The organism is Streptomyces sp. YS415, from assembly GCF_023544665.1.
Lineage (GTDB): Bacteria > Actinomycetota > Actinomycetes > Streptomycetales > Streptomycetaceae > Streptomyces.
The window spans coordinates 1-55,932 of sequence record NZ_JAMJFL010000030.1 but is presented as its reverse complement, the minus strand read 5'-3'; the positions used below and the strand labels follow the sequence as shown (position 1 = coordinate 55,932).

At 72.1% G+C, this 55,932-nt stretch carries 53 protein-coding genes and 2 pseudogenes (1 of these 55 only partly in view); 17 read left to right on the top strand and 38 right to left on the bottom strand.

Features of this window, described 5'->3' with window-relative positions:
- From M8H82_RS29505 to M8H82_RS29465, 9 genes and pseudogenes are all read right to left on the bottom strand, one after another.
- On the bottom strand, positions 1–441 hold the 5' portion of the coding sequence (locus M8H82_RS29505) for an RNA methyltransferase (RefSeq protein ID WP_250078131.1). It extends 378 nt beyond the left edge of the window; 441 of the gene's 819 nt are visible here — the first part of the coding sequence; its start codon is at positions 439–441; its stop codon lies off the left edge, out of view.
- A gap of 63 nt (positions 442–504) precedes the next feature.
- Entirely contained in the window at positions 505–1,737 is a 1,233-nt protein-coding gene (gene cobA / locus M8H82_RS29500; protein WP_250078130.1) for a uroporphyrinogen-III C-methyltransferase, read from the bottom strand.
- A 180-nt stretch (positions 1,738–1,917) separates the two neighbouring features.
- Positions 1,918–5,610, bottom strand: a complete 3,693-nt coding sequence (cobT, locus tag M8H82_RS29495; RefSeq protein ID WP_250078129.1) for a nicotinate-nucleotide--dimethylbenzimidazole phosphoribosyltransferase — start codon at positions 5,608–5,610, stop codon at positions 1,918–1,920.
- Between the two features lie 366 nt (positions 5,611–5,976).
- On the bottom strand, positions 5,977–7,188 hold the full coding sequence (gene cbiE, locus M8H82_RS29490) for a precorrin-6y C5,15-methyltransferase (decarboxylating) subunit CbiE (protein WP_250078128.1): 1,212 nt from the start codon (positions 7,186–7,188) through the stop codon (positions 5,977–5,979).
- A gap of 67 nt (positions 7,189–7,255) precedes the next feature.
- Complete coding sequence (locus M8H82_RS29485; protein WP_250078127.1) at positions 7,256–7,894, bottom strand: GNAT family N-acetyltransferase; 639 nt, start codon at positions 7,892–7,894, stop codon at positions 7,256–7,258.
- Positions 7,895–8,035: 141 nt separating this feature from the next.
- Entirely contained in the window at positions 8,036–8,866 is an 831-nt protein-coding gene (locus M8H82_RS29480) for a MetQ/NlpA family ABC transporter substrate-binding protein (protein WP_250078126.1), read from the bottom strand.
- Positions 8,867–8,920: 54 nt separating this feature from the next.
- Positions 8,921–9,646 (bottom strand): methionine ABC transporter permease, encoded by a 726-nt coding sequence (locus M8H82_RS29475; RefSeq protein ID WP_250078125.1) that lies wholly within the window; start codon positions 9,644–9,646, stop codon positions 8,921–8,923.
- The gene (locus M8H82_RS29470) at positions 9,643–10,677 is read right to left on the bottom strand and encodes a methionine ABC transporter ATP-binding protein (RefSeq protein WP_250078124.1); all 1,035 of its coding nucleotides are present in this window, start codon (positions 10,675–10,677) and stop codon (positions 9,643–9,645) included. Before M8H82_RS29470 ends, M8H82_RS29475 begins: the two co-directional genes overlap by 4 nt.
- A 327-nt stretch (positions 10,678–11,004) precedes the next feature.
- Positions 11,005–11,139, bottom strand: a pseudogene (locus M8H82_RS29465) (HAD family hydrolase); the annotation flags it as partial.
- Positions 11,140–11,186: 47 nt separating this feature from the next.
- Between M8H82_RS29465 and M8H82_RS29460 the strand changes: the two are divergent.
- Together M8H82_RS29460 and M8H82_RS29455 are read left to right on the top strand one after the other, a co-directional pair.
- A complete protein-coding gene (locus tag M8H82_RS29460) occupies positions 11,187–11,546 on the top strand; it encodes a hypothetical protein (RefSeq protein ID WP_250078123.1) in 360 nt (119 codons plus the stop codon).
- Between the two features lies 1 nt (position 11,547).
- Positions 11,548–11,964 (top strand): hypothetical protein, encoded by a 417-nt coding sequence (locus M8H82_RS29455; RefSeq protein WP_250078122.1) that lies wholly within the window; start codon positions 11,548–11,550, stop codon positions 11,962–11,964.
- Here M8H82_RS29455 and M8H82_RS29450 read toward each other — a convergent pair.
- From M8H82_RS29450 to M8H82_RS29440, 3 genes are all read right to left on the bottom strand, one after another.
- Positions 11,954–12,451, bottom strand: a complete 498-nt coding sequence (locus M8H82_RS29450) for a GNAT family N-acetyltransferase (RefSeq protein ID WP_250078121.1) — start codon at positions 12,449–12,451, stop codon at positions 11,954–11,956. The genes M8H82_RS29455 and M8H82_RS29450 overlap by 11 nt on opposite strands.
- A 45-nt stretch (positions 12,452–12,496) precedes the next feature.
- Positions 12,497–13,012 (bottom strand): sigma-70 family RNA polymerase sigma factor, encoded by a 516-nt coding sequence (locus M8H82_RS29445; protein ID WP_250078120.1) that lies wholly within the window; start codon positions 13,010–13,012, stop codon positions 12,497–12,499.
- A 74-nt stretch (positions 13,013–13,086) separates the two neighbouring features.
- A complete protein-coding gene (locus M8H82_RS29440; protein WP_250078119.1) occupies positions 13,087–14,253 on the bottom strand; it encodes a glycerophosphodiester phosphodiesterase in 1,167 nt (388 codons plus the stop codon).
- Positions 14,254–14,621: 368 nt separating this feature from the next.
- Between M8H82_RS29440 and M8H82_RS29435 the strand changes: the two genes are divergently transcribed.
- Positions 14,622–15,293 carry a lysophospholipid acyltransferase family protein gene (locus tag M8H82_RS29435; protein ID WP_308293291.1) on the top strand — a complete coding sequence of 224 codons (672 nt, stop codon included), beginning with the start codon at positions 14,622–14,624 and terminating at the stop codon, positions 15,291–15,293.
- Positions 15,294–15,362: 69 nt separating this feature from the next.
- Here the strand turns inward: M8H82_RS29435 and M8H82_RS29430 are convergent, their stop codons facing one another.
- The 4 genes from M8H82_RS29430 to argH form a co-directional block, all read right to left on the bottom strand.
- The gene (locus tag M8H82_RS29430; RefSeq protein ID WP_250078117.1) at positions 15,363–16,886 is read right to left on the bottom strand and encodes an MFS transporter; all 1,524 of its coding nucleotides are present in this window, start codon (positions 16,884–16,886) and stop codon (positions 15,363–15,365) included.
- Positions 16,883–17,434 (bottom strand): TetR/AcrR family transcriptional regulator, encoded by a 552-nt coding sequence (locus tag M8H82_RS29425; protein WP_250078116.1) that lies wholly within the window; start codon positions 17,432–17,434, stop codon positions 16,883–16,885. Before M8H82_RS29425 ends, M8H82_RS29430 begins: the two co-directional genes overlap by 4 nt.
- Before the next feature lie 83 nt (positions 17,435–17,517).
- Positions 17,518–18,489 carry an aldo/keto reductase gene (locus tag M8H82_RS29420; RefSeq protein ID WP_250078115.1) on the bottom strand — a complete coding sequence of 324 codons (972 nt, stop codon included), beginning with the start codon at positions 18,487–18,489 and terminating at the stop codon, positions 17,518–17,520.
- A gap of 128 nt (positions 18,490–18,617) precedes the next feature.
- Positions 18,618–20,048 carry an argininosuccinate lyase gene (gene argH, locus M8H82_RS29415; RefSeq protein WP_250078114.1) on the bottom strand — a complete coding sequence of 477 codons (1,431 nt, stop codon included), beginning with the start codon at positions 20,046–20,048 and terminating at the stop codon, positions 18,618–18,620.
- A 293-nt stretch (positions 20,049–20,341) separates the two neighbouring features.
- Between argH and M8H82_RS29410 the strand changes: the two genes are divergently transcribed.
- The 6 genes from M8H82_RS29410 to M8H82_RS29385 all read left to right on the top strand — a co-directional run bounded on the left by M8H82_RS29410 (position 20,342) and on the right by M8H82_RS29385 (position 25,648).
- Positions 20,342–21,154, top strand: coding sequence for a hypothetical protein (locus tag M8H82_RS29410; protein ID WP_250078113.1), 813 nt, complete (start codon positions 20,342–20,344; stop codon positions 21,152–21,154).
- A gap of 114 nt (positions 21,155–21,268) precedes the next feature.
- Entirely contained in the window at positions 21,269–21,856 is a 588-nt protein-coding gene (locus M8H82_RS29405; protein ID WP_250078112.1) for a pyridoxamine 5'-phosphate oxidase family protein, read from the top strand.
- 3 nt (positions 21,857–21,859) lie between these two features.
- A complete protein-coding gene (locus tag M8H82_RS29400; RefSeq protein WP_250078111.1) occupies positions 21,860–22,555 on the top strand; it encodes a L,D-transpeptidase in 696 nt (231 codons plus the stop codon).
- 75 nt (positions 22,556–22,630) lie between these two features.
- Positions 22,631–24,013 carry a ferredoxin reductase family protein gene (locus M8H82_RS29395; protein WP_250078110.1) on the top strand — a complete coding sequence of 461 codons (1,383 nt, stop codon included), beginning with the start codon at positions 22,631–22,633 and terminating at the stop codon, positions 24,011–24,013.
- Between the two features lie 29 nt (positions 24,014–24,042).
- Complete coding sequence (locus tag M8H82_RS29390; protein ID WP_250078109.1) at positions 24,043–24,855, top strand: FMN-binding protein; 813 nt, start codon at positions 24,043–24,045, stop codon at positions 24,853–24,855.
- Positions 24,856–24,910: 55 nt separating this feature from the next.
- Positions 24,911–25,648 (top strand): FAD:protein FMN transferase, encoded by a 738-nt coding sequence (locus M8H82_RS29385; protein ID WP_284049496.1) that lies wholly within the window; start codon positions 24,911–24,913, stop codon positions 25,646–25,648.
- Between the two features lie 18 nt (positions 25,649–25,666).
- Here M8H82_RS29385 and M8H82_RS29380 read toward each other — a convergent pair whose 3' ends face one another.
- The 5 genes from M8H82_RS29380 to argC are packed head-to-tail and all read right to left on the bottom strand — an operon-like array spanning position 25,667 to position 30,500.
- Entirely contained in the window at positions 25,667–26,209 is a 543-nt protein-coding gene (locus M8H82_RS29380; protein WP_250078107.1) for an arginine repressor, read from the bottom strand.
- A 19-nt stretch (positions 26,210–26,228) separates the two neighbouring features.
- Positions 26,229–27,416, bottom strand: a complete 1,188-nt coding sequence (locus M8H82_RS29375) for an acetylornithine transaminase (RefSeq protein WP_250078106.1) — start codon at positions 27,414–27,416, stop codon at positions 26,229–26,231.
- Entirely contained in the window at positions 27,413–28,327 is a 915-nt protein-coding gene (gene argB, locus M8H82_RS29370) for an acetylglutamate kinase (RefSeq protein WP_250078105.1), read from the bottom strand. Before argB ends, M8H82_RS29375 begins: the two co-directional genes overlap by 4 nt.
- Entirely contained in the window at positions 28,324–29,475 is a 1,152-nt protein-coding gene (gene argJ, locus M8H82_RS29365) for a bifunctional glutamate N-acetyltransferase/amino-acid acetyltransferase ArgJ (protein ID WP_250078104.1), read from the bottom strand. The genes argB and argJ overlap by 4 nt, the downstream gene beginning before the upstream one ends.
- Complete coding sequence (gene argC, locus M8H82_RS29360) at positions 29,472–30,500, bottom strand: N-acetyl-gamma-glutamyl-phosphate reductase (RefSeq protein WP_250078103.1); 1,029 nt, start codon at positions 30,498–30,500, stop codon at positions 29,472–29,474. Before argC ends, argJ begins: the two co-directional genes overlap by 4 nt.
- Before the next feature lie 74 nt (positions 30,501–30,574).
- On the opposite strand from argC, the pseudogene M8H82_RS36665 reads away from it, so the two are divergent.
- Positions 30,575–30,836 (top strand): annotated as a pseudogene (locus M8H82_RS36665) (VOC family protein); the annotation flags it as partial.
- Between the two features lie 87 nt (positions 30,837–30,923).
- Here the strand turns inward: M8H82_RS36665 and M8H82_RS29350 are convergent.
- Positions 30,924–33,407, bottom strand: a complete 2,484-nt coding sequence (locus tag M8H82_RS29350; protein ID WP_250078101.1) for an alpha-L-arabinofuranosidase C-terminal domain-containing protein — start codon at positions 33,405–33,407, stop codon at positions 30,924–30,926.
- A gap of 159 nt (positions 33,408–33,566) precedes the next feature.
- Here M8H82_RS29350 and M8H82_RS29345 point away from each other — a divergent pair, with 159 nt between their 5' ends.
- Positions 33,567–34,025 carry a DUF6314 family protein gene (locus tag M8H82_RS29345; protein ID WP_250078100.1) on the top strand — a complete coding sequence of 153 codons (459 nt, stop codon included), beginning with the start codon at positions 33,567–33,569 and terminating at the stop codon, positions 34,023–34,025.
- Here the strand turns inward: M8H82_RS29345 and M8H82_RS29340 are convergent.
- On the bottom strand, positions 34,014–34,607 hold the full coding sequence (locus tag M8H82_RS29340; protein ID WP_250078099.1) for a histidine phosphatase family protein: 594 nt from the start codon (positions 34,605–34,607) through the stop codon (positions 34,014–34,016). The genes M8H82_RS29345 and M8H82_RS29340 overlap by 12 nt on opposite strands.
- Positions 34,608–34,697: 90 nt before the next feature.
- Positions 34,698–36,173 carry a PLP-dependent aminotransferase family protein gene (locus M8H82_RS29335; RefSeq protein WP_250078098.1) on the bottom strand — a complete coding sequence of 492 codons (1,476 nt, stop codon included), beginning with the start codon at positions 36,171–36,173 and terminating at the stop codon, positions 34,698–34,700.
- Between M8H82_RS29335 and M8H82_RS29330 the strand changes: the two genes are divergently transcribed.
- Both M8H82_RS29330 and M8H82_RS29325 read left to right on the top strand, forming a co-directional pair.
- Positions 36,172–37,092 carry a DMT family transporter gene (locus tag M8H82_RS29330; protein WP_250078097.1) on the top strand — a complete coding sequence of 307 codons (921 nt, stop codon included), beginning with the start codon at positions 36,172–36,174 and terminating at the stop codon, positions 37,090–37,092. The two genes, M8H82_RS29335 and M8H82_RS29330, sit on opposite strands and share 2 nt — an antisense overlap.
- 92 nt (positions 37,093–37,184) lie before the next feature.
- A complete protein-coding gene (locus M8H82_RS29325) occupies positions 37,185–37,397 on the top strand; it encodes a DUF1918 domain-containing protein (protein ID WP_250078096.1) in 213 nt (70 codons plus the stop codon).
- Here the strand turns inward: M8H82_RS29325 and M8H82_RS29320 are convergent.
- Complete coding sequence (locus M8H82_RS29320; RefSeq protein WP_250078095.1) at positions 37,384–38,643, bottom strand: glycoside hydrolase family 10 protein; 1,260 nt, start codon at positions 38,641–38,643, stop codon at positions 37,384–37,386. The two genes, M8H82_RS29325 and M8H82_RS29320, sit on opposite strands and share 14 nt — an antisense overlap.
- Positions 38,644–38,813: 170 nt before the next feature.
- On the opposite strand from M8H82_RS29320, the gene M8H82_RS29315 reads away from it, so the two are divergent.
- Together M8H82_RS29315 and M8H82_RS29310 are read left to right on the top strand one after the other, a co-directional pair.
- Positions 38,814–39,671, top strand: a complete 858-nt coding sequence (locus M8H82_RS29315; RefSeq protein ID WP_250078094.1) for a 3-hydroxybutyryl-CoA dehydrogenase — start codon at positions 38,814–38,816, stop codon at positions 39,669–39,671.
- A 220-nt stretch (positions 39,672–39,891) separates the two neighbouring features.
- The gene (locus tag M8H82_RS29310; protein WP_250078093.1) at positions 39,892–40,149 is read left to right on the top strand and encodes a hypothetical protein; all 258 of its coding nucleotides are present in this window, start codon (positions 39,892–39,894) and stop codon (positions 40,147–40,149) included.
- Positions 40,150–40,171: 22 nt separating this feature from the next.
- On the opposite strand, the gene M8H82_RS29305 is transcribed toward M8H82_RS29310, so the two are convergent.
- From M8H82_RS29305 to infC, 10 genes are all read right to left on the bottom strand, one after another.
- The gene (locus M8H82_RS29305; RefSeq protein WP_250078092.1) at positions 40,172–40,717 is read right to left on the bottom strand and encodes an NUDIX hydrolase; all 546 of its coding nucleotides are present in this window, start codon (positions 40,715–40,717) and stop codon (positions 40,172–40,174) included.
- Between the two features lie 75 nt (positions 40,718–40,792).
- Positions 40,793–42,133 carry a transcriptional regulator gene (locus tag M8H82_RS29300; protein WP_250078091.1) on the bottom strand — a complete coding sequence of 447 codons (1,341 nt, stop codon included), beginning with the start codon at positions 42,131–42,133 and terminating at the stop codon, positions 40,793–40,795.
- Positions 42,134–42,338: 205 nt separating this feature from the next.
- Positions 42,339–43,400 (bottom strand): PP2C family protein-serine/threonine phosphatase, encoded by a 1,062-nt coding sequence (locus M8H82_RS29295; protein WP_250078090.1) that lies wholly within the window; start codon positions 43,398–43,400, stop codon positions 42,339–42,341.
- Between the two features lie 135 nt (positions 43,401–43,535).
- Positions 43,536–46,049 carry a phenylalanine--tRNA ligase subunit beta gene (gene pheT, locus M8H82_RS29290; RefSeq protein WP_250078089.1) on the bottom strand — a complete coding sequence of 838 codons (2,514 nt, stop codon included), beginning with the start codon at positions 46,047–46,049 and terminating at the stop codon, positions 43,536–43,538.
- Positions 46,049–47,170, bottom strand: coding sequence for a phenylalanine--tRNA ligase subunit alpha (gene pheS / locus M8H82_RS29285; protein WP_250078088.1), 1,122 nt, complete (start codon positions 47,168–47,170; stop codon positions 46,049–46,051). The genes pheT and pheS overlap by 1 nt, the downstream gene beginning before the upstream one ends.
- Positions 47,171–47,297: 127 nt before the next feature.
- Positions 47,298–48,434, bottom strand: coding sequence for an ATP-binding protein (locus M8H82_RS29280; RefSeq protein ID WP_250078087.1), 1,137 nt, complete (start codon positions 48,432–48,434; stop codon positions 47,298–47,300).
- Between the two features lie 51 nt (positions 48,435–48,485).
- Positions 48,486–49,334, bottom strand: coding sequence for an RNA methyltransferase (locus tag M8H82_RS29275; RefSeq protein WP_250078086.1), 849 nt, complete (start codon positions 49,332–49,334; stop codon positions 48,486–48,488).
- 153 nt (positions 49,335–49,487) lie between these two features.
- Positions 49,488–49,871 (bottom strand): 50S ribosomal protein L20, encoded by a 384-nt coding sequence (gene rplT, locus M8H82_RS29270; RefSeq protein WP_003977226.1) that lies wholly within the window; start codon positions 49,869–49,871, stop codon positions 49,488–49,490.
- A gap of 95 nt (positions 49,872–49,966) precedes the next feature.
- Positions 49,967–50,161, bottom strand: coding sequence for a 50S ribosomal protein L35 (gene rpmI, locus M8H82_RS29265; RefSeq protein WP_003977225.1), 195 nt, complete (start codon positions 50,159–50,161; stop codon positions 49,967–49,969).
- A 111-nt stretch (positions 50,162–50,272) separates the two neighbouring features.
- Positions 50,273–50,974, bottom strand: coding sequence for a translation initiation factor IF-3 (infC, locus tag M8H82_RS29260; RefSeq protein WP_250078164.1), 702 nt, complete (start codon positions 50,972–50,974; stop codon positions 50,273–50,275).
- Between the two features lie 354 nt (positions 50,975–51,328).
- On the opposite strand from infC, the gene M8H82_RS29255 reads away from it, so the two are divergent.
- The gene (locus M8H82_RS29255) at positions 51,329–51,697 is read left to right on the top strand and encodes a DUF1844 domain-containing protein (RefSeq protein WP_250078085.1); all 369 of its coding nucleotides are present in this window, start codon (positions 51,329–51,331) and stop codon (positions 51,695–51,697) included.
- Here M8H82_RS29255 and M8H82_RS29250 read toward each other — a convergent pair.
- A complete protein-coding gene (locus M8H82_RS29250) occupies positions 51,694–52,434 on the bottom strand; it encodes an SseB family protein (RefSeq protein WP_250078084.1) in 741 nt (246 codons plus the stop codon). The genes M8H82_RS29255 and M8H82_RS29250 overlap by 4 nt on opposite strands.
- A gap of 148 nt (positions 52,435–52,582) precedes the next feature.
- On the opposite strand from M8H82_RS29250, the gene M8H82_RS29245 reads away from it, so the two are divergent.
- Positions 52,583–53,518, top strand: a complete 936-nt coding sequence (locus tag M8H82_RS29245) for a serine hydrolase (protein WP_250078083.1) — start codon at positions 52,583–52,585, stop codon at positions 53,516–53,518.
- A 14-nt stretch (positions 53,519–53,532) separates the two neighbouring features.
- Here M8H82_RS29245 and mycP read toward each other — a convergent pair whose 3' ends face one another.
- Together mycP and M8H82_RS29235 are read right to left on the bottom strand one after the other, a co-directional pair.
- The gene (gene mycP / locus M8H82_RS29240; RefSeq protein ID WP_250078082.1) at positions 53,533–54,720 is read right to left on the bottom strand and encodes a type VII secretion-associated serine protease mycosin; all 1,188 of its coding nucleotides are present in this window, start codon (positions 54,718–54,720) and stop codon (positions 53,533–53,535) included.
- Entirely contained in the window at positions 54,717–55,538 is an 822-nt protein-coding gene (locus M8H82_RS29235) for a hypothetical protein (RefSeq protein WP_250078081.1), read from the bottom strand. Before M8H82_RS29235 ends, mycP begins: the two co-directional genes overlap by 4 nt.
- Between the last annotated feature and the right edge of the window lie 394 nt (positions 55,539–55,932).

Below are 55,932 nucleotides of genomic sequence, written 5' to 3'. Positions count from 1 at the left end.
CGCGTCCATGCCGAGGGCCGCCGCCGAGCGGAAGATCGCGCCGATGTTGGTGTGGTCGTTGACCGACTCCATGATCACCACCCGGCGGGCGGTCTGGAGGAGGTCGGCCGCCGTGGGGAGCGGCTTGCGCTGCATGGAGGCGAGCGCGCCGCGGTGCACGTGGTAGCCGGTGACCTGTTCGGCGAGCTCGGGGCTGACCGCGTAGACGGGGGCCGGGAGTTCGTCGATCACGTCCCGCATGACGTCGACCCACTTCGCGGACAGCAGCATCGAGCGCATCTCGTAGCCGGCGTCCTTGGCCCGTCTGATGACCTTCTCGCCCTCGGCGATGAACAGGCCCTCGGCGGGCTCGCGCTTGCGGCGCAGTTCCACGTCGGTCAGGCCCGTGTAGTCGCGCAGGCGCGGGTCGGCGGGGTCCTCGACGGTGATGAGATCGGCCACAGGGTGATACTGCCTTGTCGTGCGTGCGGTGCCAACGGCTCGGAGTCGGTGAGTTACCTCGGGTTACGGCAAGGTCGCGGGGCCGACCTTCACGACCTCGCCGATGACGATGACGGCCGGCGGCCTGACCTCCTGGGCGACGACCGCTTCGGCGGCCGTCGCGAGGGTCGCGTCGACGCGGCGCTGGGCGGCCGTGGTGCCCTCCTGGATCAGGGCGACGGGCGTGTCCGGGGACTTGCCGTGCGCGATGAGCGTCTCGGCGACCTTCCCGATGGTGCCGACGCCCATCAGGATCACCAGGGTGCCGGTCAGCTTGGCGAGGGACGGCCAGTCGACCAGGGAGCGCTCGTCGTCGGGGGCGATGTGGCCGCTGACCACCGTGAACTCGTGCGCCACGCCCCGGTGGGTGACCGGGATGCCCGCGGCGCCCGGGACCGAGATCGAGCTGGAGATGCCGGGCACGACCGTGCACGGGATGCCGGCCTCGGCCAGCGCCTGGAGCTCCTCCATGCCGCGGCCGTAGACGTAGGGGTCGCCGCCCTTGAGGCGGACCACCGACTTGCCCTGCTTGGCGTGCTCGATCAGGGCGTTGTTGATGGCCTCCTGGGCCATGAACCGGCCGTACGGCAGCTTCGCGGCGTCGATGACCTCGACGCTGGACGGCAGTTCCGCGAGGAGGTCGCGCGGGCCCAGGTGGTCGGTGATGACCACGTCGGCCTCGGCGAGCAGCCGGCGGCCGCGGACGGTGATCAGGTCGGGGTCGCCGGGGCCGCCGCCGACCAGGGCGACGCCCGGGGTGCGGGTGCGGTGGTGGGGGGCGACGAGGGTGCCGTCGCGCAGGCCCTCCACGACCGCGTCCCGGATGGCGGCGGTGTGGCGGGGGTCGCGGCCGCGTGCCTCGGTGGTGAGGACGGCGACGGTGACGCCCTCGCTGGTGCCCGTGGCCGGGGTCCAGGCCGTGGCCCGGTCGGCGTCGTCGGAGCGGACGCACCAGACGCGGTGCCGCTCGGCTTCGCCGGAGGCGGCGGTGTTGGCGTCCGGGTCGCTGGTGGCGATGAGGGCGTACCAGGCGTCCGCGAGGTCGCCGTCCGCGTAGGGCCGCTGGTGCCAGGTGAGCTCGCCCGCCTCCGCCATGGCCTCGACGGAGGGGGTCACCTCCGGGGACACGAGGTGGACGTCCGCGCCCGCCGCGATCAGTGCCGGGAGGCGGCGCTGGGCGACCTGGCCACCGCCGAGGACGACGACCCGGCGGCCGGTGAGGCGGAGGCCTACGGGGTAGGCGGGGTTTTCGGCCATGAGGGTCTGGCTCCCTTTTGCGGCAGTGGTGCGATGCCCTGACGTGCGGATTTTACGGGGCGGCCGGTGGAGGCGGCGCAGGTGTCCGATGGCTGAGCAGCGTCACCGGGCCCGGGCGGGCGGGGCCCTGGGCAGTCGCTCCGCCGTGCGGAACGACTGCCCACGCCGCTGGTCGGCCGCCTACTTCTCGGTGACTCCCGCCGAGTCGAACGTCGCCACCTCGTGCATCGCTCTCGCCGTGCTCTGGACCAGGGGCAGCGCCAGGAGCGCGCCCGTGCCCTCGCCGAGGCGGAGGTCGAGGTCGACCAGCGGGCGCAGGCCCAGCTTGTTCAGGGCCGCCACATGGCCCGGCTCCGCGCTGCGGTGGCCCGCGATGCACGCGGCCAGGACCTCGGGGGCGATGGCGCGGGCGACCAGGGCCGCGGCGCCCGCGCTGACGCCGTCCAGGATCACCGGCGTACGCAGGGACGCGCCGCCGAGCAGCAGGCCCACCATCGCCGCGTGCTCGAAACCGCCGATCGCGGCGAGGACGCCGATGGGGTCGGCCGGGTCGGGCTGGTGGAGTTCGAGGGCCCGGCGGACCACCTCGGTCTTGCGGGCGAGGGTCTCGTCGTTGATGCCGGTGCCCCGGCCCGTCACCTCGGCCGGGTCGGCGCCGGTGAACACCGAGATCAGGGCCGCCGAGGAGGTGGTGTTGGCGATGCCCATCTCGCCGGTCAGCAGGGCCTTGTTGCCGGCCGCCACCAGGTCGCGGGCCGTCTCGATGCCCACCTCGATGGCCTGCTTGGCCTCCTCGCGGGTCATCGCGGCGCCGGTGGTCATGTCGGACGTGCCCGCGCGGACCTTGCGGGGCAGCAGGCCGGGGGTGGCGGGCAGGTCCGCCGCCACGCCCACGTCCACCACGCACACCTCGGCGCCGACCTGGCCGGCGAAGGCGTTGCAGACCGCTCCGCCGCCGAGGAAGTTGGCGACCATCTGGGCCGTCACCTCCTGCGGCCAGGGGGTCACGCCCTGGGCGTGCACCCCGTGGTCGCCGGCGAAGATCGCGACGGCCGCGGGCTCCGGGATCGGCGGCGGACACTGGCGGGACAGCCCGGACAGCTGGGCGGAAATGATCTCCAGCATGCCGAGTGCGCCGGCCGGCTTGGTCATCCGCTTCTGCCGCTCCCACGCCTCGCCGAGCGCCTTGGCGTCCAGCGGGCGGATCTGGGCGACGGTCTCGCCGAGCAGGTCGTGCGGGTCCTCACCGGGCAGGGCGCGACGGCCGTACGTCTCCTCGTGGACCACCCAGGACAGCGGGCGGCGCTTGGACCAGCCGGCCTGCATCAGCTCGGGCTCGTCCGGGAACTCGTCGACATACCCGACGCACAGGTAGGCGACGACCTCCAGGTGGTCGGGCAGGCCCAGGGCGCGGACCATCTCGCGCTCGTCGAAGAAGCTGACCCAGCCGACGCCGAGGCCCTCGGCGCGGGCGGCGAGCCAGAGGTTCTCCACGGCGAGCGCGGAGGAGTACGGGGCCATCTGCGGCTGGGTGTGGCGGCCCAGGGTGTGCCGGCCGCCGCGGGTCGGGTCGGCGGTGACCACGATGTTCACCGGGGTGTCGAGGATGGCCTCGATCTTCAGTTCCTTGAACTGCTTCGCCCGGCCCTTGGGCAGCGACTTCGCGTACGCGTCGCGCTGGCGCATCGCCAGTTCGTGCATCGACCGCCGGGTCTCGGCGGAGCGGATGACGACGAAGTCCCAGGGCTGCGAGTGGCCGACGGACGGGGCCGTGTGGGCGGCCTCCAGGACGCGCAGCAGCACCTCGTGCGGGATGGGGTCGCTGCGGAAGCCGTTGCGGATGTCACGGCGCTCGCGCATGACCTTCAGCACGGCCTCGCGTTCGGCGTCGTCGTAGGCGGGCGCGGCCGGGCCGGTGGACTGTCGTGCTTCTGCCACGGGGGCCGTGCTCTCTTCCTGCTCGGCGGCCCGGGTGTCCAGGTCCTCCGCGTGCTGTACGAGTTCAGGGTCGCCCGCGCGGGGGGCGGGGACCTCGGGGACTTCCTCCACGGGGAGGACGGTCGGCTGGGGCGGGGTCGGCGCGAGGTGCGGGGTGGTCGGCACCTGGCCGTCCACCGGCACGAACTGCCCGAGCGGCTGCCCCGGCCGGGGCTCCATCGGCACGGTGGCCTCCGGCGTCCGCAGCTGCGGGCCGGCGGGGTCGGCGACGTAGGGCTGCGGCGCGGGTGCCTGCGACGCGGGTGCCTGCGGCGCCTCGGCGAGCGGGGGGACGGGGTGCGCTTCGACGGGGGCGGGGTCGGGGTGCGGAGTGGTGGTGGGCTCGGGGTACTGGGTGGGCTCGGCGTACGGGGCGGGGCCGGGCTGCGGAACGGGCTCGGGGTGCGAGGCGGGCTTAGCGTGCGAGGCGGGCTCGGGGGTGTCGGCCGGGGCCTCTCCTGCGGCGGGGGCCTCCGCTACGACGGGCGCGGCGGGCTCGGCCGGGGGCTCGGCGGAGGTCTCCACGAAGGCGACGGGGGGCTCGGGGGTCTCCTGGGCCGGCTCCGGCGCGGGCGAGGCATCGACGTACGGGGCCTCGGGCGCGTGCGGTGCTTCAGGCGCGGGCGATGACTCGGCCACGGCCGGGACCAGCTCGGGGGCGAGGGACTCGGGGGCCTCGGGGGCTTGCGGCGCGTCGGGCACGACGGACTCGGGAGCCTGGGCGGTCTGCGGCGCGTCGGGTACGACGAACTCGGGGGCCTCGGCCGCCTGCGCGGCGTCCGGTACGACGGACTCCGGGACCTGGGGGACCTGCGCGACATCCGGTACGACGGGCTCCGGGACGTCGGCGGTCTGCGGCGCCTCCGGTACGACGGACTCGGGCGGCTCGGCACCCCGCGGCGCTACGGACTCGGGGTCCTGTACGACGGACTCCGGGCCCTCCGGCACCTGCGCGGCATCCGGTACGACAGACTCCGGCAGCTCGGCAGCCTGCGGCGCCTCCGGTACGACGGGCTCCGGGGCCTGCGCGGCATCCGGTACGACGGGCTCCACCGTCACCGGGGCCTCCGGTGCGACCGCCTCCTCCACCGGCGGCTCCGGAACCGCGGCGGGTTCCGGATCGGGGATCACGGCTTCGGGAACCGCGACCTCCGGTGCCACGGCCTCGGCACCCGGCGCCTGAACATCCGCAGGCGCGACCTGGGGCTCCGCGACCGGCTGCACGGCCTGGGCCGCCTCGAAACCGCCGCCCGGCTCGCCCCCGGCCACGGGGAACTGCGCCCCGGGCACGGACGCCTCGTCCACGACCGGAGTCACCGGGATCTGCTGGGCCTCTTCCGGCGCGGGCGCCGGAACAACCGTTTCCGCAGCCGAGACCTCGGGGCTCACCGGCGCGGCGGGTGCGGGCATGGGGGTCCCCCAGGGCGTCGCCGGCTGGGGGCCCGGGATGTCGAGGTACTCCGGGCCTGCCAGGGAGGGCGTCGGCTGCCGTACCGGCGGGGCGCCGACCGCGCCGCGGTCGGCGAGGGAGCGGACCGGGCTGGCGGAGGCGTCCGGGGTCGGCGGGCCGAGGTGCAGCGGGCGGCGCGGGGTCGTCGGAGGGATCGGCGCGGGACCGGGCACCCGGACCGCACTAACGTCGACCGAGCCGCTGTCGCGGCCGGACATCTCGTGCGCACCGGGCTCGTGCAGGGCCTCCACGACCGGCTCCGGCGCGGGCGGGGCGACCTCGTTGCCCCAGGCGCTCTGGGCACCGGGCAGCAGCAACAGGTCGTCGTCCTCGGCGGTGGTCTCGGAGAGGTAGGTGTACGCACCGGGCGCGGGGACGCCCGGCTGCTCCACCATGCCTGCGTTCTCCGGCAGTCCCTCGCCCGGGACCTGGCCGGTGTCGGTCATGCGTACCCCTCGCCCATCGGTTAGTGCTTCCACGACCAGCTCACCCGGAGCGGCGCACCGACCGCCCCGTATTGAAGAACGAGCGTGCGCGCCCAGCGGCACGAACGACCCGTCCACAAAGACGACAAAGCCATTAACTGGCATTGTCGCGGCCGTTGGCCCGTCACGACAGCTTCATCCGCGACGATCCCGCTGTGGACTGCGCCACGTTGCGCGTCCTCCGGTTCTGCCGTACCACACCCACCCCAAACCGGGCGTGTTTTCGGGACATTGACCTACGAAGCGTCGGGTGTCCGAGTGCGGTGCCACGATCGGCCAGCCTACCGCGCGCGGTACGACAACAGGATCACGGGGACGGGATCGGGGTCAGGGCGTTCTGTCCGGCAGCAGGCCGCTGAGCAGGAACGCGACACTCCGCTCCCGCTCGGTCCAGGCCCGGGTGTCGAGTTCGACGGACTGGAGCAGGGCGCATTCCACCCGGTAGCCGTGCTCGGTCAGGTCCCGGCCGACGATCTCGGCCTCGTCGCGGGTGGCGGCGTGCGTGACGATGCGCTGCGGACGGCGGTCGGCGACCGCGGAGACGACCGCCGCTCCCCCGCCGCCGACGCGTACGACGTCCGGTTCGGGCAGGTTCTCCAGGACGTGCGGGGCGGTGCCCTGGACCACCTGGAGCTGGACGCCGAGGGCGCGGGCGTTGGACTCGGTGCGGTCGCAGGCCCGTGGGTCGCGGTCGACGGCGATGACGGCGGCCCCGGCCCGGGCGGCCTCGGTGGCGAAGGCGCCGCTGCCGCAGCCGATGTCCCACACCAGGTCCCCCATGCGGGGGCCGAGCCGGGCGAGTTGGGCGGCGCGCAGCGGTTCCAGCTCGCCCTCGCCCACGAGGCCGCCGTAGGACTCGGCGGGCAGGGTCCAGCCGCGCGGGCCGGCGGACGGGTCGCGGCCCGCGATCCAGCCGCCGTCCTCCGACGCCCCGGCCGTGCCGCCGATGACGATGACTAGGTTGGGGTCGCGCCAGGTGTGGTCGGCGGCCTTGTCGGAGGTGACCACGGTGACCTGTTCGCGTGCGGTGCCGAGTTCCTCGCAGATGACGAAGGTGCGGTGGACGCCTTCGAGGAGGAGGCCGAGTTCGGCGGGGCCCGCGCCGGGCGAGGTGAGGACGGCGACCTTGGGGTGGGCTCGGCACACGTTCACCGCGCGCCGCAGGGTGCGCGGGTGTGCGACGACCACGTGGGCGTCGTCCCAGGGCATACCGGCGCGGGCGAAGGCGGCGGCGACCGAGGAGACGCCGGGCACGACCTCGACCTCCAGGCCGAACTCGGGCGCGCGCAGGGTGCGTACGACGCCGAAGAAGCCGGGATCGCCGTCCGCGAGGACGACCGCCGTGCCGCGGTGGCCGGCGATCCGGCGGGCGGCGAGGCCGACGCTGCCGAGGCGGATGCGCTCGGCGGTGGCGGGTACCTCGGGCAGCGCCAGGTGGTGCGCGGCACCGGCCACCAGCGTGGCGGCGCCGAGGGCGGAGCGTGCCGCGTCGGTCAGCGGCGAGCCGTCCCATCCGATCACCGTGACCCGGTCGGCCATCGTCGTCAGTCTCCAGGGTTTTGCGCAGGTGGACGGGGCAGCCTGAGGGTATCCCGTCCGGCCGGGGTCAATTCCAGTCGGAGTAGGACGTGAACCCGCTGGAGTCGGCCAGCTGCTCCGCCGCGCCCTCCAGGTCCTCGGGCAGCAGGCTCCAGACGATGAAGTCGGTGCGCAGGTCGCTCCAGGTGCCGTCGTCGGCGCGGACGTGCGCTATGCAGGCGTTGCGCAGGACGCCCTCGCTGATGCAGCCGATCTTCTGGGCGACCTGCTGGGAGGCGGTGTTGCCGGCGGCCGTGCGCAGCTCGATGCGCTCGAACTTCTGGTCGCCGAAGAGCCATTGGGCGGTGGCGAGGGCGGCCTCGGAGGCGTATCCCTCGCCGCGGGCCCAGGGCGCGATGATGTACGACAGCTCGGTGGAGCGGATGTGCCAGTTGGTCCTGCCGAGTTGGACGATGCCGACCAGGCGCTGGGTGAGGAACTCGGTGACGGCGAGGTCCAGACCGTGGCCGCCGGTGCGCTGGGCGGGGGCGTACTCGGTGATCCAGGTGTGCGCGCCGGCCCGGGTGAAGGGCCGCGGCACGTCGGTCCAGGCGGCGACCTGCTCGTCGTTCATCATCTCGGTCAGGGCGGGCACATCGTCCTCGTCCAGGGGACGCAGCACCAACCGCTCCGTGCTGATGGAGATGTTGGGGAAGGTGCTCGTCATGCGCCGCTCCGTAACCTTCGAAACCGTCGGGCCTGCTGAACTGCCCAGCATGCAGCATGAAAGCACCCGACCGCACCACAGGGTCCGCCCTGTTCGACGAGGGCGGAACCCGTGCTGCGGCGCGTCGGCTTACGGCGTCGGTCAGAAGGAGGCGATGACGGAACCGGCGTACTTGTCCTCGATGAACTTCTTGACCTCGGGGGACGTCAGGAGCTTGGCGAGCTTCTTCACCCGCGGGTCGTCCTCGCCGCCCTCCTTCACGGCGAGGAAGTTGCCGTACGGGTTGTCGTCGGCGGACTCCAGGACGAGGGCGTCCTCGGCGGGCTTGAGGTCGGCCTCGATGGCGTAGTTGCCGTTGATGACCGCGGCGTCGACGTCGTTCAGGGAGCGCGGGGTCTGGGCCGCCTCCAGCTCCTTGAACTTGAGGTTCTTCGGGTTCTTGACGATGTCGGCCGGGGTCGCCTCGTTGCCCACGCCGTCCTTGAGCGTGATGATGCCGTTGGCGTCGAGCAGCTTGAGGGCACGGGCCTCGTTGACGCTGTCGTTCGGGACGGCGATCGTGGCACCGCTCTTGAGGTCGTCGGCGCTCTTGACCTTGCTGGAGTAGAGGCCGAGCGGCTCCAGGTGGACCGTGACGACGGGCACGATGTGGGTGCCGTTCTTCTTGTTGAAGTCGTCGAGGTACGGCTGGTTCTGGAAGTAGTTGGCGTCGACCGAGCCGTCCTCCGTCGCCGTGTTCGGCGTGACGTAGTCGGTGAACTCCCGGACCTCCAGGTCCAGGCCCGCGTCCTTCGCCAGGTTGTCCTTCACGTAGGTGAGGATCTCGGCGTGCGGGACGGGGCTCGCGGCGACGACCAGCGGTCCGCTGGTGTCGGAGGAGGAGTCGCTGTCGGAGGAGCCGCAGGCGGTGAGCCCGAGGGTGAGGGCTCCGGCGGCGAGGACGGCGGTGGTGATCTTGGCAGTGTTACGCACGAAAAGTGCCTTTCCTGAGGTGGTGCGACCCCGTGTTGGGTTGTACGGGGGGTTTCAGACGGTCTTGCTGGTGGCCGTCGCGGCCTTCAGCAGCCGAAGCCTGGGGGCGGGGCCCGAGGTGCCGCTGCGGCGGTGCAGCGAGCGGGCGGCGTAGTCGCCGGCGAACTGGATGAGGGAGATGACCACGGCGAGGATCGCCACGGTGATCCACATCAGTTCGGTCTCGAAGCGCTGGTAGCCGTAGCGGATGGCGATGTCGCCGAGGCCGCCCGCGCCGACCGTGCCGGCCATCGCGGAGTAGCCGATGAGGGCGACGATCGTGGTCGTGGTGGAGGCGATCAGCGAGGGCAGGGACTCGGGTACGAGGACCTTGCGCACGATCGTCCAGGTGTTGCCGCCCATCGACTGCACGGCCTCGACGAGCCCGCCGTCCACTTCCCGGACCGCCGTCTCGACCAGCCGCGCGAAGAAGGGGATGGCGCCGATGGCGAGCGGCACGATGGCGGCCTCACGGCCGATGGTGGTGCCGGTGATCGAGCGGGTGAAGCCCATCAGCGCGACCATCAGGATGATGAACGGCATCGAGCGAGCGACGTTCACGACCTGCCCGATGACCTTGTTGGCGACGACGTTCTGGAGCAGTCCGCCGCGGTCGGTGAGGACGAGCAGGACGCCGAGCGGGAGGCCGCCGACGACGGCGATGAGCGTGGACCAGCCGACCATGTAGAGGGTGTCCCAGCACGCCTGCTCCAGCAGCGGCTGCATCTCGGACCAGGTCACTTGGCACCTTCCTCGATCAGAACGGGCTCCTGGCCCAGTACGTCGATCTGGAGGCCCTGTTCGCGCAGGAAGCCGATCGGCACGACGTTGTCCTCGTAGCGGCCGGGCAGTTCGATGCGCATCCGGCCGACCTGGAGGCCGCCGACGGTGTCGATGGCGGCGCCGAGGATCGATATGTCGATGTTGTAGGTGCGCGCCAGCTGGGAGACGACCGGCTGGGTGGCGGTCTCGCCGTGGAAGGTGACGTCGACGACGGTGCGGTCGGTGCCGGTGGCGTCGCCGGTCACCGGGAACAGCGCGGAGGCCAGCTCGGAGCCGGGGGTGGCCAGCAGTTCGCTGACGGTGCCGGACTCGACGATGCGGCCGTTCTCCATGAGCGCGGCGGAGTCGCAGATCGACTTCACGACGTCCATTTCATGGGTGATGAGCAGGACCGTGAGCCCCAGCTGGCGGTTCAGGTCGCGCAGCAGCTGGAGGATGGAGCGGGTGGTCTCCGGGTCGAGGGCGCTGGTGGCCTCGTCGGAGAGCAGCACCTTGGGGTCGCCGGCGAGCGCCCGGGCGATGCCGACGCGCTGCTTCTGACCGCCGGACAGCTGGGCGGGGTAGGCCCCCGCCTTGTCGGCGAGGCCGACCAGGTCGAGCAGTTCGAGCGCCTTGCGAGAGCGCTCCTTGCCGGACGTGCCGAGGATCTCCAGCGGCAGCTCGACGTTGTCCCGCACGGTCCGCGAGGACAGCAGGTTGAAGTGCTGGAAGACCATGCCGATGCGGCTGCGCGCCTGCCGCAGCTCCCGGCCGGCGCGCGGGCCGCGCCCGGCGAGCGCGGTGAGGTCCTGTCCGGCGACGGTGACCGTGCCGGCGGTGGGGCGCTCCAGGAGGTTGACGCAGCGGATGAGCGAGGACTTTCCGGCGCCGGACTGGCCGATGACGCCGTACACCTCGCCTTCGCGGACGTGCAGGTCGACGCCGTCGAGGGCGGTGACCTCTCGACCGCCGGTGCGGTAGACCTTGGTCAGGCCCGATGTGGTGATCACTGGGGTTTCCGTCACTGTCGAGTACGCGGGCGTGGGTGTGCCCTGGTACGGGAGGGAAAAGGTGCGCGGGGCAGCTGGATCACGTACGGCTGGAGAGGCGTACGGACAGGCCGTGGCGGCTCGCTTCGGGGCGCGAGGCTCGGAACGTGGTGCGGGGGCCCTCTAGAAGGCGCACATTCGACACATACAACGAGCACCGGGCGTCATGGTCGCCTCGGTCGCAAGGGTGCGGCAGCTCGTCGTGGTCATGCGATCAGTAAAGCAGACGAAACGCGGTGAGCGAGAACCGCTGTCCGGCATGCGGACAGTGATGGACAGGCCGCACCTCCGGACGGAGATCCGCACGCCCCGGCCGGTGACCAGCGCGGACAACGCCGAGAGGTCGGACACCACGAGGTCGCCGGCCGGTTCGTGGGCCTGGTGGGTTGTGGCCAAGGCCACGGTGGTCATCCCGGCGGGGCGCCGGGGTCGGCCGCACCAGGCCTTTTGGCCCGTAATAGGGTCACTGCATGCTTGCTGCCCTGACGCTCGTGACCGGCGTCGCCGCCCTGCTGCTCGCCGCGTGGTGCGGCTTCGCCGCGTACCGCGACGAGCCGACGAAGGACTGGCACTTCATCGGCATGGCCGTGGTGACCCTGCTGGCGCTGGTCGAGCTGGTGGTCGGGATCGTGCTGCTGGCACGCGGTGAGGACCCCGAGCAGGGAAAGACGATCTTCGTCGCCTACCTGCTGGGCTCGTTCGCGTGCGTGCCGGCCGCGGGGTTCATGTCGCTGGCCGAGCGGACCAAGTGGGGTTCACTCACGGTCGCGGCCGGGGGCGTGGTGCTCGCGGTGCTCCAGGTGCGGCTCTACGACATCTGGGGAGGCTGAGATGACAGCCGTGGAGGGCAAGCGCACCCGGCTCATCAGCGGGCCCGGCATGCTGCTCGTCTGGCTGTACGGCGTGATGGTCGTCGGCGCGGTGTCGCGGTCGGCGGTGCAGATCGCCACGGAGTTCGACCGGGCCCCGCTCGCCTACTCGCTGTCGGCGGTGGCCGGGCTGGTGTACGGCTTCATCACGTACACGCTGGTCAGGGGCGGTGAGATGGCCCGCAGGGCGGCGCTGGTGTGTTGCGCCGCCGAACTCGCGGGCGTACTGATCGTCGGTACCTGGACCCTGGTGGACCCCTCGGCGTTCCCCGACGCGACGGTCTGGTCGGAGTACGGCATGGGGTATCTGTTCATCCCTGTACTGCTGCCGCTCTCGGCGATCTACTGGCTGCGCAGGGCGCGCGGCGTCACGCCGTAGCCGCGTAGTCGCCCGCCGCCTTCTCCAGGATGATCATCGGTACGCCGTCCGTGCCCTCGGAGGTGCCGACCGCGGTGTAGCCGACCTTGCGGTAGAGGCGGAGGCTGGTCTCGCTGCGGTGGCCGGTGTGCAGGCGGAAGCGCTTGGCGCCGCGCTCCTCGGCGAGGGCGGCCTCGGCCGCCCGGAGGAGACGGGCACCGATGCCGTGGCCCTGCAGGCGGGGGTGGACGCAGAGCTTGCCGATGGCGGCGGCGCCGTCCTCGGTGACCGAGCCGCGGACCGAACCGACCACCTCGTCGCCGAGGCGGGCCACGAAGACGCAGTCCTCGGCGACTTCCTCACGCACCGAGTCCAGCGTCTGGACGAGCGGGTCGATGCGGTAGTTGCCGTACAGCGCCGCCTCGCTCTGGAAGCACAGGTACTGCAGCTTGTAGATCTGCTCCGCGTCCTGCTCGGTCGCCGCAGAGATGGTCACGCTCATGCCCATGTGCGCACGCCTCCCGCTCACCTGATCGCCTGTTGTCCCTCACTCCTATCCCCGCGCTCCGGAAGCCGCAACCTCCGGCGTCAGCAATCGCCGTAGACAACCCAGGCATCTGGAACGTTCCGGGCCAAGACTGCCCTGTGAGATACCCAACTCCCCCGCGATCTCCCGGTATGTCATGTCCCTCGGCGAAAGCAGCGCCTCCACCAGGCCGGGGCAGCGTCCGGGCAGTCGGCGGACGGCGTCGCGCAGGGCGCGGTGGCGGGCGGACCTGAGGGCGAGATGCTCGGGGCCGCGGTCGGGCTCGTCCGCGGGTTCGGCGCCGTACGGCCGTTCGAGGCGGTGGGTCCGGCGGGCGCGGCGCACCTCGGAGCGCACGGCGGAGCGCAGCCAGCGCTCGGGGTCGGGCGGCGGACCCTGGGCGTCGAGGAGCTCCAGCAGGCGGAGCCAGACCGCCTGCTCCAGGTCGCCGGGTTCGGTTCCGGAGGCGTGCGCCTCCGCGGAGGCCTCGGCGGTGAGCAGGGGGCGCAGCGCGAGAACGTCGGCCACAAAGTCCGTTGTCATATGCGGCACGACGCGGCCGCCGGGGCAGCGGGTTGCCCGGGCGGCCGCTTGTCACCCCAACCGGGGTGGGGCGCTCAGCCGTTGACGAAGTCCTCGCGGGCCAGCAGACCGGTGTCCGGGTGGTCCGTGAAGACCCCGTCGATGCCGGTGGCGAAGTACGCCTTGTACGCGCCGAAGACGTCGCCGTAGGCGTCCGCGTCCGTGCCCTTGCGGAAGTCCGCCGGGAGGAACGGGTTCTCGTTGCGCAGTGTCCAGGGGTGCAGGACCAGGCCCACCTTGTGCGCGTCGGCGACCAGGGTGGTGGGCGTGGTGAGCCTGCCGCTCGCGTCCCTCGGGATGATCAGGTCGAGGGTCGGGCCGATGCCCTGGGCGTAGGAGGCGATCTCGCGCAGCCCGGCCGGCTTGATCAGGTCGGCGACGGTCCGCGGGTCACCGCTGTCCACGAAGTCGTACGGCCGCGTGCTCGCGCCGGACAGCAGCACCACCAGCGGGTTGTCGATGAGCTTGTGCAGGCGCTGGATGCTGGTCGGCTCGAACGACTGGACGATGACCGGGGAGTTCCACTTGTGCTTGCCGTGCTTGCGCAGCGCCTTCGCGATCCGCTCCTCCAGGCCGAGGCCCAGCTTGCGGAAGTAGGTGGGGTGCTTGAGCTCGGGGTAGATCCAGACCTGCTTGCCGCGCTTGCGGGTCTGCTCCTCCTGCCAGCGGAGCACCTCTTCGAAGGTGGGGATCTCCCAGCGGCCGTTGTAGAGGGTGTTGTGCGGGCGGTTGCCGGGGATGCGCTCGATCGCGCGGAGCGTCTTGAGCTCGGCGAGCGTGAAGTCCTCGGTGAACCAGCCGGTGGTGGCGACCCCGTCGAGCAGCTTGGTGGTCTTGCGGCCGGCGAACTCGGGGTGGTCGGCGACGTCGGTGGTGCCGCCGATCTCCGGCTCGTGGCGGCAGACCAGGTGGCCGTCCTTGGTGGGCACCAGGTCGCCGGCCTCGACGATGTGGGCGCCCATGTCCAGGGCCAGCTGGTAGGCGGCCAGGGTGTGCTCTGGCCGGTAGCCGCTGGCACCGCGGTGGCCGATGATCGTGGGCTTGGGCAGGCTCTTCACACCGCCGCCTCCGTACCCGTCGCCCGCGGCCCGGGCCGTACCGGACAGTCCGAGGACCGCTCCGCCCGCCCCCAGCACCGCGGCGCCCAGCAGCGCCCGGCGCCCGGTTCCGCGCGCCTGCTCGTCCGACTCCTGCGTTCCCATGAGCGCCTCCCTGCCCTCGGCTCTTCAGTGCGGGCCGATCGTAGGGTGCCCCCCATGACCGGCGGGAGACCCCTGATCGAACACGCGGGTGATTCGGGATGTCGTACGGGGGCAGAGTTCTGACGAACCGTCGGCATCGGGCGCGGCTCCCCGGGTAGTCGTGAGGCGAACCCCCTCACCCGGGTCGGCGCGACGTCGGTCACACCGTTCCGCGCGGGTTTCCGGCGGGCGACGGCACTGCTGCGCAGGTAAACCCGCGTCAACAGTGCGTAAGACTCCCGTGAACCCGATGTGCGCGACCCGGGGAACCGCGAGTATCGTCCTCACCTGCACAGACTTATATCGACCCCTTGACACCGGAGGGCCCGTTGTCCCGCTTCGCGCTCATCAAGGCAGTGCTCGGACCGATCATGCGCCTGATGTTCCGCCCACAGGTGGAGGGCGCGGAGCACATCCCGGGCGACGGTCCGGTCATCCTGGCCGGCAACCACCTCACCTTCATCGACTCGATGATCCTTCCGCTCGTCTGCGACCGGCAGGTCTTCTTCATCGGCAAGGACGAGTACGTCACCGGCAAGGGGCTGAAGGGCCGGCTGATGGCCTGGTTCTTCACCGGCGTCGGCATGATCCCCGTCGACCGGGACGGTGGCCGGGGCGGCGTCGCGGCGCTGATGACCGGCCGCCGCATCCTGGAGGAGGGCAAGCTCTTCGGCATCTACCCCGAGGGCACCCGCTCGCCCGACGGCCGCCTCTACCGCGGGCGGACCGGTATCGCACGGCTCACCCTGATGACCGGGGCGCCGGTGGTGCCGTTCGCGATGATCGGCACGGACAAGATCCAGCCCGGGGGCGCGGGGATGCCGCGCCCCAGCAAGGTGACGGTGCGCTTCGGCGAGGCGATGGAGTTCTCCCGCTACGACGGCATGGACCGTGACCGCTACGTCCTGCGCGCGGTCACCGACTCGGTGATGACCGAGGTCATGCGCCTGTCCGGTCAGGAGTACGTGGACATGTACGCCACCAAGGCGAAGGCGGCGTAGCCCCCGCACCCCTCCCGACGGCGGGCCGCTCCCCGAGCGGCCCGCCGTTCGCGTGCGCCCCGCGCCCCGTTACGGGCGGCTCTCCAGCTTCTGGTGGCGGAGCATGAACCACGCCGCCACCGACGCCAGCAGCAGGACCGTCGCTCCCGCGCCCGCCGCGAGGGCCAGGCCGTCCACGAAGGACTGACGGGCCGCGTCCAGCATGCTCTGCGCCGACTCCGCGGGCATCCCCGCCGCCGCTTCCACCGCGCCGCCGAGCGACTCGTGCGCCGCGTCCGGAGTGCCCGCCGGTCCGGTGAAGTCCCGGTAGACGCCCGTCACGATGGACCCCAGGACGGCGATGCCGAGGGCCGCGCCCAGTTCGTACGCCGTTTCCGACACCGCCGAGGCCGCACCGGCCTGTTCCTTCGGTACGGAGGACAGGATGACGTCCGCCGTCACCGTGAAGGAGAATCCGGCGCCGATGCCGACCACCAGCAGGGCCGCGCCGAGCAGGGGGTAGCCGGTCGACTGGTCCAGCACGGTCAGCGCGGCCAGCGCCAGGCCCACCGCCGCCAGGCCGCCGGAGACCACCGCGCGCACCGACCAGCGCCGGGCGGTCCGGCCCGCGATCAGACCGGCCGCCACCGCGCCCACGGCGGCGGGGAGTTCGGCGAGGCCCGCCTCGAAGGGGCCGCGGCCCTGGACGAGTTGCAGGTACTGGGAGAGGAAGAAGACCAGTCCGGACAGGCCGAGGATGGTCAGCAGGTCCGCCAGGACCGCCCCGCTGAAGCCGCGGTTGCGGAACAGGCGCATGTCCAGCAGCGGCGCCGGGAGCGTCAACTGGCGGCGCACGAAGCCGTACAGCGCGGCGGCGCCCAGCAGGCCCACGGCGAGGGAGTCCCACGCCGGGCCGTGTGCCGCGGCCTCCTTGACGGCGTAGACCACGCCGACCATGCCCACCAGTGACAGCAGCACGCCGGCCAGGTCCCAGGGGCCGGGGTTCGGATTGCGTGACTCCGGCAGCATCCGGATGCCGACGAGCACCAGGACCGCCATCACGGGCAGGTTGATCAGGAAGACCGAGCCCCACCAGAAGTGCTCCAGCAGGAAGCCGCCGACGATCGGGCCGACCGCCGTGCCCGCGGAGGCGGTGGCGCCCCAGATGCCCACGGCGAGGCTGCGTTCGCGCGGGTCGTGGAAGAGGTTGCGGATCAGGGCGAGCGTGGCCGGCATCAGGGTGGCACCGGCGACGCCGAGCAGCGCGCGGGCCAGGATCATCAGCTCGGGGGTGGTCGCGTACGCGTTGAGCACGGATATCGCGCCGAACGCCGTGGCGCCCACGAGCAGGATCTTCTTGCGGCCTATTCGGTCGCCGAGGCTGCCCATGGAGACGAGCAGACCGGCGATGACGAAGGAGTAGACGTCACCGATCCACAGGAGCTGGGTGCCCGTGGGGTTCAGGTCCTCGCTGATGTAGGGGGTCGCGAGACCGAGGACGGTCGCGTCGACGGCCACCAGCAGCACGGCGAGCACCAGGACGGACAGCGCGAGCCACCGGCCCGGACGCTGCACCGCCTCGGTCGGGTCCGCCGGCCGCAGGGTGCTGGTCATGATTCCTCTCTCCGTAGTGCGCCGCCGAGCAGCAGCTCGGTGATCATGTGCGTGAAGTCGTTGGCCGCGACCCTGCCCTCCTGGACCGCCCAGGCGCCGGAGGCCGTCAGGCCGTACAGCGCCTCGGTGAGCCAGGCCGGGGTGAGGTCGATCCGGAACTCGCCCTGCTGCTGGCCGCGCCGGAACAGTCCGGCGATCCGGACGTCGAGCCGGGCCCAGCCCTCGTGCTGCCCGTCCCCCTCGAACAGCTGGTTCTCGGTGTAGAGGAAGGCGAGCAGGCCGGCCGCGGGCTCCATCTCGCGCACGAGCCGGCGTACGGCGTCGCTCGCGGGGCCCTCGTCCAGGCGAGCCGCGTCCAGCGCGGCCTCGCACTCCGCGATGCCGAGCGCCTCCAGCGCGCGGACGAGCGCGTCGCGCCCGGCGAAGAGGCGGTGCAGGGTGGCCCGGCTGATCCCGGCGGCCTTGGCGACCTCGTCCATGGTGGACGTGGATTTCCGGGTGAGCAGGGCGGCTGCGCTGCGCAGCACGTGGTCACGATCGACAGCCATGAGACAACCATAGCCCACGTGAGACATCTCTGTCTCATCACGGGCATGCGTGTCTCATAGCGTCGCCACGCGGTATGGGCCGGTCAGTGCCAGGCCAGCCGGCCGCGCCGCTCCCAGTACGCCCCCGGCTCCTCCACCAACTGCGCCAGCCTGCTCAGCTGGTCCTCGTCGAGGTCGACGACGGCCGCGTGGAGGTTGGACGCGAGCTGCACGGCGGTCGCGGCGCCGGACAGGACGACTCCGGCCCAGGACTGGCGCAGGACGTGCGCGAGGGCGATGGCGTCGGTGCCCAGGGAGGTCTCGGCGGCCACGGCCTTCAGGGCCTCCGGGGCGTGTGGCCCGGCGAGCCTTCCGTTGGCCATGGCTTCCTTGACGATCACCGTGAGCCCGGCGTCATGGGCCTCGGCCAGGGCAGGGGCGGCGGAGGTCTCCAGGAGGTTGTACGTCGACTGGACGGTACGGAAGAGGGGCTCGCCGTCGACCGTCACGGCGAGGGCGGCCCGGATCGCGTCCGCCTGGGCGGGCCCGCTGGTGGAGAAGCCGACACTGAGGCCCTGGGCGGCGGCCTCGGCGAGCCGGGCGTGCAGTTCCTTGTCGGTGAGGGCGGGGCTGTCCGGGGTCACCGAGTGGATCTGGTAGAGGTCGAGCCGGTCGCCGAGCAGGGCGTCGGTCTCGGCGCGCTGACGCTCGTACGTCGGGAGGCTGTGGTCCTTGACTTCGTGCGTCTCGGCCTCGGCCGACCAGCCGGCGGTGTAGGTGTAGCCCCACTTGCTGCCGATGACCACGTCGTCGATGTCGGGGCGGGCGTTCAGCCAGTCGGCGAGGAACTCCTCCGAGCGGCCGTAGGAGCGGGCCACGTCGACGTAGCGGACGCCTTGGGCGTAGGCGGCGTCGAGGAGTTCGTGCGTACGGCTGCGCAGGGCGTCGACACTGCGGTTCTCCCCGAGGTCCTCGTCGCGGCCGAGGTTGATGTAGCCGGGGCGGCCGACGGCGGCGAGGCCCAGTCCGATGTGGCAGGTGGGGGTGGTGGCGGTGGCCAGTCGGGCGAAGGGCATCGCGGGCTCCGTTCGGTCGTTCCGGTACGGCTCCGACCAACGTAAACCCGCGATGACCTTCGCGCGGGAGCGGGGTGACCCGGCGAGTGCGGGCGCGTCGCGGCTCGGCGCGCGGTTCCCCGCGCCCCTCAGGCCTGCTTCGCCGTCGCCCAGTCGTGCTGTGCCGCCACGTCCGCCTTGATCTCCGCCAGCTGGGTCGCCACCGCGCTCGGCGCCGTGCCGCCGCGGCCGTCGCGGGAGGCCAGGGCGCCGGGGACGTTCAGGACGGAGCGGACCTCGGGGGTCAGGTGCTCGGAGATCTTCGCGAACTGCTCGTCCGTCAGCTCGTCCAGTTCCTTGCCGTCCGCCTCGGCGGCCTTGACGCAGGCACCGGCCACCTCGTGCGCGACCCTGAACGGGACGCCCTGCTTGACCAGCCATTCGGCCACGTCGGTGGCGAGGGAGAAGCCCGCCGGGGCCAGCTCCTCCATCCGCTCCCGGTGGACCGTGAGCGTGGCGATCATGCCGGTGAAGGCGGGGAGCAGGACGTCGAGCTGGTCGCAGGAGTCGAAGACCGGCTCCTTGTCCTCCTGGAGGTCGCGGTTGTACGCGAGCGGCAGCGCCTTGAGGGTCGCCAGCAGGCCCGTCAGGTTGCCGATCAGCCGGCCCGACTTGCCGCGCGCCAGCTCCGCGATGTCCGGGTTCTTCTTCTGCGGCATGATCGACGAGCCGGTGGAGAAGGCGTCGTGCAGGGTCACGAAGGAGAACTCCTTCGTGTTCCAGATGATGATCTCCTCGGCGATCCGGGAGAGGTTCACGCCGATCATCGCGGTGATGAAGGCGAACTCCGCGACGAAGTCACGGGAGGCCGTGCCGTCGATCGAGTTGGCGACCGAGCCGTGCTCGAAACCGAGGTCGGCGGCGACCGCCTCCGGGTCCAGGCCGAGGGAGGAACCGGCCAGCGCGCCCGAGCCGTACGGCGACACGGCCGTGCGCGCGTCCCACTGGCGCAGCCGCTCGGCGTCCCGGGACAGCGCCTGCACATGGGCGAGGACATGGTGGGCGAAGAGCACCGGCTGGGCGTGCTGGAGATGGGTGCGGCCGGGCATCGCCACGTCCGGGTGGGCCTCCGCCAGGCCGATCAGGGCGTCCTGGAGGTCGGCGATCAGACCGGCGATGCTGCGCGCCTGGTCCCGCAGGTACATCCGGAACAGGGTCGCCACCTGGTCGTTCCGGGAGCGGCCCGCGCGGAGCTTGCCGCCGAGGTCGGGGCCCAGGCGCTCCAGCAGGCCCCGCTCGAGGGCGGTGTGCACGTCCTCGTCGGCGAGGGTGCCGACGAAGGAGCCGTCGGCGACGTCCGCGGCCAGCTGGTCGAGCCCGGCGAGCATCCGCGTCAGCTCGTCGTCGGAGAGCAGTCCCGCCTTGTGCAGCACGCGCGCGTGGGCACGCGAGCCGGCGATGTCGTACGGCGCGAGCCGCCAGTCAAAGTGGACCGAGGCGGACAGCCTGGCCAGGGCCTCGGCGGGCCCGTCGGCGAACCGTGCGCCCCAGAGCCGGACGTCTCCGCTGTTGCTGCTCACTTGGTGTGCTCCTCGAAGGGTCTGGATGGGGCACCGCCTCCCCGTGGCGTGAACGGGGAGGCGGCCGTCGGGGGCGGGGCCGGTCAGGGCGCCCGGGCCGGTGAGGACGGGTCGCGCCGGGCGGCGATCTTCGGCGACGAACATGCATGAGTATGCAGAACTCTGCATGATTCGTCAATTCAGTCGGGTGTTGAACGGGGGAAATCGCTTTCCCGTATCTCTCGGCGGACGCAGGCGCCGCGTTCGTCACGAGATCCCCGAGCGAACACCCCCGACCCGAGTGAGGCTTCCGCATGTCCAGGGCTCTTCCGAAGTACCGCAAGCGTCGTGTCGCGCTGATCGGCGGCGCCGCCGCGCTGGCGCTGTCCGGAGCGGTGATCGTCAACTCCGCGCTCGCCGGGGAGACACCCGCGAGCGACGCCCGCACCCTGGCCGGCCCCGGCACCATCAGCTGCCCGGACGTCGCCTCCGAGCTCCCCGCGGTCCCGGCCACCGCACGGGCCGAGGTCGACCGGAACCTCGCCCTCCTGCAGACCCAGATCGACGAGGCCAACAAACGCCTCACCGAAACCGTCGGCCAAGGCGGACCCAACTTCGTCCAGAACGCCATCCTCGGCCCCCTGGCGAGCAAGCGCACCGCCGCCATCGACCGCATCGCCATCTCCATCGGCCGCACCGCGGACAAGCCCCAAGGTCTCGGCGCCCTGGCCGCCTGCACACTGAACGCCGACGGCTCCGCCGACACCGGGGAGGAGGTCGAGGCCACTCCCCCGGTGACCGCCCCGGAGGAAGAGGGCGACACCGGCACCGGCCCCGGCACCATCAGCTGCCCGGACGTCGCCTCCGAGCTCCCCGCGGTCCCGGCCACCGCACGGGCCGAGGTCGACCGGAACCTCGCCCTCCTACAGACCCAGATCGACGAGGCCAACAAACGCCTCACCGAAACCGTCGGCCAAGGCGGACCCAACTTCGTCCAGAACGCCATCCTCGGCCCCCTGGCGAGCAAGCGCACCGCCGCCATCGACCGCATCGCCATCTCCATCGGCCGCACCGCGGACAAGCCCCAAGGTCTCGGCGCCCTGGCCGCCTGCACGCTCGACCAGTGACGTGACAGGCAGTCATGGCCGCCCCGTTGCACGCCGGCCGGGGCGGCCATGACCGGGCGGCGGAGCCAAGAATTCCTTAGACAAGCGAAATACCTGCCCGCATAATCATGAATCATGGGAAAGACTTATGAGCGCATAGACGGCAGGCTCCGCACCTTCATCGAGGCCCAACCCCTCTTCTTCACCGCCACCGCGCCCCTCGCGGAGGACGGCACGGTCAACCTCTCCCCCAAGGGCCTCAAGGGCTCCTTCGCGGTCCTCGACGAACGGACCGTGGCCTATCTGGACTTCGCCGGGTCCAACGCGGAGACCATCGCGCATCTGCGGGAGAACGGCCGGATCACCCTCATGTGGTGCGCCTTCCAGGGCCCGCCCAACATCGTCCGGGTGCACGGCCGCGGCGAGCCGGTCTTCCGCGACGACCCCCGCTTCCCCGCACTCCTGGCCCACTTCCCCGACATCGACCCGGGCCCGCACGGCCTGCGCGCGATCATCGTGGTGACGGCCGAACTCGTCCGGGACACCTGCGGATACGCGGTGCCCTTCCTGTCGTACGACGACGAGCGCGATCTGCACGAGAAGCGGTTCGCCCGCGAGGACGACGAGTCGCTGAACGCCTACTTCACCAAGAAGGAGCACATCGCCACCAGCCTGGACGGCCTGCCCGGGCTGCCGTTGCCGCTGCCGCCGTCTACGGTCTGAGCCATGCGCCCCGGTGTCGTCGCCCTCGCCCTCGCCTCCCTCCTCGTGCTCGGTGCCGCGCCCGCCGACGACCCGCCGCTGCCGGAGCGGATGGCGGACACCGGCGGCGGCACCCAGCTGATCACCGCCGTCGCCGCGCGGACCGGCGCCACCACCGGCACGCTCACCTGGTGGGACCTGCGGGACGGCCGCTGGGTGCAGTCCGGTTCCGCCGACGCCCGCTTCGGGGCGAACGGCCTGGCCGAGGGCGCCACGCGCCGCCAGGGCACCAGCACCACCCCCACGGGGCTGTACGACCTGCCGTACGCCTTCGGGATCAAGGCGGCGCCGGACGGGACGGCGTACACGTACCGCCCGGTGCACCGGGATTCCTGGTGGTGCCAGGACAACGACTCGCGCTCCTACAACCGGTGGACCGAACCCCGCCCGGCGGACTGCCGGGCCGCCGAGTCCGAGCATCTGATCACCTACACCGGCCAGTACGCGCACGCCCTCGTCATCGGCTTCAACTACGCGCAGCCGGTGCGCGGCCGGGGCGCGGGGATCTTCCTGCACGTCCACGGGCGGGGTGCGACGGCCGGTTGCGTGTCCGTGCCCGCCGAGGACATGAGGCGGATCCTGCGGTGGGCCGATCCGGGCCGAAAGCCGCACATCGCCATCGGAACGACGAGCGGAGCGACCGCGATCACCCGGTACTGAACACACCGGCCGCCCCGCACGTACCTCTGGGCCGAGGGACCACGCCACTCCCCCTTGTCCGTCCCCGGAGGAACCGTGACCACCACGCTCGCAGGCGGCCGTGCAGCCCGCCGCCAGACGATGCGCCGCATCCGCCCGCGCCGCTCCCCGGCCGTCCCGCTGGTGATCGCGCTGTGGGCCGGCGCGGCGGCGGTGCTGTGGCTGTGGTGGGACAACACCCCGTCCCTCGCGGACAACACCGCCAGGATCCTCGCCGCCGGCCGGATCACCGGTCTGCTCGCCGGCTACCTGATGGCGCTCGTCGTGCTCCAGATGGCACGGGTGCCCGCGCTGGAGCGGCGGGTCGGCTCCGACCGGGTCGCGCGCTGGCACGCGATGAGCGGCCGCTACACGATCTGCCTGGTCGTCGCGCACGTCTTCCTCATCATGTGGGCGTACGCGCTCCAGGCGGGCAGGACGCTCGGCGACATCGTCCAGCAGACCGTCGACTCCATCAACACGCTGCCGGACATGGGCAAGGCGGCCATCGGCACCGGACTGCTGTTCCTGATCGCGTTCCTGTCGATCGGCGGCGTGCGCCGCAGGATCCCGTACGACACCTGGTACCACGTGCACCTGCTGACGTACGCGGCGGTGTACCTGACCTTCTGGCACCAGATCACCACCGGCAACGAGTTCGCCGTGGAACCCTCCGCGAAGACCTTCTGGTACGGCCTGTACGGCGCTGTCACCGCGCTGGTGGTCTGGTACCGGATCCTGACCCCCATCCGCCTCAACCTGCGCCACCGGCTGTACGTGGAGGCGGTGATCGAGGAGACCCCGGGCGTGGTGTCGGTGCTGATCGGCGGGCGCAGGCTGCACCGGATGGGCGCGGAGGCCGGGCAGTTCTTCCGCTGGCGGTTCCTGGCGCCGGGCATGCGGTTCAGCTCCCACCCCTACTCGCTGTCGGCGGCGCCCCGCCCCGACATGCTCCGCATCACCGTCAAGGCGATCGGCGACCACAGCGAACGGCTGCGCGAGCTGGAGCCCGGCACCAAGGTGTGGGCGGAGGGCCCCTACGGGGCGCTCACCGCGCAGCGGCGCAGCCGGGGCAAGGTGCTGCTGGTGGCGGGCGGGGTGGGGATCACGCCGATGCGGGCGCTGTTCGAGACCCTGCCCGGCGCGTCCGGCGACATCACCCTGCTCTACCGGGCCAACAGCACCCAGGACCTGGCCCTGTGGGACGAGCTCGCCGCCATCGCCGAGGAGCGCGGGGCGCGGCTGATGTACGCGGTCAACAGCCCGGACGGCGAACGCCCCGACATCTCGGCCGAGCGGCTGCAGCAGAAGCTGCCGGACATCGACCAGCACGACGTCTTCATGTGCGGGCCGCCCGGCTTCGCGCAGTCCGTCTACGAAGCACTGCGCGGCGCGGGAGTGCCCGCCCGCCGCATCCATCACGAGTCGTTCGAGATGTGAGCGACGGGACTTCAGGAGCTGTAGGAGCGATGAGGAAGACTCACCCCATCCGGCGTGCCGTGCTCGCGGGCGCCGCCACCGTGTCCGGGATCGTGCTGCTGCTGTCGCTGAAGCCGGCGTCCGACCCGGCGTCGGCGGCGGGCAGCGCGGCCCCGCAGCAGACCGCGGCGGCCCAGGAGGCCGCGCAGGGCGGCAGCGCGGACCGGGCGGGCACCGTCACCGGGGACGCGGTGCGGACGCAGTACGGGCCCGTGCAGGTACGGCTGACCGTCAGCGGCGGCAAGGTCACCGACGTGGAGGCCGTGCAGGCGCCCAGCGGTGGCCGCAGTACCCAGGTCACCGAGACCGCGGTGCCCCGGCTGAACCGGGCGGCGCTCGCGACCCAGAGCGCGGACATCGACGCGGTGTCCGGGGCCACGTATACCAGCAGCGGGTACAAGCAGTCGCTGCAGTCGGCGCTGGACAAGATGGAGAAGGCGGCGGGTGGCGCCGATGCCGGTGACTCCGGGACCGGCGGTTCCGCCGAGGCCGGAGGCGCTCCCGAGGGCGGGGGGTCCGCCGAGGCCGCCGAGCGTACGGTCACCGGGGAGACGGTGACGACGGAGTACGGGCCCGTGCAGGTGCGGATCACCGTGAGCGGCGGGAAGATCACGGCGGCGGAGGCCGTGCAGTCGCCGAGCGGCGGGCAGAGTACGCGGATCAACGGCAATGCCGTGCCGAAGCTGAACGCCGCGGCCGTGGCGGCCGGGAGCGCCGACATCGACGCGGTGTCCGGGGCCACGTACACCAGCAACGGCTACAAGCAGTCGCTGCAGTCGGCGCTGGACCAGGCCGGTGGCTGAGTCGGTGACCGATCCGGCGCAGGCCCCCCTCGCGGTGCGTCACGCGGAGGAGGTCATGGGGACCGTCTTCTCCTTCGACGTCCGTGGCGGGGACCCGGAGGCGGTGCGTGCGGCGCTCGCGGAGGCGGTGGCCGGGCTGCACCGGGTCGACGAGGTGTTCAGCACCTACCGGGAGGACAGCGAGATCTCCCGGCTGGGCCGCGGGGAGCTGACGCTCGCGGAGTGCTCACCCGAGGTGTCCGCGGTCCTCGCGCTGGGCGAGGAGGCGGCCCGGCTCAGCGACGGCTGGTTCAGCACGTCGTACGAGGGCCGGCTCGATCCCACCGGGATCGTGAAGGGGTGGGCGGTCGAACGGGCGGCCCGGCGGCTGGCGGAGGCCGGGGCGAGCGGGGTGAGCGTCAACGGCGGCGGGGATGTGCAGCTGCTGGGGGTGCCCGGTCCGGAGCGGCCGTGGCGGGTGGGGGTGTCCGACCCCCTGCGCCCGGGCGGCCTGGCGGCGGTGATCTCGGCGGCGGGCGCTGCGGAACTGGCGGTGGCGACCTCCGGGACGGCGGAGCGGGGCGCGCACATCGTGGACCCCCGCACCGGCCGCTCGGCGGTGACGGACCTGGTGGCGGTGACGGTGGTGGCCCCCACGGTGACCTGGGCCGACTGCTGGGCCACCGCCGCGTTCGCCATGGGTTCCCGGGACGCCCTGCGCTGGCTGGAGGCGCTGCCCGGCGTGGAGGCCCTGCTGATCACGGCGGGCGACGAGGTGCGGTGCACGGGCGGTCTGGCCGCGCGACTCGGCTGAGCGCAGGCACCGCCCCTCTCAGTGCCCGTTCTGAGCCAACCGCAGCAGATGCTCCGCCAGCGCCTGACCCCCCGTCGGCTCCCGGCTGATCAGCAGCAATGTGTCGTCACCGGCGATCGTGCCCAGGATGTCGTGCAGTTCCGCCTGGTCGATCGCCGACGCCAGGAACTGCGCCGCCCCCGGAGGGGTCCGCAGGACCACGAGGTTCGCCGAGGCCTCCGCCGAGATCAGCAGCTCCTGCGACAGCCGCCGCATCCGCTCTTCCTTCGCCGACTCCCCCAGCGGAGCCCGGGGGGTGCGGAATCCCCCCTCGCTGGGCACCGCGTAGATCAGGTCACCGTCGTTGTTGCGGATCTTGACCGCGTTCAGCTCGTCCAGGTCCCGGGACAGCGTCGCCTGCGTCACCGTCAGCCCGTCGTCCGCCAGCAGTTTCGCCAGCTGACTCTGCGACCGCACCGGCTGCCGGTTGAGGATGTCCACGATCCGGCGGTGGCGGGCGGTCCGGGTCTGCGGTACGGCAGGCCCGGCGCCCGCGTGCTCGTGATCCTGCGCCTGACTCATCGTCGTCTCATTCTCCGGCTCATCCATCCACCCCTTGGGCCTCGTCCAGAACGCCGGGCAGCGCCCGGAGGAACGCGTCCACCTCGTCGTCGCCGAGATTCAGCGGCGGCATCAGCCGTACGACGTCGGGGGCGGGCGCGTTGACCAGGAGGCCGGCGTCCTGAGCCGCCTGCTGCACCCGCGGTGCGAGCGGCTCGGTGAGCACGATACCCAGCAGCAGCCCGGCACCCCGGACATGGGAGACCAGCGGATGCCCGGCCGACTCGATTCCGTCCCGCAACTTCTCGCTCTGCCGCTTGACGTTCTCCAGCAATCCCTCGTTCTCGATCGTGTCGAGAACGGCGAGTCCGGCGGCGCAGGCGACCGGGTTGCCGCCGAAGGTCGTCCCGTGCTGACCGGGCCGCAGCAGTTCGGCGGCCCGCCCGAAGGCGACGGTGGCACCGAGCGGCAGCCCGCCGCCGAGCTGCTTGGCGAGGGTGACGACGTCGGGCAGCACGCCCTCGTGGGCCTGGTACTCGAACCAGTGCCCGGTCCGCCCGATGCCGGTCTGCACCTCGTCGAGGACGAGCAGCGCGCCGGTCGCGGCGGTGATGGCCCGCGCGGCCTTGAGGTAGCCGGGCGGCGGGACGACGACGCCGTTCTCGCCCTGGACCGGCTCGATGATCACGAAGGCGGTGTCCTCGGTGACCGCCGCGGCCAGCGCCTGCGCGTCGCCGTAGGGCACGTGGGTGACGTCGCCGGGCAGCGGCAGGAACGGGTCCTGCTTGGCGGGCTGACCGGTGAGCGCGAGGGCGCCCATCGTGCGGCCGTGGAAGCCGCCGTGGGTGGCGACCATATGGGTCCGCCCGGTGAGCCGGCCCAGCTTGAACACGGCCTCGTTGGCCTCGGCGCCGGAGTTGCAGAAGAAGACCCTGCCGTCCCGGCCGAAGAGCTGCAGCAGCCGCTCGGCGAGCGCGACGGGCGGCTCGGCCATGAACAGGTTGGAGACATGACCGAGGGAGGCGATCTGCCGGCTCACGGCCTCGACGACCGCCGGGTGGGCGTGGCCGAGGGCGTTGGTGGCGATCCCGCCGACGAAGTCGAGGTACTGCCTGCCGTCCGCGTCCCACAGCCTGGTGCCCTCGCCGCGCACGAGGGCGAGCCGAGGGGTGCCGTAGTTGTTCATGAGCGCGCCCTGCCAGCGGGCGGTCAGCTCCTGGTTGGTCATGACTCCCCCTGATCGGGTCCGTCGGGCACGACCATCGTGCCGATGCCCGAGTCCGTGAAGATCTCCAGCAGGATCGAGTGCTGGACCCGGCCGTCGATGACGCGGGCGGTGTGCACGCCGTTGCGGACGGCGTGCAGGCAGCCCTCCATCTTCGGCACCATGCCGGAGCTCAACTCCGGCAGCAGCTTTTCCAGTTGGGCGGCGGTGAGGCGGCTGATCACCTCGTCGCTGTACGGCCAGTCCTCGTAGAGGCCCTCGACGTCGGTGAGGACCATGAGGGTTTCGGCGCCCAGTGCCGCAGCGAGTGCCGCAGCCGCCGTATCAGCATTGACGTTGTAGACATGTCCGTCGTCCTGGCTACGGGCGATCGAGGAGACCACCGGGATCCGGCCGTCGGCCAGCAGTGCCTCGATCGCGCCCGTGTCGATGGCGGTGATCTCACCCACCCGCCCGATGTCGATCAACTCGCCGTCGATCTCGGGCCGGTGCTTGGTGGCGGTGATGGTGTGCGCGTCCTCGCCGGTCAACCCGACGGCCAGCGGCCCGTGTTCGTTGAGCAGGTTGACCAGCTCGCGCTGCACCTGCCCGGCGAGCACCATCCGTACGACGTCCATGGCGTCCTCGGTGGTGACGCGCAGGCCCGCCTTGAACTCGCTGACGATGCCGTGCTTGTCGAGGGCGGCGCTGATCTGCGGGCCGCCGCCGTGCACGACGACCGGCTTCAGCCCGGCGTGGTGCAGGAACACCACGTCCTGGGCGAACGCGGCCTTCAGGTCCTCGTCGATCATGGCGTTGCCGCCGAACTTGATCACGACGGTCTTGCCGTTGTGCCGGACCAGCCAGGGCAGCGCCTCGATGAGGATCTGGGCCTTGGGCAGGGCGGTGTGCTTGCGTGTCGATCCGGTGCTCATGAGGAGTACGCGCTGTTCTCGTGGACGTAGTCGGCGGTGAGGTCGTTGGTCCAGATGGTGGCGGTCTCGGCACCGGCGGCGAGGTCGGCGACGATGTGCACCTCGCGGTAGCGCATGTCGACCTTGTCGCGGTCCTCGCCCACGCCGCCGTCCTTGCAGACCCACACGCCGTTGATGGCGACGTTCAGCCGGTCCGGCTCGAAGGCGGCCCGGGTGGTGCCGATCGCGGAGAGCACCCGGCCCCAGTTGGGGTCCTCGCCGTGGATGGCGCACTTGAGGAGGTTGTTGCGGGCGATGGAGCGGCCCACCTCGACGGCGTCGTCCTCGGTCGCGGCGTTGATCACCTCGACCTTGATGTCCTTGCTGGCGCCCTCGGCGTCCCGGATCAGCTGCTGCCCGAGGTCGTCGCAGACCTGCCGTACGGCCTCGGCGAACTCCTCGTAGGCGGGGGCGACTCCGGCCGCCCCCGACGCGAGCAGCAGCACGGTGTCGTTGGTCGACATGCAGCCGTCGGAGTCGACCCGGTCGAAGGTCGTGCGGGTGGCGGCGCGCAGCGCCCGGTCCAGTACGTCGCTGGCCAGGTCGGCGTCGGTGGTGAGGACGACGAGCATGGTGGCGAGGCCGGGGGCGAGCATGCCGGCCCCCTTCGCCATGCCGCCCACGGTCCAGCCGTCCTTGGTCACGACGGACGTCTTGTGGACGGTGTCGGTGGTCTTGATGGCGATGGCGGCCTTCTCGCCGCCGTGCTCGGAGAGCTGCGCCGCGGCGGTCTCGATGCCCGGCAGCAGCTTGTCCATGGGCAGCAGCACCCCGATGAGGCCGGTCGAGCAGACGGCGACCTCGATCGCGCCCCGGCCGAGCACCTCGGCCGCCTTCTCGGCGGTGGCGTGGGTGTCCTGGAAGCCCTTGGGTCCCGTACAGGCGTTGGCGCCCCCGGAGTTGAGGACGACGGCGGAGACCTCGCCGCTCTTGAGGACCTGCTCCGACCACAGCACCGGTGCGGCCTTGACGCGGTTGGCGGTGAAGACGCCCGCGGCGGCGCGGCGGGGACCGTCGTTGACCACGAGGGCCAGGTCAGGGTTGCCGTTCTCCTTGATCCCGGCGGCGATGCCCGCCGCCGTGAATCCCTTGGCTGCCGTCACGCTCACGGCGCAACTCCGATCGTGGTCAGCCCCGTGGTCTCGTCGAGTCCCAGGGCGATGTTCATGCTCTGGACGGCACCACCGGCGGTGCCCTTGGTCAGGTTGTCGATGGCGCTGATCGCGATGATCCGTCCGGCGGCCCCGTCGTACGCGACCTGCACCTGAACGGCGTTGGAACCGTGAACGGACGCCGTGGCGGGCCACTGGCCCTCGGGGAGCAGATGGACGAAGGGCTCGTCGGCGAAGGCCTTCTCGTAGGCGGCGCGGACGGCCTCGGCGCTCACGCCCGGCTTCGCGGCGGCGCTGCACGTGGCGAGGATGCCGCGGGACATGGGCGCGAGGGTCGGCGTGAAGGAGACGGTGACCTTCTCCCCCGCCGCCGCGCTCAGGTTCTGGCTCATCTCGGGTGTGTGCCGGTGGCCGCCGCCGACGCCGTACGGCGTCATGGAGCCCATGACCTCGCTGCCCAGCAGGTGCGGCTTGGGCGCCTTGCCCGCGCCGGAGGTGCCGGACGCGGCGACGATCACGGCCTCGGTCTCGGCGAGTCCGGCGGCGTAGGCCGGGAAGAGGGCGAGGGAGACGGCGGTGGGGTAGCAACCGGGCACCGCGACCCGCCTGGACCCCTCCAGCGCGGCGCGGGCGCCCGGCAGCTCGGGCAGGCCGTACGGCCAGGTGCCGGCGTGCGGGGAGCCGTAGAACGTCTCCCAGTCGGCCGGGTCGGTGAGCCGGAAGTCGGCCCCCATGTCGACCACGAGCGTGTCCGGACCGAGCTGCTCGGCGACGGCGGCGGACTGGCCGTGCGGCAGCGCGAGGAAGACGACGTCGTGTCCGGCGAGCACCTCGGCGGTGGTGGGCTCCAGGACGCGGTCGGCCAGCGGCAGCAGGTGCGGCTGGAGTGCGCCGAGCCGCTGACCCGCGTTGGAGTTGCCGGTCAGGGCGCCGATCTCGACCTGCGGATGCGCCAGGAGCAGACGCAGGAGCTCCCCGCCCGCGTAACCGCTCGCCCCGGCCACCGCCGCACGTACCGCCATGGAATCCTCCTCCTCGATGGCATGACTATACGTTTCGCTGCACGTTTATGCAATCCACCTTTCGCCGACGAGGCATCGAGATCGGGCCGCCCGACACCGGCTTCGGTAGCCCACCCTGGTCCTCAGCCCCAGCAGCGACCGCGGACCGGGAAGCTCCGACTGCACATCGACGTCAGCGCCACCGACCGCGATCAGGACGCCGAGCTGGAGCGGCTGCTCGCTCTCGGCGCCAGGCCCGTCGACATCGGTCAGACCGGCACCGAGAACTGGCACGTCCTGGCCGACCCGGAAGGCAACGAATTCTGCCTCCTGCACACCCGGCTCCAGCCCGTCTGACCACGTGCGCCCTGACGCCGATCCGCTCGGCCGTTCGAGTGAGGCCGGGCCCCGCTCGCGGAGCGGGGCCCGGACCGCCCTTCGGGGCTATCCCTGCTTGATACGCAGGAAGGTGACCGAGTTCGCCGGGAAGGTGTACGCGAACGTCGAGGAGATCCCCGACACCGTGGACGTGACCGGGGTGACCGGGGTGTTCGTCTCGGTGTTCACCGCGTCCGGCTCGCCCGCCAGGGTCGTGACCCGGGCCCGGGAGGCGACCTTCGCGCCGCCCAGGTCGACGGTGGTGCGGGCCTCGGCGGACTGGGCGTTGACGACCTTGACGATCAGGTCACCGGTCGCCGCGTCCTCGGTGACGACCTGCCGGAACGGCTCGGCCGGCTTGTCGTCGGTGAAGCTGCCCCACTCCTGTCCGTCGAGGTAGAGGGTGACCTGACGGCCCCGCACCTTGATGTCGATGTCGTAGGCGCGGCCCGTCTCGATCGACCCGGCCTTGGAGATCAGCGTCGACTTACCGCCGTCCGAGGCCTGTTCGACGGCGGACTGGGTGTTGTTCCAGCCGCCCAGGTTCCACCAGTAGTGGTTGCCGGTGTCCTTGACCCCGAAGGCGACGAGGAAGCCCTCCTTGCCGGACTTCTTGTTGGCCTTCACGTGCAGGTCGTAGTCGTGCCAGCCCGGGTTGCCCGCGGTGACCAGGGTGTTCTCGGCGGCCTCGTCGCTCTGCAGGTAGGCCCCGTCCTGGACGCTCCAGCTCCCGGTGCCGTGGTGCGTCCACTGCGAGGCGTCACCGGAGAAGTCGTCGCTCAGCAGCGGGCTTCCGTCCGCCGCCGTCACCTTCACGTCGTCGTACGCCGCACTGGTCGCCCAGGTCGACAGGCCCACGGCGCCGGAGATCGGGCCGCTGACGTCCGGGGTGCCGGTCGCGGTGGAGGGGACGACCCGGTCGCCGACGTTGGTCATGAACAGTTTCTGGACCTCGTAGTTGGCGGAGTTCCAGGAGGCGTGGTTGTTGAACCAGATCAGGTCGGGCCGCCACTGGACGTAGTCCTCGTTGGCGAGCAGCGGGGCGTACGAGGCGAGCTTGACGATGTCGGCGTTGCGCTCCAGACCGGTCATGAACGCGGCCTCGGCCAGGGCGTTCTGGAGGGCGTTGCCCTGGGAGGCGTACTCGCCGAGGAAGACCTGGGGGCCGTTCCGGTCGTAGCTGTCGTAGCGGTCGTTGTTCTGCAGGAACCACTGCGGGCTGTTGTAGTAGTGCTCGTCGACCATGTCGGCGTCGCCCTCGCGGTTGAGCTCCCAGGCCCGGTCGAAGACCGCGCCGGTGTCGTCGGGGCCGGAGTTGGAGATCACCGTGATGTCCGGGTACTTCGCCTCGATCGCGGTCCGGAACTTCCGGAAGCGGGCGAAGAACTCGTCCGGGAGGTTCTCCTCGTTGCCGACGGCGAGGTGGGTCAGGCCGAAGGGCCTGGGGTGCCCCATCTCGGCGCGCTTCCTGCCCCAGGTGCTGGTGGCGGGGCCGTTGGCGAACTCGATGAGGTCGAGGGTGTCCTGGATGTGCCGCTGGAGCAGTGCCTCGTCGTCGGTGGCGCGGTTCTGGCCGCAGCCGGTCACCAGGGCGGGGACGACGGGCAGCGGCATGGCGCCGATGTCCTCGGAGAAGCGGAAGTACTCGTAGTAGCCGAGGCCGTAACTCTGGTTGTAACCCCAGAAGTTGGCGTTGGTGGCGCGCTGCTCGACCGGGCCGACGGTGTCCTTCCACTGGTAGGAGCGCTTGCGCTGCCAGCCGGAGGACTCGCTGTAGTCCTGCATGGATCCGGTGTTGACCAGGCAGCCGCCCGGGAAGCGGACGAACGACGGGTCCAGGGCCTCGATCTTCTCGGCGAGGTCCTTGCGCAGCCCGTTGGACTGGCGCTTGTAGGTGTCGCGCGGGAAGAGCGACACCATGTCCAGCGCGGCGGCCCCGGTGGAGGCGACGGCGAGGCGGCCGTGGGAGCTGGTGCGGCCCGCGGTGAAGGTGGCGGTGTACTTCTTCCAGCCGCCGGAGACGGCCACCTGGCGGGCGGGCGCGAGCGTGCCGGCGGCGTCCTTCAGACCCACCGTGAGGGTGCTGCCGGCGTCGGTGCGGACCCACACCGAGAAGTCGTACCGCTTGCCCTGCTCGACGCGGATGCCGGTGTTGTAGCCGGCGTTGGTGACGGACGAACCGGCGCCGAGGGCCAGGTAGTTGCGGTTGCGCTCGTTCAGGCGGCCGGTGTCGTCCCGGACCTGGGCCGTGCCGGAGACCGCCCAGGAGGTGAGCGGGGTGTACGAGCCGTTGTCGGCGGTGGAGTACTCGAAGGACCGGTTCTGGACGAGCTCGGCGTACAGACCGCCGTCGGCGGCCCGGTTGATGTCCTCGAAGAAGACGCCGTACATGGTGTCGTCGATCGTCGCGCCCCGGGCTGCCGGGTCGACGGTGATCGTGTAGTCGGTGACGTCCTCGGCGTGCGCGGGTGCCGGGACGAGTCCGGTGGCCGCCACCAGGAAGGCGGTGGCGCCGAGACCGAGTCTCCAGCGGGGGCTGGTGCGTGGCATGGATACTCCGCGGCTCGATGGTCGTGTTGCGGGTCGCTCTGCGTTGTTCCTTGTTCGGAATATCGGACGTTGATCAGATGGCCGAACGGCAAGATAGGGAGGGGGCGCAGGCCCGTCAATGGGTCGCGCAGGAACGCATGGGACGGAGACAGCAGGGCCATGGGCGAGTTCTGGCCAGTGCGGGATGCGCTGGCGTATCTGACGGGCTCATGGCGGGTGCGGCGGTCCGTGCGGGATCACGCGAGCGAGGCGTGGGGCGAGTTCACCGGGACGACTGTTTTCGGCCCGCTCGGGACGGGCGGGCTGCTGCACGAGGAGTCCGGCACTTTCGTGTGGCAGGGCGTGCCCCGGCCCGCCGAGCGGACCCTGCGCTTCCTGCCCGGGAGCGCGCCCGACACGGCCGACGTCCGCTTCGCCGACGGCCGCCCCTTCCACGACCTCGACCTGTCCACGGGGCGGCATGTGGCGGACCATCCCTGCTCGGCCGACCTCTACCGCGGCGAGTTCACCGTTCTCGACGCGGACCACTGGCGGACGGTGTGGCGGGTGCGCGGCCCCGCGAAGGATCTCGTCCTGACCACGGACTACGCCCGCGAGCCCGGGTCGCTACGCCCATGAGGGCTGGATCGGCGCCCCGTCGAAGCGGAGGTTCCAGCGGCCCGCCCGGCCGCTGACGGTCGTCGTCGACAGGGGACGGACGTCGAGGTTCCAGTAGGTCGCGGGCGGCGCCTTGAGGGCGTACACCAGCGCAGCGCGGATCACCGACGGTTCGGCCACGGCGACGACCCGGCAGCCGTCGTCCACCGGCCGGGTGTCGAGCCAGCCGCCGACCCGGCCGATGAAGGCCAGCAGCGACTCCCCGCCGTGCGGAGTGGCGCGCGGGTCGGCGAGCCAGGAGTCCACCGCAGCCGGTTCCCGGGCCATCGCCTCGCCGAGCGTCAGCCCGCGCCAGCGGCCCATGTCGCAGTCGCGCAGGGCGAGTTGCACCAGGGGCGCGTACCCGAGCGCGTCGCCGGTGGCGCGGCTGCGCGGCGTGGGCGAGCAGTAGCGCAGCTCGGCCGCCGACAGCGGCACCAGATCGTGGGCGAAGCGCTGCACCTCGTCCCACCCGGCCTGGTCCAGTGGACGGTCGTCCTCGAAGCGCTCGGCGAGCGGCGGGGAGCTGCGCGCGGCGGCGACGAACGTGACCCGAAGTGACATGCCGAGATGGTGATTCGCGGAACTGCGCAGGTCAAGGGGTGTTGTCTCTGAGTTACCCAGCGTGCCCCAAACCTTACTGCCAGGTCAGGATCAGCCGGACAACCCGCTGTAAACGGCACCCCCCGTCGACGGCCGGCCGACCTCCTCCAGGGCCCGCCGCAGCCGCCGTACCCCTTCCGTGATCTCGCCCGTCCCGGCGACCGCTGCGAAGCTCAGGCGCAGATGGGCCGCCGGGGGTTCGGCGCTGAAGTAGGGGCGGCCGGGGGTGATCGCGACGCCCGCGCGCAGGGCGGCCGCGGTCAGGGCGGTCTCGTCGGTGCCGTCGGGCAGGCGGGGCCAGAGGTGGTAGCCGCCGGACGGGATGTGCGCGAGGGCCAGTTCGGGCAGGTCGCTCAGCAGCGCGGCCGTCATCGCGTCCCGGCGCAGCCGCAGCTGCGTGGAGATCGCGCGCAGATGGCGCGGCCAGGCGGGCGAGCCGACGAGTTCCAGGGCCGCCTCCTGCAGCGGCCGGGGCACGAAGAAGGTGTCGACGACCTGGATGGCGCGCAGCCGCTCCAGCACGGGACCGCGGGCGGCCAGCGCGCTGACCCGGAAGCTCGGCGAGGTGGCCTTGGTCAGCGAGCACACGTGCACCACCACTCCGTCGGGGTCGTCGGCGGCCAGCGGACGCGGCAACGGCCCGGCGTCCTCGTGCACCAGTCGTCGTACGAAGTCGTCCTCGATCACGAACGCGCCGGCCCCTCGCGCGATGCGCAGCACCTCGGCGCGGCGGTCCGGGGCGAGCACGGCGCCGGTCGGGTTCTGGAAGAGCGGCTGGCAGACGAAGACGCGGGCGCCGGTGGCCCGGAACGCATCCGCGAGGAGGGCCGGGCGCACCCCGTCCGGGTCCACCGGGACCGGCACCGGGCGCAGGCCCGCGGCCCGGGCGATGGCCAGCATGCCCGGGTAGGTGGGCGACTCCACCAGGACCGGCGCCCCGGGCGGCGCCAGCGCGCGCAGGGCCGTGGTGAGCGCCGACTGGCCGCCGGAGGTGACCAGCACCTCGGCCGCGGTGACCGCGCCGCCGATGCTCCGCGCGAACCACTCCCGCAGCTCCGGCAGCCCCTCCATGGGCGGCCGCCCCCAGGCCCCGGGCCGGCGCCCCGCCCGGGACAGCGCCGCCGCCATGGCCCGTTCCGGCTGGAGGGAGGGGTGCAGATAGCCGCCGTTGAACTCGATCACTCCGGGCGGCGGGGCGGCGAGCGAGACGAGGACCCCGGAGGCGTCCACCGAGCGCGGCACGAGGTCGGCGGCGCCGTCCGCGCTCAGCGACACCTCCTGCCAGGAGGTGTCCCCGGCGGGCGCCGCCTCCGCCCGCGGCCGGGCCCGGAAGGCTCCGGCGCCGGGCCGGGTCACCACCAGGCCCTCGGCCGCCAGCTGCGCCAGGGCCCGCGAGACGGTCACCGGGCTCACCCGGAATCGCTCGACGAGGGCCCGGCTCGACGGGAGCTTTCCACCGTGGGAGTAGCGGTCGAGTTCTCGCCGCAACTGATCCGCCAGGTCACCGACGCTGCTACGCTCTTGCATGAGAGCACAGAGTAGCGCTACTGCACCGAACCGGATAGCGGTCGACATCCCGAGCGGCCCCTCACCGGCGTACGGCACCCTGCTGGCCGCGCTCGGCGTGACCGCCTTCTCCCTCACGTTCCCGGCGACCGCCTGGGGCCTGGAGGGCTTCGGCCCCTGGTCGCTGGTGGCCGTGCGCAGTGTCCTCGCCGCCGTGCTCGCCGGTGGCTGTCTGCTGGCGCTGCGGGTGCCGCTGCCGGACCGCGGGCACTGGGCGGGGCTCGCCGTCGTGGCGGCCGGAGTGGTCGTCGGCTTCCCCCTCCTGACCACGCTCGCGCTCCGGACGTCCACCACCGCGCACGCGGCGGTCGTCGTCGGCCTGCTCCCGCTGACCACCGCGCTGCTCTCCGCCCTGCGCATGGGCACCCGGCCCTCGCGCACCTTCTGGACGGCCGCGCTGGCCGGAGCCGCCGCGGTGGTCGCGTTCACCGTGCAGCAGAGCGGCGGCGCCTTCACCACCGCCGACCTGTATCTCTTCGGGGCCCTGCTGGTGTGCGCGGCCGGTTACACCGAGGGTGGCCGGCTGGCCCGGGTCATGCCGGGCTGGCACGTCATCGGCTGGGCGCTGGTGTGCTGCCTGCCGGTGTCCGTGCCCGCAGCCGTGTTCGCCCTGAGCCAGGAGCCGGTCCGGCTCACCGCGCACAGCGTGACCGGACTGCTGTGGGTCGCGGCCGGCTCCCAGTTCCTCGGCCTCGTCGTCTGGTACCGGGGCATGGCGGCCATCGGCATCCCGAAGGCCAGCCAGTTGCAGTTGGCCCAGCCCCTGCTCACACTGGTGTGGTCGGTGCTGCTGCTGGGCGAGCATCTGACAGTGGCCGCCCCGCTGACGGCCGCGGCGGTGCTCGTCTGCATCGCCGTCACCCAGCGGGCACGCGGTTGAGCGGGCCGTACGACCCACCTCCCACCGCCGCCCGCGGCCGTAGACTCGAGGCCACGGACCGCTGCTCCCGCACTCGTTGAGGAGGCCCCCAGATGCGTGCAACCGTGGGCGACCAGCTTGTCCAGCACGGCAGGGTGGTCGGACAGCACGACAAGGTCGGCGAGATCGTCGAAGTCATGGGCCGGGAGGGCAATCCGCCCTACCGCGTCCGGTTCGAGGACGGGCACGAGGGCGTGTGCTCGCCGGGCCCCGACAGCGAGATCCGCCACACCCGGATGCCCCACCGGGACATCACCCCGATGTAGGCCTGCGCGGGGTCGCCGCCGGCTGCCGGTAGTGGTCGGCGACCACCCGCGCCATGGCCCCGATCGGATCCGCCGCCACCTCCTTCGCGGCGAAGAAGACGTGCCCGCGCGCCTCCGGGTGGTCCTTGGCCAGCGTGAGGTGCCGGGACAGCTCGGCCGGCTGCTGCCAGGCCGCGCCCTGCGCCGGGTCGCCCGCCCGGTACAGCCCCTCGCCGACGTACAGCTGCGTCCCCGTGCCCCGGACCGTGCGGGCCCACCAGGGCAGCAGGACGGCGTAATCGGCGGCGGCGTGGCCGATGGGCCAGTACAGCTGCGGGCAGATGTAGTCGACCCAGTTCTGCCGCACCCACTTGCGGGTGTCCGCGTACAGGTCGTCGTAGGCCTGAAGCGCCCGGGTGTCGCTGCCGCGCGGGTCGGTGCCCGCGTTGCGCCACACCCCGAACGGGCTGATCCCGAACCGGGTGCCGGGCCGGACCTGCTGGACGCGGGCCGACGTCTCCTCGACCAGCCGGTCGATGTTGTGGCGCCGCCACGCGGCCCGGCCCGAGAAACCGCCGCCGTGGCGGTCGAAGGCCTCGTCGTCGTCGAAGGCCTGGCCCGCCCGCGGATACGGATAGAAGTAGTCGTCGAAGTGCACGCCGTCCACCGCGTACTTCTCGACGGCGTCCATCATCGCGTCCTGCACGAAGGCGCGGACCTCCGGCAGCCCGGGGTTGTAGTAGAGCTTGCCGCCGTAGCGCACCACCCAGTCGGGGTGCCGCCGGGCCGGATGCGAGGCGGCGAGCGCGCCGAGGTCGGCGCTGTTGGCGATCCGGTACGGGTTGAACCACGCGTGCAGCTCCAGGCCCCGGGCATGGGCCTCGCGAACGGCCGTGCCGAGCGGATCCCAGCCGGGCGCCTTCCCCTGCGTCCCGGTCAGCACGGCCGACCAGGGTTCGTGCGGCGAGGGCCACAGCGCGTCGGCCGTCGGCCGCACCTGGAAGATCACCGTGTTCAGCCGGCGCCGCACCGCGGTGTCGAGGTGGGCGATCAGCTCCGCGCGCTGTGCCGCCGCGCTGAGGCCCGGCGCGGAGGGCCAGTCCCGGCCCGCGACCGTCGCCAGCCACATGCCCCGCATCTCGCCGCCCGCCGCATGCCGCCGCTCCGGCGCGGCCGAGGCCGCCGCTCCCGAGGCCGTCGCTCCGGAGGCCGTCGAGAAGGCTCCCAACGCGGCCAGGGCGAAGGCCCGACGCGTGACTCGGCCCATCTGCGCACCCCCATCGCACTGCGGATCCGCACCGTCACGGATCGTCTTCACGCCCCAGGATGCCCCCACCCCGGCGATCGATCATCGATACTTGGCGGTAACGTGCACGAACGGAGCAGGCACCGCGACCCGGGGTCCTGCCACAGCCGAAGTTCAGCGAAAGGGACGATGTGACCGACATCGAACGCGTCGGAGTGGTGGGCTGCGGCCAGATGGGAGCCGGCATCGCGGAGGTGTGCGCCCGGTCCGGGCTGGACGTGAAGGTCGCCGAGACCACCGGCGAGGCCCTGGAGATCGGCCGGACCCGGCTGTTCAACTCCCTGGCCAAGGCCGCCGAGCGCGGCAAGATCAGCGACGACGAGCTGGCGGCCACCCAGGCCCGGCTCAGCTTCACCACCGACCTCGGCGAGTTCGCGGACCGCGACCTGGTGATCGAGGCCGTCGTGGAGAACGAGCAGGTCAAAACCGAGATCTTCCAGGTGCTGGACCAGGTCGTGACCCGGCCGGACGCCATCCTGGCCTCGAACACCTCCTCCATCCCGCTGGTGAAGCTCGCGGTCGCCACCTCGCGGCCCGACCAGGTCATCGGCATCCACTTCTTCAACCCGGCCCCGGTGCAGCAGCTGGTCGAGCTGATCCCGGCGCTCACCACCTCCGAGGGCACGCTCAGCCGCGCTCAGGTCTTCACCGAGAAGGTGCTCGGCAAGCACGCCATCCGCGCCCAGGACCGCTCCGGCTTCGTGGTGAACGCGCTGCTGATCCCCTACCTGCTCTCCGCTATCCGGATGTTCGAGTCGGGCATCGCCAGCCGCGAGGACATCGACAACGGCATGGAGCTCGGCTGCGCCCACCCGATGGGCCCGCTGAAGCTGTCCGACCTGATCGGCCTGGACACCGTCGCCTCGGTCGCCTACTCGATGTACGAGGAGTACAAGGAGCCGCTGTATGCCGCTCCCCCGCTGCTCCAGCGCATGGTCGACGCCGGCCGCCTCGGCCGCAAGTCCGGTTCGGGGTTCTACAGCTACTGATTGCACAGTGCCCGATGCAGGGTGCTGATTACACAGTGCGACGAACACGGGCCCGGCGCTCCGAAGAGTGCCGGGCCCGCGGCATTCACACACCGTGTGCGCGCCGGGCTCGCATATGCCCGTCGCACACTCTCCCCACGCGCCCACCAGGCGAGTTGACTCTTCATGCGCATGCAAGAGCGCACGCAGGGATGTGACGACTACGGAAAGGAGCGGACTCGTGACCGCCGACCCCGAGCATCCCGTGGTCAATGGAGAACTCGCAGAGTTACGCCGTCGCCTCGATGTGGCTTACGCCCGCGTCGAGGGCGGCCTGGCCCTGCTCAGTCATCGCACCGAGGAGACATGCAAGGAACTCGATGACCTGTCCGCGCGCATCGTCGCCCTGGAGCACGCCCGCTGGCCGCTGCCCGCGGTGGCGGCGCTGACCGCGCTGGGCGCGCTCGTCGTAGCGATCTGGCAGGCCATCGGCAATTAGCTCGCGGGGCGCGGCGGGGGGATCAGGGCAACGCGTCCTGCCCGAGCCTGAGGTGGTGCAGCAGGAGTAACGCGGCCGCCATGTTGGCGGCCGGGACCTCCCCACGGGCGACCATGTCGGGAACGAGCTTGAGAGGGACCCATTCCCGGCGGTCCGACTCGAAGTCGTCCACGGGGTGCCCGACGTACTCACCCTCGTCGGCCCAGTAGATGTGGTGCCGGGCGTCGGTGAGTCCGTTGGACGGCTCCACGCTCATGAGGTGGTGCAGCGGTCCCGGCCGCCAGCCGGTCTCCTCCTCCAGTTCCCTGGCGGCGGCTACGGCGATGTCCTCGCCGTCCTCGACCACTCCGGCCGCGAGTTCCCACCCCCAGCTGTCGGTGATGAAGCGGTGCCGCCACAGGAGCAGGACCTCGTTGGCCTCGTTGACCACCGTGGCCACGGCGACCGGCCGCAGCCGGATCAGGAAGTGGTCCAGGTGCCGGCCGTCCGGCAGTTCGACATCCGCGAGATTGACCCGGAACCAGCGATTTGAGTACACAGTTTGTTCGTTCTGTTTCGTCCACTGCACGGTTCTGCCACCTTCCGTCGAGTAAGTGGCAATATCGCAGCAGGGACTATGAACTGTCGGTGGTCGAGCACCGGCCTACAGCGGTACGCGTAGTGCGCCGTCGATGAGTTCCGCGGCCTCGGAGGTGCCCGCGCAGCCGCTGCGCACCAGGTATTCGCGTACCGCGCGGAGTCTGTCGCGCAGCCGCTGGGACTCCATTCCCCTCGCCTGTTCGGCCATCTGCACCGCGGTGGCCACGGCCTTGTCGGCATGGCCCTGGCGCAGCTCGATCGTGCTCAGCATGGCGAGCCGGTGCACCCGGCCGCGGTCATGGGCGGGGTTGTCGACGGCCGCGGCCGCGTGCTCCCCGGCCGCCGCGAGTTCGCCCAGGCTCAGCAGCGCCTCCGCCACCTGGACGTTGACGAGCCCCGGCTGGACATAGCCCGTCTCGTCGGGCTCGTATCCGCGCCGGATGCGTTCGGCGGCCTGCTCGGCACGCCGGATGCAGGACAGGGCGCTCGTGCCGTCACCGAGGTGCGCGTACGCCTTCGCCTGCATCGCGTACAGGTCCGAGGCGAGCGCCGGGGTGATGTGCCGGCCCGCGGCGCGCAGCGCGGCCTCCGCGAAGGCGACGGCCTGGCGGAACTCCCGCATGAACAGCGCCTGGTTGACCAGCAGGGCGATCACGTAGGCGCCGAGCCCCCGGTCGCCGCTGGCCTTCGCGAGCCGCAGCGCCTGGTGGAAGTAGCGCTGGGCCAGGCCGTGGGCGTCGGAGTCGTAGGCGCAGATCCCGGCGACGGCCACCAGACCGCCGGTGGCGCGGTGCAGTTGGCGGCCGATGGCGTCGGTGTAGCTGCCGCGCAGCAGCGGGGCGGCCTCGGCGTTGAGGAAGCCGACGATCCGGGTACGGGTCGCGATGCCGCCCGCCTTGCGGTACATCTGCTCGTAGTGGGTGCGGGCGGCCCGCAGCATCTGCAGGTCGGCGGGCGTGACCCGGTGCCGGCCGCCGCGCGAGACGTCCACGTCCTCGGGCGGGTTCTCCCACTCCCACACCGGCATCACGGCGGGGGTGCCGGTGACGGCGGGCGCGCCGAGGATGTGCGGGCGCTGCTGCTCGTCGGAGCGCCACAGCGCGGTGGCCCGCTCGACGAACCCGGACAGCGAGGTGGTGTGCGGGGCGGAGGGCTCGCCGGGTACGCCGAGTCCGATGTCGTCGAGGGTGACCGGGCGTTGGAGGCGGCCGGCCAGCACCTCGCAGATCAGGTCCGGGACTTGACCGCGCGGCCGCTGCCCCTTCAACCACCGTGCCACGGCGGTGTGTTCGTACCTGAGCGCGAGTCCGCGCGCCCGTCCGGCCTGGTTCACGTGTGCTGCCAGCCCCGCGTGCGAGATCCCCGCCTCGTCCAGGATCGCGTCGAGCAGAGTGTTGGGCTGCATATATGCCCCCCGGGTGGCTCGGTGCCGTCAGAGTAGTGGTTCCGGCTTCACACGGGGTGTGAACGGAGTGCTCGCATCCGTACCGTGTGCGCACTGTCGCGGAGAGTTTCCAGCCGGTTGACTGAAATGCCTCGCAAGAGGCCGGCCGGGCCGCCGGCTCCCCCTCGTACAGTGCGGCGGCCCCGCCGGGGGCTGGGCGGTGCGACTAGACGCCGTTGCGCCCAAGGTGCGTTGTCGGCTGCGGGGTTGATGTGGCTGGTCGCGCAGTTCCCCGCGCCCCTGCGGAGTCCCGAGTCAGCTGAGTTCGGTCGTTCCGCAGGATCAGCAGGGCGATGTCGTCGGAGGGGGTGCCGCCCGCGTGACGCATCAGCGCGCTCACTACCGTACGGAGAATCATCTGCGGGGAGCTGGGGCGGGTGCGGACCGCGCCCGCCAGGGCCGTCCGTAAGGAAAAGAACCGGCCACGCCCGTCGCGTGCCTCCTCGGCGCCGTCCGTGTAGAGCACCAGCGCCTCGCCCGGCAGCACGCGCCCCGCGTGCGCGGCCGTCAGCTCGTGCGGGAGAGGGAACGGGCCGAGGGGCGGCAGCGGATCCGCCCGGGCCAGCAGCTCGACCGTCGCGCCGCTCACCAGATACGGCCACGGATGACCGCAGTTGAGGGCCCGCACCTCGCCGTCCTCGCCGATCTCCAGCAGCAGGACCGTCGCGAACTCCTCCGCCGCGGGGTGGTCGTCCCGGGCGCGCTCGCGCAAGTGGCGGGCCAGGGCCCGCTCCAGACGGCGCAGCACCCGGCCCAGGTCGGGTTCGTCGTGGACCGCCTCGCGAAAGCTGCCGAGGAGCGCCGCGGCCGTACCGACGGCGGCCATGCCGTGTCCTCGTACGTCACCCATCACCACCCGCACCCCGTGCTCGGTCGCGATGACCTCGTACAGGTCCCCGCCCACCGAGGCCCCCCGGTCGGCGGAGAGCTGGGTGGCGGCGATGTTCAGTCCGTCGATCCGCGGCGGCAGTGGCCGCAGCAGCGCGCTCTGCGCGACGCCGGCGACCCGGCGGATCTGCCGCAGCTCCCGCAGCAGCGCCTGCCGGACATGGAGTATCAGTCCGGTGCCGACCGCGAAGAAGACGGCGCTGGTGACCGCGCGGGCCTCGATGCCGTCCTGCTGGGCCAGCGGACAGGTGAGCTTGTAGGTGATCGCCAACGCGCCCCAGGCGGTGGGCAGACCCAGCGCGAGCAGCCGACGGGGAAACACAGCCTTGATGCGGATCATGCCGATGGCCCCCCAAGTAGGCCCCGTCAACGCAGAATCGGACCGACCCCGAAAGGCCGGTCCGATTCTGTCGACCGCATGGCCCGAGAGGACCACTTCACCACCAGTTCTCACTCGAACGAGTGAGGTAACCCGCTAGCCCCTCAACACGGCCCCGGTCCGCTCACCCGCGAGGGCGACCGCCGCGTCCCGGGCGGCCGACGCCTCGTCCACGGTCAGCGTGCGATCCGACGCCCGGAAGCGCAGCGCGTACGCCAGCGACTTCTTGCCGTCGCCGAGCTGCTCCGCGTTCTCGTACACGTCGAACAGCCGGATGGCCTCCAGCAGGGCCCCCGCGCCCTCGCGCAGCGCGGCCTCCACATCGGCGTGCGGCACGAACGTGTCGACGACGAGGGCGACATCCTGCGTGGCGACCGGGAACGTGGAGATGCCCGGCGCCTGCGGCACCCCGTCGCCCACCTGCTCCAGCGCGTCCAGGTCCAGCTCCATCGCGCAGGTGCGCGCGGGCAGGCCCAGCGCCTTGAGGACGCGCGGGTGCAGCTCACCGGCGTGGCCCACGACCCGCTCGGCACCGTCGACGGCCACCGCCAGCTCGGCGCACCGGCCCGGATGCCACGGCCCGTACTGCCCGGGCCGCACGATCAGCTCCGCGCCCGCCTCGGCGGCCACGGTCCGCGCGGCCTGCACCGCGTCGGCCCACCCGGCCGGACGGCCCGCGCCCCACCAGCCGGCCTGCTCGCGGGCGCCCGCGAGGACGACGGCGACTTGGCGCGGCTGCTCGGGCAGTACGGCGTCGAGCGCGGCGATCTCCTCGTCGGTCGGACGCCGGTCCACCGGCAGGTGCGCGGCGACCCGCTGCTCCTCGCGCGGCAGGAAGACCAGGCCGGTCTCGAACAGGGCCAGGTCGTGCGAGCCCCGGCCGTCGTTGCGCCGCAGCGCGCCGAGCAGGCCCGGCAGCAGCGTCGTACGGAGCGCGGGCTCCTCGTCGTTGAGCGGGTTGGTCAGCTTCACGACCCGGCGTGCCGGGTCACCGGCGTCGAGACCGAGCTGGTCGAAGACCTGCTCACCGACGAACGGGTAGTTCGGCGCCTCGACGTACCCGGCACCGGCCAGGGCGCGGCCGACGCGCCGGTGCAGCCGCTGGCGGTGGGTCAGGCCCCGGCCGGACGGCGGCTTGGGCAGCGTGGAGGGCAGGTTCTCGTAGCCCTCGAGCCGGATGACCTCCTCCGCGAGGTCGTTCTGCTCCAGCAGGTCGGGCCGCCAGGACGGGACGGTGACGATCAGCTCGTCCTGCCCGTAGACGTCGCAGCCGACCTCCTGGAGGCGGCGTACGACAGTCTCGCGGCCGTACTCGACACCGGCGACCTTGTCCGGGTGGTCCGCCGCGACCGTGATGGTGTGCGGCGCGGACGGGGCGATGACCTCGGTGACACCGGCCTCGGCGGTGCCGCCCGCGAGCAGCACCAGCAGGTCGACGGTGCGCTGGGCGGCCGCCGCCGCGGCCATGGGGTCGACCCCGCGCTCGAAGCGGCGGGACGCCTCGGAGGACAGCTTGTGACGGCGGGCCGTACGCGCGATCGCCACGGCGTCGAAGTGCGCGGCCTCGATGACCACGTCGGTCGAGGCGTTGTCCACGTCGTCATGGTCGGCGATCTCGGTGTTCGCGCCGCCCATGACACCGGCGAGGCCGATCGGGCCGCGGTCGTCGGTGATCACCAGGTCCTCGGCGTGCAGCTTCCGCTCGGTGCCGTCGAGGGTGACGATCTTCTCGCCCTCGGCCGCGCGGCGGACGCCGATCGTGCCCTGGACCAGCTTGCGGTCGTAGGCGTGCAGCGGCTGGCCGAGCTCCATCATCACGTAGTTGGTGACGTCGACGGCGAGCGAGATCGGGCGCATGCCGACCTTCTGCAGCCGGCGCTTGAGCCAGATCGGGGAGCGCGCCTCGGCGCTCAGACCGGTGACCGTGCGCGCGGTGAAGCGGTCGCACCCCAGGGGCTCGGAGACCTTCACCGGGTAGCCGAAGGCGTTCGGGGCCGGGACGTCGAGCAGCGCCGGGTCGCGCAGCGGCAGGCCGTAGGCGATGGCGGTCTCGCGGGCGACGCCGCGGATGGACAGGCAGTCGCCGCGGTTGGCGGTGACGGCGATGTCCAGGACCTCGTCGACCAGTTCCAGCAGCTCGATGGCGTCCTTGCCGACCTCGGTCTCCGGCGGCAGCACGATGATGCCCTTGGTGCCGTCGTCGCCCATGCCCAGCTCGTCGCTGGAGCAGATCATGCCGTGCGAGGTGCGGCCGTAGGTCTTGCGCGCGGAGATCGCGAAGCCGCCGGGCAGCTCGGCGCCGGGCAGCACGACCACGACCTTGTCACCGGCCTGGAAGTTCCGGGCGCCGCAGACGATCTCCTGGGGCTCACCCGTGCCGTTGGCGGTGCCGACGTCGACGGTGCAGAAGCGGATCGGCTTCTTGAAGCCCTCCAGCTCCTCGATGGTCAGCACCTGCCCGACGACCAGCGGGCCCTTGAGGCCGTCGCCGAGCTGCTCGACCGTCTCGACCTCGAGGCCGGCCGAAATGAGCTTGGCCTGCACATCGCGGCCGGTCTCGGTGGCCGGCAGGTCGACGTACTCCCGCAGCCAGGAAAGCGGGACCCGCATCAGATCTCCATCCCGAACGGCCGGGTGAACCGGACGTCACCCTCGACCATGTCTCGCATGTCCTCGACGTTGTGGCGGAACATCAGCATCCGCTCGATGCCGAACCCGAAGGCGAAGCCGCTGTAGCGCTCCGGGTCGATGCCGCAGGCGGTGAGCACCCGCGGGTTGACCATGCCGCAGCCGCCCAGCTCGATCCAGCCCTCGCTGGAGCAGGTGCGGCAGGGCCGGTCGGGGTTGCCGACGGACTCGCCGCGGCAGACGTAGCACACCATGTCCATCTCGGCGGACGGCTCGGTGAACGGGAAGAAGTTCGGCCGCAGCCGGGTCTTCATGCCCTCGCCGAACAGGGACTGCACCATGTGGTCCAGCGTGCCCTTGAGGTCCGCCATGGTGAGGCCCTCGTCGACCGCGAGCAGCTCGACCTGGTGGAAGACCGGGGTGTGGGTGGCGTCCAGCTCGTCGGTGCGGTACACGCGGCCCGGGCAGATCACGTACACGGGCAGCTCGCGGTCGAGCAGCGAGCGGATCTGGACGGGCGAGGTGTGGGTACGCAGCACGACACCGGACTCGGTGCCGCCCTGCGGGCCCTCGACGAAGAAGGTGTCCGCCTCGCCGCGCGCCGGGTGGTCCGGGCCGATGTTGAGGGCGTCGAAGTTGAACCACTCGGCCTCGACCTGGGGGCCCTCGGCGACCTCGTAGCCCATGGCCACGAAGATGTCCTCGATGCGCTCCGAGAGCGTGGTCAGCGGGTGGCGGGCGCCGGCCGGTACCCGGTCGAAGGGCAGCGTGACGTCCACCGCCTCCTCGACCAGCACCCGGGCGTCGCGCTCGGCCTCCAGCTCGGTCTGGCGGGCGGCCAGCGCCTTGTTGACGGCGCCGCGGGCCTGGCCGACCAGCTTTCCGGCGGCGGCCTTGGCGTGCGGGGGCAGGGCGCCGATCTCGCGGTTGGCGAGGGCCAGCGGGGAGGTGCCCCCGGTGTGGGCGACCTTGGCCTCCTGGAGCTTGTCGAGCGAGTCCGCGGCGGCGAAGGCGGCGAGCGCCTCGTCCCGCATGCGCTCGATCTCTTCCGGTTTCAACGCCTCGACCTCTACAGGGTCGTACGACTTATTCGGTGCCGACATCTCTTCCCGTGCTTCCGATTGGCTGGCTGAAGGTCCCCGTCACCGACTCAGTGGGCCGTCTCCGGGACGCAAAGGTGCCAAAGGCCGAGTCTAACGGGGTGAGGACAGGCGGATGCGCCCGTGGCCGTCAGGCGAGATACGCCGGAGCCGCCACGGGCAACGTAAATCGGAACTCGGCGCCGCCGCCGGGGGCGCGGCCGACCGTGATGGTGCCGCCGTGGGCCTCGACGATGCCCTTGACGATGTAGAGCCCGAGGCCGGTGCCGCCGCGCTTGCTGCCCCGCCAGAAGCGGGTGAAGACGCGGTTCATGGACTCCTCCGGGATGCCGGACCCCTCGTCGCTCACCGTGACCGACGTGCCGGCGTCCTCCCCCTCGCGGGGCGACGCCGTGGGCGTGACGTCAATCGTGACGGTTCCCTCGCCGTGCCGCACCGCATTTTCCAGCAGGTTGCTGAGCACCTGGTCGATCTTGTCGGGGTCGGCCCACAGGTCGGGCAGCGGCTGCTGCAGCCGGAGCAGGAAGCGGTCGGCGGGCTGCCCGGCGGCGACGTACGCCTGGATGTGCCGCCCCACGGCTGCGCCGATGTCGACGGGCTGGCGGCGCACCTCCAGCCGCCCGCTGTCGATCCGCGAGATGTCCAGCAGCTCGGCGATGAGCCGGGTGACCCGGTCGGCGTCGGCGTCGACGGTCTCCAGCATCAGCCGCTTCTGGTCGTCGGTGAACCTCTCCCACTTGGCGAGCAGGGTCGCGGTGAAGCCCTTGACGGAGGTGAGCGGCGAGCGCAGCTCGTGGGCGACCGTGGCGATCAGCTCGGCGTGGCTGCGCTCGGTGCGGCGCCGGGCCTCGGTGTCCCGCAGCGAGACGACGACCCGGCAAACGGGCCCGGTGGGCTCGTCCCGGACGTACTGCGCCGACACGAGGACCTCCCGCCCGCCCGGCAGCAGCAGATTGCGCTCGGGCTGGCGGAACCGGATGGCGAGTCCGCCGTAGGGATCGGTGACCTGCCACCAGCGGCGGCCCTCCAGATCCTCTAACGGCAGGGCCTTCTCCAGTCGCTGCCCGAGGGCGTCGGCGGCACGGACGGCGGTGATGCGCTCGGCGGCGGCGTTGAAGCAGACGACCCGGCCGTGTTCGTCGGCGACGACGAGGCCGTCGGGGAGGTCGTCGGGGGTGATGCCGAGTCCGGCGAGGTCGCCGTACCGGGGCGCGGGCGGGTGACTCACGTCCCGTGCTCCCGGTGCGCTGCTCGTGCCGACACTCATCCCCGTATCCCACCTCTCGAACGACCGAGGGGCCCCGAGTTGGTCACCCTACTAGCTCTCGGTGACGGAGCGGCACCCTCCGAAGGCGCGCTGTGCACGGGCCGACGCGTAGAGACATACGGCCGCGGCGGTGGCGAGGTTCAGGCTCTCGGCCTTGCCGTGGATCGGTACGCGCACGACGGCGTCCGCCAGCGCGCGGGTCTCCTCCGGGAGCCCCCAGGCCTCGTTGCCGAACACCCAGGCGGTCGGGCCGCCCATGGTTCCCTTGTCCAGCTCGTCGTCGAGATCGTCGTCCCCGGCGCCGTCGGCGGCAAGAATGCGCACCCCGGTGTCCTTGAGCCCGGCGACGGCCCGCTCGACCGGCACGCCCACGGCCACGGGCAGATGGAACAGCGACCCGACGGAGGCGCGTACGGCCTTGGGGTTGTAGAGATCGACGGACGCGTCGGTCAGTACGACGGCCTCGGCGCCCGCGGCGTCCGCGCACCGCAGCACGGTGCCCGCGTTCCCGGGGTCCCGCACGTGGGCGAGGACCGCGACGAGCTTGGGCCGGGCGGCCAGGATCTCCTCGAAGGGGGTGTCGAGGAACCGGCAGATCCCGACGAGGCCCTGCGGGGTGACGGTGGTGGAGATGTCGGCGATGACGTCCTCGGAGGCGAGGTGGACGCGCGCTCCGGCGGTGCGGGCCTCGCCGATGATGTCGGCGTACCGCTCCGCGGCCTCGACCGTGGCGAACAGCTCGACCAGGGTGCCGTCGTGCCCGGCCGCCTCCCGCACGGCCTGCGGCCCCTCCGCGAGGAACAGCCGCTCCTTCCCCCGGAAGTTCCGCTTCCCCAGCCGCCGCGCGGCCGAGACACGGGGTGAACGGGGGGAGATCAGCTCGGGGGCAACGGGGGGCATGGGGCTCACTTTCACGATCTTTTCCGCCGCAACGGCGATCAACCACAGGGGCGGGCTCCGGCGGTGCCGAACCCGCCTCACCACGCAACGCAACGGACCCGCAGGAAACAACCCACGGGTCCGTCACTCACATCGGCGCAAGCCAGCGCAGCGTCACGCGGCCTTCGGCGCGTTGACGTCGCTCGGCAGGGCCTTCTGCGCGACCTCGACGAGCGCGGCGAACGCGTTCGGGTCGTTGACGGCCAGCTCGGCGAGGATCTTGCGGTCGACCTCGACGTTGGCGGCCTTCAGGCCCTGGATGAAGCGGTTGTACGTGATGCCGTTGGCGCGGGCAGCGGCGTTGATGCGCTGGATCCACAGCTGGCGGAAGTCACCCTTGCGCTTCTTGCGGTCGTTGTAGTTGTAGACCAGCGAGTGGGTGACCTGCTCCTTGGCCTTGCGGTACAGGCGCGAACGCTGACCGCGGTAGCCGGAGGCCTGCTCGAGGATCGCCCGGCGCTTCTTGTGGGCGTTGACTGCCCGCTTGACGCGTGCCACTTGTTAACTCCTTGTAGCGGGGTCGTGGGTGTCCTCACACGACCCGAAATCGATTGGGTCCCGGTCCTGGCGTACGGCGCCGAAGCGCCGGTACGTCACTTGCCGAGAAGCTTCTTGATCTTCGCGGCGTCGCCCGGGGCCATCTCGGCGTTGCCGGTGAGGCGACGCGTCACACGGGACGACTTGTGCTCGAGCAGGTGGCGCTTGCCGGCACGCTCGCGGAGCACCTTGCCGGAGCCGGTGATCTTGAAGCGCTTGCTGGCACCGCTGTGCGACTTGTTCTTCGGCATAGCGCCGTTCTCTCCTCGTCGGTGGCGCTCCGGTGCCCGGTCGTGAAACCGGGCACGGTGGAGCGTCGTTCTGGTATCGGTTACATCCTTGGGGACTCGCGTCCCCCGGGATCACGCCTCGGCGGATGCCTCGGCCGGAGCCTCGGCGGATGCCTCGGCGTCCTCGCCGCCCTCGGCGACGTCGGACTCCGCGGCGTTCTGCGACTTGCCGGGGTTGGCCTTCGCTTCTGCCTTGCGGGCTTCCTGCGCCTGGCGGGCCTCGGCCATCGCCTCGGTCTTCTTCTTGTGCGGACCGAGAACCATGATCATGTTTCGGCCGTCCTGCTTCGGGTTCGACTCCACGAACCCGAGGTCGGCCACATCCTCCGCGAGACGCTGCAGCAGTCGGTAGCCCAGCTCGGGCCGGGACTGCTCGCGACCACGGAACATGATCGTGATCTTGACCTTGTCGCCCTGCTTGAGGAACCGGACGACGTGACCCTTCTTGGTGTCATAGTCGTGCGGGTCGATCTTCGGCCGGAGCTTCATCTCCTTGATGACCGTGTGCGCCTGGTTCTTGCGCGCCTCACGGGCCTTCATGGCCGACTCGTACTTGAACTTCCCGTAGTCCATGAGCTTGCACACAGGCGGACGGGCGGTCGCCGCCACCTCGACCAGGTCCAGGTCGTACTCCTGCGCAAGCTCCAGTGCCTTGGCCAGGGGGACGATGCCCACCTGCTCGCCACTGGGACCGACAAGTCGCACCTCTGGAACGCGAATCCGGTCGTTGATGCGGGGCTCGGCGCTGATGGATCCTCCTCGGTAGCACCACACGGCGGTCTGGCGGACAGCCGCGTATGTCTGATTGACATAGGACCAACCATCGCGGTGCATGAAAAATGCCCCGGACGGGACACAGGCGGGGCTCCTTTGATGCCGGAACACCGCCGCGTCGACCGCGGGGCGCGATATCGGGCGACTCTCCACCGTCCGTACGGAACGGTGGTGGCCGCCTGACCGGTGACCCGCCGTCCCGGAGGACAGTCGGGTGGGAGTTCGGAGCCTCCACTTGTGGGCCGGACACATGCGTGTTCGGCCGGTCGTCACACCAGATTAGCAGCTCCCGCCGGTCGGGGCTAACCGAGGCAGTGTCCGGCCGGGCCGGTGCGTGCACCTATCGTGGGCGCCATGAGTGACACCTCTTCCTCGGACAGCCCCGAGACGCCCGACTTCGACGAGATGACCCGCGACATCGCCGAGGTCCCCGCCGTCGAGGTGATCGTGACGGTCGCCGTGAACCTGATGAGCGCCGCCGCCGTGAAGCTCGGTCTGACCGAGGAGGGCGACCGGTACAAGGACCTGGACGAGGCCCGCAAGCTGGTCACCGCCCTCGCCGGACTGCTCGACGCGAGCACCACCGAGATCAGCTCCTTCCACGCGGCCCCGCTGCGGGACGGCCTGAAGTCGCTGCAGCTGGCGTTCCGCGAGGCCTCGCTCGTCCCGGACGAGCCGGGCCAGGGCCCGGGCGAGAAGTACACCGGCCCGGTCTACGGCTAGGCGCCGGATTCCCGTACGAACAGGGGCTCGCCCGGAGGGGTGGCCTCGGCCGGCAGCAGTGCCAGGTCGAAGCCGCGCACCAGGCGGGCCCTGAGTGTTTCGTCGGCGGCGAGCCGGCGCGCGACCGCGTGGACCCCGGCGTCCTGCGGCACCGCCGGGTCCAGGACCAGGGCGAGGGTGCCGTCGGCCCGGCCGGGGCCGAGATGAGCGCGCTGCACGGCGTCCACGCCGGCGACCGCGGCGCGCACCGCCTCCACGACCAGCGGGTCGGCCAGCGGATCGGTGCTGGTGCGCCCCTCGGCCAGGGCGAGCAGTGCTTGTCCCGTCAGCTCGAACGGCACCGGCCCCGCCAGGTCCAGCACGACCGTGTCCGCCTTCTCGTGCGCGGCGGCCTCCAGCGCCTGGTGCACGCGCACGGCGACGGGGCGCGCCGTGGCGTCCCAGCGGGCGAGGGCGTCGGTGGACGTGAAGGCGGGCAGTGCCTTGCGGTCGCCGGCCCGGAGCGTCGGTACGGCCATGTCGCTGGTCTTCTCGTGGCGCAGCCCGTTCTCGTCCTCCTCGACCTCTCCGAGGACGGCCACGACGGGGACGAGGAGCCGGGCGCCCTTGAGCGCCCGGAGCACCGGCGTCACGTCGGTGCGGTCCTCGGACCAGGCGGCGAGCGCAGCACTCAGCCGGGGGTCGGCGGAGCCGTCGTCGTCCGGGAAGGGGGAGTCGGGAATGTTCTTGTTCGCCACGGTCACCGACCCTATCGGGGGGATGCTGCTGCGCTTGTGCGGGCCCGGAAACGCGCCCGTGACCCGGTTCACGCACTCTCAGGCATCTCTGACACAGATCTAACCTCCGTCTAACCGCCCGCACAGTCACCGGCCCGACGATCGCGGCATGGAGTCCTGCAGAGCGCGTCGGCGCCGTGTGCCCCTGCTCTACGTCACCCTCGCCTCCGTGGCCGTGGTGGGCGGTACGGCCACGGGGACGGTGTACGTGAAGGAGCAGCCGCGCTCGGCTCCGGTGGCGCGGAGCGCCGTATCGTCGTCGGCGACGCCCTCAGGGGTCGCGGCGAGCGGGGAGGCATCCGTGGAACCGGTGGCGCGGCCGACGGTGGACCGGGACGAGCTGCTGGCGGACGCCATGCAGTCCGTCGCCGTGGCGAAGGGCGCGGAGGTGTCGGTCGCGGTGCTGGACCTGGAGTCCGGGGAGAGCGCCACGTACGGGGACGGTTCCTTCGACACGGCGAGCATCGTGAAGGTCGACATCCTGGCTGCGCTGCTGCTGCGGGCGCAGGACGAGGGGCGGGCGCTGACGTCGGCGGAGACGGCGTACGCCACCGCGATGATCGAGAGCAGCGACAACGTCTCGGCATCGGCTCTGTGGGAGACGATCGGCAGGGCGGAGGGGCTGGCCGCCGCGAACGAGCGGTTCGGGCTGAGCGCCACCGTGGGCGGCGACGGGATGCTGTGGGGGCTGACGCAGACCACGGCGGCGGATCAACTCGTGCTGCTGCGGCAGGTGTTCGGTGACGAGTCGGAGCTGAGTGAGGCGTCGCGGTCGTATCTGCGAGGGCTGATGGGGCGGATAGCCGTGGATCAGCGGTGGGGGGTCTCGGCGGTGGCGGACGGCTCGCGGTGGGCGCTGAAGAACGGGTGGCTGCCGCGGAGCACGACCGGGCTGTGGGACGTCAACAGCATCGGGCGGGTGACGGTGGACGGGCGGGAGTGTCTGGTGGCCGTGCTGTCGGACGGCAACGCGACGAAGGCCTCGGGGGTCGCGCTGGTCGAGGCGGCGGCGCAGGCCGCGGTGTCGGTGTTCGCGGCGGACTAGGTGTTCGCGGCGGACTAGGGACGGGCCCCGTGGTCGTCCTGGGTGCGCCGGCCCCGCCACAGGACGATCGCCGCGACCAGCAGGACGCCTCCGGTGCCGCCCGCCAGGGGTGCCGCCCAGCCCGTCGCGTCGTCCGAGGCCTCGCGGGTGTCGGGGCCCGGGCCGAAGTACTCGGCGCGGTGTCCCTTGGCCCGCAGGCCGGCGGGCTTCAGGCCAGCGGCCTTCTCGATGGCGGCGGCGGGGTCGATGAAGCCATGGCCCCGGGAGTCGTCGCGGCCGTCGGCGGGGGCGTTGCGGGCCGTGTCCTCCAGGAGCTTCTTGATCTGGGCCGGGGACAGACCCGGGTGGGCGGACTTCACCAGGGCCACCGCGCCGGAGACGAAGGCCGCGGCGGCGCTGGTGCCCCAGCCCTCGTAGTACTTGCGGTCCGGGTCGGCGATCACGACGTCGACGCCGGGGGCGCTGACCGTGGCGTACCAGCGGCGGGTGGAGAAGGAGGCGCGGGTGCCGAACTTGTCGACGGCGGTGGCGGCGATGACGCCCGGATAGGCGGCCGGGTAGGAGATGTGGTCGCCCTTCTCGCCGCCGTTGCCGGCCGACGCGACGACGACGGCGCCCTTGCGCAGGGCGTACTGGACGGCCTCGTCCTCGGCGGGTTCGGGGTGGGCGGACTTGGAGTCGTCGCCGAGGGAGAGGTTGATGACGTCGGCGCCGTGGTCGGCGGCCCAGCGGATGCCCTCGGCGAGGGCGTTGCCGCGGGTGGTGCGGGCCTTGGCGCGGGCCGGGTCGCCGTCCTCCAGGATCACGCGGACGGGGAGGATCCTGGCCTCGGGGGCGATGCCCAGTACGCCGTCGCCGTTGCCGGGGCCATGTCCGTGGCCCGCGATGATGCCGGCCATGGCGGTGCCGTGGCGGGCCCAGGCGCGGTCGCCGCGCTTCGCTCCGAAGCCGACCATGTCCTTGCCGGTGAGGACGTTCCCGGCGAGGTCGGGGTGCTCGTCGTCGACGCCGGTGTCGAGGACGGCGACGGTGATGCCCTCGCCCTTGGTGGTCTGCCAGGCCTCGTCGGTGTGCATGGCTTCCAGGGCCCACTGCTGGCCGCGGATGCCGTCGGCGTGGGCGGCGGTGGACGGGACGAGGGCGAGGGAGGCGGCTAGGAGGACGCTCAGCAGGCTCGTGCGGCGGAGGCGGGCGGCGGTCACGAGGCCGGCTCCGTGGCGTACGGGCCGACGTGCTTGCGCAGGGCGCGTTCGATGCGGTCGGCGAGGCCCTTCGCCTCGTGGCCGAGGCCGGCCTGGGCGGGGGCCGTGGTGGCGCCGGACTCCATGGCGTCCTCGGCGGGCTGCGGCTCGTCGACCTGGCGGCCGTCGGCCCAGCCGGAGACGGAGTAGACGACGACCGGGGCGTCGGTGAGGACGGAGACGGTCCATGAGGCGCGCTGGTCGCCCTCGAAGCCGGGACCGTACGGGCGGGGCATGAGGTCGGTACGGCTGTCCAGGCCCTCTTCGGTGAACCGCTCGGCGAGGGAGGCCATGGCGGTGGCGTCGGCCTTGGTGAAGAGCAGGCCGACGGTGGTGACGTAGGTCTGGGTGGCGTCGGTGTAGGTGGCGCGCAGGAGCCGCTGGCAGCCGACGGGGGCGAGGGCCTTGCGCAGGAGCGGGTCGAAGGCGTCCGCGCAGCCGCTGTCGGGGGCGACGGCGATCCGGGTCCAGGTGCGGTCGGCGCCGCCCGGGCCGGCGCCGTGCCCCTTGACGCCGGGCGGGAAGAGCTGGTCGACGGGGAGGCTGTGCCACAGGCTCCGGGCCGCGACGAAGTCGTCCCGGGAACCGGCGGCCTCGGAGTCCCCGACGAGCCAGCTGCCCGTGACGGCACCCCCGACGAGCCCGAGCCCCAGCACGAGACAGGCGGCGACGGCGGCCACCCGGCCCCGTCCACGACCTCCGAGCACCCGCGCCCTCCCGTCCCCGTCGTACCCCTCGGGCTCCCCGAACGACACCACGGGCCGCCCACCGGGGTCCACCGCGGGAGCACTCCACGACAGAGCAGGATCGGGCCGCAACCGCCGAGCGGCCTCGGCCTCGGCCTCGGCCTCGGGGGAAGGGCTGCCGGAGGACCCGGTCCGCCGAGCCGCGGCCGGAGCGGCAGACGCGGCAGGGCGGGGCGGGACGTCGGACGGGGCCGGTCGGGGCGGAGTAGTGGACGGGGGCGTGCCGGGGCGCGCCGGAGCGACGGCGGGGGCCGACGCGGGCCGCGGGGGCATGCCCGCCGGGCCGACCGCAGCGGAGTCCGGGCGCCGGCCCGCGCCGTCGGCGGCAGCCGGGCTCGACGCCGGGCGAGGCGGAACCGGCGGGGCAGCCGGACCCGGGCGCTGAGCTGCACGCGGGGGCGGGTCCCCGAAAAGCGTCGAATGCGCT

Bases quoted from the DNA above. Each gene is read 5' to 3' on its own strand.
- cobA (WP_250078130.1), bottom strand. From the start codon at position 1,737: ATGGCCGAAAACCCCGCCTACCCCGTAGGCCTCCGCCTCACCGGCCGC.
- cobT (WP_250078129.1), bottom strand. From the start codon at position 5,610: ATGACCGACACCGGCCAGGTCCCGGGCGAGGGACTGCCGGAGAACGCA.
- cbiE (WP_250078128.1), bottom strand. From the start codon at position 7,188: ATGGCCGACCGGGTCACGGTGATCGGATGGGACGGCTCGCCGCTGACC.
- M8H82_RS29485 (WP_250078127.1), bottom strand. From the start codon at position 7,894: ATGACGAGCACCTTCCCCAACATCTCCATCAGCACGGAGCGGTTGGTG.
- M8H82_RS29460 (WP_250078123.1), top strand. From the start codon at position 11,187: ATGCTTGCTGCCCTGACGCTCGTGACCGGCGTCGCCGCCCTGCTGCTC.
- M8H82_RS29455 (WP_250078122.1), top strand. From the start codon at position 11,548: ATGACAGCCGTGGAGGGCAAGCGCACCCGGCTCATCAGCGGGCCCGGC.
- M8H82_RS29450 (WP_250078121.1), bottom strand. From the start codon at position 12,451: ATGGGCATGAGCGTGACCATCTCTGCGGCGACCGAGCAGGACGCGGAG.
- M8H82_RS29445 (WP_250078120.1), bottom strand. From the start codon at position 13,012: ATGACAACGGACTTTGTGGCCGACGTTCTCGCGCTGCGCCCCCTGCTC.
- M8H82_RS29440 (WP_250078119.1), bottom strand. From the start codon at position 14,253: ATGGGAACGCAGGAGTCGGACGAGCAGGCGCGCGGAACCGGGCGCCGG.
- M8H82_RS29430 (WP_250078117.1), bottom strand. From the start codon at position 16,886: ATGACCAGCACCCTGCGGCCGGCGGACCCGACCGAGGCGGTGCAGCGT.
- M8H82_RS29425 (WP_250078116.1), bottom strand. From the start codon at position 17,434: ATGGCTGTCGATCGTGACCACGTGCTGCGCAGCGCAGCCGCCCTGCTC.
- M8H82_RS29420 (WP_250078115.1), bottom strand. From the start codon at position 18,489: ATGCCCTTCGCCCGACTGGCCACCGCCACCACCCCCACCTGCCACATC.
- M8H82_RS29410 (WP_250078113.1), top strand. From the start codon at position 20,342: ATGTCCAGGGCTCTTCCGAAGTACCGCAAGCGTCGTGTCGCGCTGATC.
- M8H82_RS29405 (WP_250078112.1), top strand. From the start codon at position 21,269: ATGGGAAAGACTTATGAGCGCATAGACGGCAGGCTCCGCACCTTCATC.
- M8H82_RS29400 (WP_250078111.1), top strand. From the start codon at position 21,860: ATGCGCCCCGGTGTCGTCGCCCTCGCCCTCGCCTCCCTCCTCGTGCTC.
- M8H82_RS29390 (WP_250078109.1), top strand. From the start codon at position 24,043: ATGAGGAAGACTCACCCCATCCGGCGTGCCGTGCTCGCGGGCGCCGCC.
- M8H82_RS29385 (WP_284049496.1), top strand. From the start codon at position 24,911: ATGGGGACCGTCTTCTCCTTCGACGTCCGTGGCGGGGACCCGGAGGCG.
- M8H82_RS29380 (WP_250078107.1), bottom strand. From the start codon at position 26,209: ATGAGTCAGGCGCAGGATCACGAGCACGCGGGCGCCGGGCCTGCCGTA.
- M8H82_RS29375 (WP_250078106.1), bottom strand. From the start codon at position 27,416: ATGACCAACCAGGAGCTGACCGCCCGCTGGCAGGGCGCGCTCATGAAC.
- argB (WP_250078105.1), bottom strand. From the start codon at position 28,327: ATGAGCACCGGATCGACACGCAAGCACACCGCCCTGCCCAAGGCCCAG.
- argC (WP_250078103.1), bottom strand. From the start codon at position 30,500: ATGGCGGTACGTGCGGCGGTGGCCGGGGCGAGCGGTTACGCGGGCGGG.
- M8H82_RS29350 (WP_250078101.1), bottom strand. From the start codon at position 33,407: ATGCCACGCACCAGCCCCCGCTGGAGACTCGGTCTCGGCGCCACCGCC.
- M8H82_RS29345 (WP_250078100.1), top strand. From the start codon at position 33,567: ATGGGCGAGTTCTGGCCAGTGCGGGATGCGCTGGCGTATCTGACGGGC.
- M8H82_RS29340 (WP_250078099.1), bottom strand. From the start codon at position 34,607: ATGTCACTTCGGGTCACGTTCGTCGCCGCCGCGCGCAGCTCCCCGCCG.
- M8H82_RS29330 (WP_250078097.1), top strand. From the start codon at position 36,172: ATGAGAGCACAGAGTAGCGCTACTGCACCGAACCGGATAGCGGTCGAC.
- M8H82_RS29335 (WP_250078098.1), bottom strand. From the start codon at position 36,173: ATGCAAGAGCGTAGCAGCGTCGGTGACCTGGCGGATCAGTTGCGGCGA.
- M8H82_RS29325 (WP_250078096.1), top strand. From the start codon at position 37,185: ATGCGTGCAACCGTGGGCGACCAGCTTGTCCAGCACGGCAGGGTGGTC.
- M8H82_RS29320 (WP_250078095.1), bottom strand. From the start codon at position 38,643: ATGGGCCGAGTCACGCGTCGGGCCTTCGCCCTGGCCGCGTTGGGAGCC.
- M8H82_RS29300 (WP_250078091.1), bottom strand. From the start codon at position 42,133: ATGCAGCCCAACACTCTGCTCGACGCGATCCTGGACGAGGCGGGGATC.
- M8H82_RS29295 (WP_250078090.1), bottom strand. From the start codon at position 43,400: ATGATCCGCATCAAGGCTGTGTTTCCCCGTCGGCTGCTCGCGCTGGGT.
- pheT (WP_250078089.1), bottom strand. From the start codon at position 46,049: ATGCGGGTCCCGCTTTCCTGGCTGCGGGAGTACGTCGACCTGCCGGCC.
- pheS (WP_250078088.1), bottom strand. From the start codon at position 47,170: ATGTCGGCACCGAATAAGTCGTACGACCCTGTAGAGGTCGAGGCGTTG.
- M8H82_RS29280 (WP_250078087.1), bottom strand. From the start codon at position 48,434: ATGAGTGTCGGCACGAGCAGCGCACCGGGAGCACGGGACGTGAGTCAC.
- M8H82_RS29275 (WP_250078086.1), bottom strand. From the start codon at position 49,334: ATGCCCCCCGTTGCCCCCGAGCTGATCTCCCCCCGTTCACCCCGTGTC.
- rpmI (WP_003977225.1), bottom strand. From the start codon at position 50,161: ATGCCGAAGAACAAGTCGCACAGCGGTGCCAGCAAGCGCTTCAAGATC.
- M8H82_RS29255 (WP_250078085.1), top strand. From the start codon at position 51,329: ATGAGTGACACCTCTTCCTCGGACAGCCCCGAGACGCCCGACTTCGAC.
- M8H82_RS29245 (WP_250078083.1), top strand. From the start codon at position 52,583: ATGGAGTCCTGCAGAGCGCGTCGGCGCCGTGTGCCCCTGCTCTACGTC.